Source organism: Caballeronia sp. LZ016 (assembly GCF_031450805.1).
Taxonomy (GTDB): Bacteria; Pseudomonadota; Gammaproteobacteria; order Burkholderiales; family Burkholderiaceae; genus Caballeronia.
In genome coordinates, this window is record NZ_JARTVY010000001.1 from 1,318,253 (window position 1) to 1,375,923 (window position 57,671).

50 protein-coding genes and 1 pseudogene (2 of these 51 running past the window's edge) are annotated in these 57,671 nt (G+C 64.1%); 38 read left to right on the plus strand and 13 right to left on the minus strand.

The window, feature by feature from the left end; genetic code table 11:
- From P9220_RS06330 to pyrF, 11 genes are all read left to right on the plus strand, one after another.
- Positions 1-906: the 3' portion of an IclR family transcriptional regulator gene (locus P9220_RS06330; protein ID WP_309764058.1), read on the plus strand. It extends 9 nt beyond the left edge of the window; the window shows 906 of its 915 coding nt (coding positions 10-915); the start codon falls outside the window, past its left edge; the stop codon is at positions 904-906.
- Positions 903-1,880, plus strand: coding sequence for a 2-dehydro-3-deoxygalactonokinase (locus P9220_RS06335; RefSeq protein ID WP_309764059.1), 978 nt, complete (start codon positions 903-905; stop codon positions 1,878-1,880). Before P9220_RS06330 ends, P9220_RS06335 begins: the two co-directional genes overlap by 4 nt.
- 24 nt (positions 1,881-1,904) lie before the next feature.
- Positions 1,905-2,582: a 2-dehydro-3-deoxy-6-phosphogalactonate aldolase gene (locus P9220_RS06340; RefSeq protein ID WP_309764060.1), complete on the plus strand. Its 678-nt coding sequence runs from the start codon at positions 1,905-1,907 to the stop codon at positions 2,580-2,582.
- Entirely contained in the window at positions 2,579-3,358 is a 780-nt protein-coding gene (locus tag P9220_RS06345) for an SDR family oxidoreductase (RefSeq protein ID WP_309764061.1), read from the plus strand. The genes P9220_RS06340 and P9220_RS06345 overlap by 4 nt, the downstream gene beginning before the upstream one ends.
- A 187-nt stretch (positions 3,359-3,545) precedes the next feature.
- Positions 3,546-4,553 (plus strand): arabinose ABC transporter substrate-binding protein, encoded by a 1,008-nt coding sequence (locus P9220_RS06350; protein ID WP_309764062.1) that lies wholly within the window; start codon positions 3,546-3,548, stop codon positions 4,551-4,553.
- A gap of 56 nt (positions 4,554-4,609) precedes the next feature.
- On the plus strand, positions 4,610-6,124 hold the full coding sequence (araG, locus tag P9220_RS06355) for an L-arabinose ABC transporter ATP-binding protein AraG (protein ID WP_309764063.1): 1,515 nt from the start codon (positions 4,610-4,612) through the stop codon (positions 6,122-6,124).
- A gap of 37 nt (positions 6,125-6,161) precedes the next feature.
- Complete coding sequence (gene araH / locus P9220_RS06360) at positions 6,162-7,169, plus strand: L-arabinose ABC transporter permease AraH (protein WP_309764064.1); 1,008 nt, start codon at positions 6,162-6,164, stop codon at positions 7,167-7,169.
- 12 nt (positions 7,170-7,181) lie between these two features.
- Entirely contained in the window at positions 7,182-7,967 is a 786-nt protein-coding gene (locus P9220_RS06365; RefSeq protein ID WP_309764065.1) for an SDR family oxidoreductase, read from the plus strand.
- Complete coding sequence (locus P9220_RS06370) at positions 7,967-8,851, plus strand: SMP-30/gluconolactonase/LRE family protein (RefSeq protein ID WP_309764066.1); 885 nt, start codon at positions 7,967-7,969, stop codon at positions 8,849-8,851. The genes P9220_RS06365 and P9220_RS06370 overlap by 1 nt, the downstream gene beginning before the upstream one ends.
- An 81-nt stretch (positions 8,852-8,932) precedes the next feature.
- On the plus strand, positions 8,933-10,042 hold the full coding sequence (locus P9220_RS06375; protein WP_309764067.1) for an aldose 1-epimerase: 1,110 nt from the start codon (positions 8,933-8,935) through the stop codon (positions 10,040-10,042).
- 66 nt (positions 10,043-10,108) lie between these two features.
- Positions 10,109-10,924, plus strand: coding sequence for an orotidine-5'-phosphate decarboxylase (pyrF, locus tag P9220_RS06380; RefSeq protein ID WP_309764068.1), 816 nt, complete (start codon positions 10,109-10,111; stop codon positions 10,922-10,924).
- 10 nt (positions 10,925-10,934) lie between these two features.
- Here the strand turns inward: pyrF and P9220_RS06385 are convergent, their stop codons facing one another.
- The 4 genes from P9220_RS06385 to thiL are packed head-to-tail and all read right to left on the minus strand — an operon-like array spanning position 10,935 to position 16,330.
- The gene (locus P9220_RS06385; protein ID WP_309764069.1) at positions 10,935-14,258 is read right to left on the minus strand and encodes a DEAD/DEAH box helicase; all 3,324 of its coding nucleotides are present in this window, start codon (positions 14,256-14,258) and stop codon (positions 10,935-10,937) included.
- An 18-nt stretch (positions 14,259-14,276) separates the two neighbouring features.
- Complete coding sequence (locus P9220_RS06390) at positions 14,277-14,777, minus strand: CinA family protein (RefSeq protein ID WP_309764070.1); 501 nt, start codon at positions 14,775-14,777, stop codon at positions 14,277-14,279.
- A gap of 43 nt (positions 14,778-14,820) precedes the next feature.
- Complete coding sequence (locus P9220_RS06395; RefSeq protein ID WP_309764071.1) at positions 14,821-15,354, minus strand: phosphatidylglycerophosphatase A; 534 nt, start codon at positions 15,352-15,354, stop codon at positions 14,821-14,823.
- Positions 15,344-16,330: a thiamine-phosphate kinase gene (thiL, locus tag P9220_RS06400; RefSeq protein ID WP_309765403.1), complete on the minus strand. Its 987-nt coding sequence runs from the start codon at positions 16,328-16,330 to the stop codon at positions 15,344-15,346. The genes P9220_RS06395 and thiL overlap by 11 nt, the downstream gene beginning before the upstream one ends.
- A gap of 265 nt (positions 16,331-16,595) precedes the next feature.
- On the opposite strand from thiL, the gene P9220_RS06405 reads away from it, so the two are divergent.
- The 3 genes from P9220_RS06405 to P9220_RS06415 all read left to right on the plus strand — a co-directional run bounded on the left by P9220_RS06405 (position 16,596) and on the right by P9220_RS06415 (position 20,394).
- Positions 16,596-18,890 (plus strand): NADP-dependent malic enzyme, encoded by a 2,295-nt coding sequence (locus tag P9220_RS06405; protein WP_309764072.1) that lies wholly within the window; start codon positions 16,596-16,598, stop codon positions 18,888-18,890.
- 412 nt (positions 18,891-19,302) lie between these two features.
- Positions 19,303-19,800 carry a ribonuclease gene (locus P9220_RS06410; protein ID WP_404980364.1) on the plus strand — a complete coding sequence of 166 codons (498 nt, stop codon included), beginning with the start codon at positions 19,303-19,305 and terminating at the stop codon, positions 19,798-19,800.
- 15 nt (positions 19,801-19,815) lie between these two features.
- A complete protein-coding gene (locus tag P9220_RS06415) occupies positions 19,816-20,394 on the plus strand; it encodes a barstar family protein (protein WP_309764074.1) in 579 nt (192 codons plus the stop codon).
- A gap of 76 nt (positions 20,395-20,470) precedes the next feature.
- Here the strand turns inward: P9220_RS06415 and P9220_RS06420 are convergent, their stop codons facing one another.
- Entirely contained in the window at positions 20,471-21,208 is a 738-nt protein-coding gene (locus tag P9220_RS06420) for a 16S rRNA (uracil(1498)-N(3))-methyltransferase (protein ID WP_309764075.1), read from the minus strand.
- Between the two features lie 18 nt (positions 21,209-21,226).
- Positions 21,227-21,640, minus strand: a complete 414-nt coding sequence (locus tag P9220_RS06425; RefSeq protein ID WP_309764076.1) for a VOC family protein — start codon at positions 21,638-21,640, stop codon at positions 21,227-21,229.
- Between the two features lie 377 nt (positions 21,641-22,017).
- Here P9220_RS06425 and tkt point away from each other — a divergent pair, with 377 nt between their 5' ends.
- Both tkt and gap read left to right on the plus strand, forming a co-directional pair.
- Complete coding sequence (gene tkt / locus P9220_RS06430) at positions 22,018-24,069, plus strand: transketolase (RefSeq protein ID WP_309764077.1); 2,052 nt, start codon at positions 22,018-22,020, stop codon at positions 24,067-24,069.
- Between the two features lie 45 nt (positions 24,070-24,114).
- Complete coding sequence (gene gap, locus P9220_RS06435) at positions 24,115-25,125, plus strand: type I glyceraldehyde-3-phosphate dehydrogenase (RefSeq protein ID WP_309764078.1); 1,011 nt, start codon at positions 24,115-24,117, stop codon at positions 25,123-25,125.
- Positions 25,126-25,842: 717 nt separating this feature from the next.
- Here gap and fur read toward each other — a convergent pair.
- Positions 25,843-26,271, minus strand: coding sequence for a ferric iron uptake transcriptional regulator (gene fur / locus P9220_RS06440; protein ID WP_309764079.1), 429 nt, complete (start codon positions 26,269-26,271; stop codon positions 25,843-25,845).
- 174 nt (positions 26,272-26,445) lie between these two features.
- Between fur and P9220_RS06445 the strand changes: the two genes are divergently transcribed.
- From P9220_RS06445 to P9220_RS06475, 7 genes are all read left to right on the plus strand, one after another.
- The gene (locus tag P9220_RS06445) at positions 26,446-27,237 is read left to right on the plus strand and encodes an outer membrane protein assembly factor BamE (RefSeq protein WP_309764080.1); all 792 of its coding nucleotides are present in this window, start codon (positions 26,446-26,448) and stop codon (positions 27,235-27,237) included.
- 123 nt (positions 27,238-27,360) lie between these two features.
- Positions 27,361-28,158 (plus strand): 4-hydroxy-tetrahydrodipicolinate reductase, encoded by a 798-nt coding sequence (dapB, locus tag P9220_RS06450; RefSeq protein ID WP_309764081.1) that lies wholly within the window; start codon positions 27,361-27,363, stop codon positions 28,156-28,158.
- 420 nt (positions 28,159-28,578) lie between these two features.
- On the plus strand, positions 28,579-31,173 hold the full coding sequence (gene leuS / locus P9220_RS06455; RefSeq protein ID WP_309764082.1) for a leucine--tRNA ligase: 2,595 nt from the start codon (positions 28,579-28,581) through the stop codon (positions 31,171-31,173).
- Between the two features lie 53 nt (positions 31,174-31,226).
- Positions 31,227-31,778: an LPS assembly lipoprotein LptE gene (lptE, locus tag P9220_RS06460; protein ID WP_309765405.1), complete on the plus strand. Its 552-nt coding sequence runs from the start codon at positions 31,227-31,229 to the stop codon at positions 31,776-31,778.
- Positions 31,779-31,808: 30 nt separating this feature from the next.
- Positions 31,809-32,906: a DNA polymerase III subunit delta gene (gene holA, locus P9220_RS06465; RefSeq protein WP_309764083.1), complete on the plus strand. Its 1,098-nt coding sequence runs from the start codon at positions 31,809-31,811 to the stop codon at positions 32,904-32,906.
- A 129-nt stretch (positions 32,907-33,035) separates the two neighbouring features.
- On the plus strand, positions 33,036-34,307 hold the full coding sequence (locus P9220_RS06470; protein ID WP_309764084.1) for a glutamate-5-semialdehyde dehydrogenase: 1,272 nt from the start codon (positions 33,036-33,038) through the stop codon (positions 34,305-34,307).
- A gap of 8 nt (positions 34,308-34,315) precedes the next feature.
- Entirely contained in the window at positions 34,316-34,732 is a 417-nt protein-coding gene (locus tag P9220_RS06475; protein WP_309764085.1) for a CopD family protein, read from the plus strand.
- Here P9220_RS06475 and P9220_RS06480 read toward each other — a convergent pair.
- Both P9220_RS06480 and P9220_RS06485 read right to left on the minus strand, forming a co-directional pair.
- On the minus strand, positions 34,719-36,614 hold the full coding sequence (locus P9220_RS06480) for a glycosyl transferase family 1 (RefSeq protein WP_309764086.1): 1,896 nt from the start codon (positions 36,612-36,614) through the stop codon (positions 34,719-34,721). The two genes, P9220_RS06475 and P9220_RS06480, sit on opposite strands and share 14 nt — an antisense overlap.
- Before the next feature lie 55 nt (positions 36,615-36,669).
- On the minus strand, positions 36,670-37,509 hold the full coding sequence (locus tag P9220_RS06485) for a MurR/RpiR family transcriptional regulator (RefSeq protein ID WP_309764087.1): 840 nt from the start codon (positions 37,507-37,509) through the stop codon (positions 36,670-36,672).
- Between the two features lie 295 nt (positions 37,510-37,804).
- On the opposite strand from P9220_RS06485, the gene edd reads away from it, so the two are divergent.
- The 10 genes and pseudogenes from edd to P9220_RS06535 all read left to right on the plus strand — a co-directional run bounded on the left by edd (position 37,805) and on the right by P9220_RS06535 (position 47,915).
- Positions 37,805-39,718: a phosphogluconate dehydratase gene (gene edd / locus P9220_RS06490; RefSeq protein ID WP_309764089.1), complete on the plus strand. Its 1,914-nt coding sequence runs from the start codon at positions 37,805-37,807 to the stop codon at positions 39,716-39,718.
- A gap of 84 nt (positions 39,719-39,802) precedes the next feature.
- Positions 39,803-40,435, plus strand: a complete 633-nt coding sequence (eda, locus tag P9220_RS06495; RefSeq protein WP_309764090.1) for a bifunctional 4-hydroxy-2-oxoglutarate aldolase/2-dehydro-3-deoxy-phosphogluconate aldolase — start codon at positions 39,803-39,805, stop codon at positions 40,433-40,435.
- Between the two features lie 447 nt (positions 40,436-40,882).
- Entirely contained in the window at positions 40,883-41,803 is a 921-nt protein-coding gene (locus tag P9220_RS06500; protein ID WP_309764091.1) for a DUF2827 family protein, read from the plus strand.
- Entirely contained in the window at positions 41,746-42,039 is a 294-nt protein-coding gene (locus P9220_RS06505) for a DUF2827 family protein (protein WP_309764093.1), read from the plus strand. Before P9220_RS06500 ends, P9220_RS06505 begins: the two co-directional genes overlap by 58 nt.
- Positions 42,036-43,187: a DUF2827 domain-containing protein gene (locus tag P9220_RS06510; protein ID WP_404989526.1), complete on the plus strand. Its 1,152-nt coding sequence runs from the start codon at positions 42,036-42,038 to the stop codon at positions 43,185-43,187. Before P9220_RS06505 ends, P9220_RS06510 begins: the two co-directional genes overlap by 4 nt.
- A gap of 45 nt (positions 43,188-43,232) precedes the next feature.
- Positions 43,233-44,360 (plus strand): DUF2827 domain-containing protein, encoded by a 1,128-nt coding sequence (locus P9220_RS06515; protein WP_309764095.1) that lies wholly within the window; start codon positions 43,233-43,235, stop codon positions 44,358-44,360.
- A gap of 365 nt (positions 44,361-44,725) precedes the next feature.
- Positions 44,726-44,833, plus strand: a pseudogene (locus P9220_RS06520) (ESPR domain-containing protein); the annotation flags it as partial.
- 361 nt (positions 44,834-45,194) lie between these two features.
- Complete coding sequence (locus P9220_RS06525; protein WP_309765499.1) at positions 45,195-45,743, plus strand: hypothetical protein; 549 nt, start codon at positions 45,195-45,197, stop codon at positions 45,741-45,743.
- A 302-nt stretch (positions 45,744-46,045) separates the two neighbouring features.
- Entirely contained in the window at positions 46,046-47,410 is a 1,365-nt protein-coding gene (locus P9220_RS06530) for a GntP family permease (RefSeq protein ID WP_309764097.1), read from the plus strand.
- Between the two features lie 10 nt (positions 47,411-47,420).
- A complete protein-coding gene (locus tag P9220_RS06535) occupies positions 47,421-47,915 on the plus strand; it encodes a gluconokinase (RefSeq protein ID WP_309764098.1) in 495 nt (164 codons plus the stop codon).
- Between the two features lie 59 nt (positions 47,916-47,974).
- On the opposite strand, the gene purB is transcribed toward P9220_RS06535, so the two are convergent.
- The 3 genes from purB to P9220_RS06550 form a co-directional block, all read right to left on the minus strand.
- Positions 47,975-49,363, minus strand: a complete 1,389-nt coding sequence (gene purB / locus P9220_RS06540; protein WP_309764099.1) for an adenylosuccinate lyase — start codon at positions 49,361-49,363, stop codon at positions 47,975-47,977.
- Between the two features lie 95 nt (positions 49,364-49,458).
- Entirely contained in the window at positions 49,459-50,160 is a 702-nt protein-coding gene (gene murU / locus P9220_RS06545) for an N-acetylmuramate alpha-1-phosphate uridylyltransferase MurU (protein ID WP_309764100.1), read from the minus strand.
- Positions 50,161-50,167: 7 nt separating this feature from the next.
- The gene (locus tag P9220_RS06550) at positions 50,168-51,193 is read right to left on the minus strand and encodes a phosphotransferase (protein WP_309764101.1); all 1,026 of its coding nucleotides are present in this window, start codon (positions 51,191-51,193) and stop codon (positions 50,168-50,170) included.
- A gap of 245 nt (positions 51,194-51,438) precedes the next feature.
- Here P9220_RS06550 and P9220_RS06555 point away from each other — a divergent pair, with 245 nt between their 5' ends.
- From P9220_RS06555 to rsmA, 4 genes are all read left to right on the plus strand, one after another.
- Entirely contained in the window at positions 51,439-53,829 is a 2,391-nt protein-coding gene (locus P9220_RS06555; RefSeq protein WP_309765406.1) for an LPS-assembly protein LptD, read from the plus strand.
- A gap of 95 nt (positions 53,830-53,924) precedes the next feature.
- A complete protein-coding gene (locus P9220_RS06560) occupies positions 53,925-55,289 on the plus strand; it encodes a peptidylprolyl isomerase (protein ID WP_404989527.1) in 1,365 nt (454 codons plus the stop codon).
- A 5-nt stretch (positions 55,290-55,294) separates the two neighbouring features.
- Positions 55,295-56,290, plus strand: a complete 996-nt coding sequence (gene pdxA / locus P9220_RS06565) for a 4-hydroxythreonine-4-phosphate dehydrogenase PdxA (protein ID WP_309764103.1) — start codon at positions 55,295-55,297, stop codon at positions 56,288-56,290.
- 26 nt (positions 56,291-56,316) lie between these two features.
- Entirely contained in the window at positions 56,317-57,126 is an 810-nt protein-coding gene (gene rsmA, locus P9220_RS06570; protein ID WP_309764104.1) for a 16S rRNA (adenine(1518)-N(6)/adenine(1519)-N(6))-dimethyltransferase RsmA, read from the plus strand.
- Positions 57,127-57,132: 6 nt separating this feature from the next.
- Here rsmA and P9220_RS06575 read toward each other — a convergent pair whose 3' ends face one another.
- Positions 57,133-57,354, minus strand: a complete 222-nt coding sequence (locus tag P9220_RS06575; RefSeq protein WP_309764105.1) for a hypothetical protein — start codon at positions 57,352-57,354, stop codon at positions 57,133-57,135.
- A gap of 179 nt (positions 57,355-57,533) precedes the next feature.
- Here P9220_RS06575 and P9220_RS06580 point away from each other — a divergent pair, with 179 nt between their 5' ends.
- A protein-coding gene (locus P9220_RS06580; protein WP_309765407.1) for a DNA repair exonuclease crosses the window boundary here: on the plus strand, positions 57,534-57,671 show its 5' portion. Its footprint extends 1,128 nt past the window's final position; only the first 138 of its 1,266 coding nucleotides appear in the window; it begins with the start codon at positions 57,534-57,536; its stop codon lies off the right edge, out of view.

Here is a 57,671-nt window from a genome sequence, read left to right on the forward strand (position 1 = left end):
CAGTCCACCAGCGCGACTCGCGCGCGCAGCAGCGCGAGCGGCCCACAGAACACCCCGCCGCACGGACGCGATCCCGATGCCATCGCACTGCCGAGCGCGCTCGTCGATATCACGCCGCAGCAGGCCGGCACGCAGACGCTTTTGCGCGGCCTCGCGATCCTCGAAGCCGCCGCGAACGGCGCGCGCGATCTGCGCTCGTTCAGCGCCGCGCTCGGCACGACGCGCAGCACGACGCACCGGCTCGTCAGCTCGCTCGTGCAGGCGCGCTACCTGCGGCAAGTGCAGGGCGGCTATCTGCTCGGGCCGAAGCTGATCGAACTCGGCACCATCGCGCTGGAGCAGATGCCGCTGACCACCGTTGCGCGGCCGTATCTGCAGGCGCTTGCGCAGCATACGCAGGACACGATCCATCTCGGCGTGCGCGACGGCGACGACGTGCTCTACATCGACAAGATTCCCGGCACGCGCGGACTGGAGATGCGCTCGCGCGTCGGGCACCGGATGCCGCTCGCGTCGACGGGCATCGGCAAGGCGATGATGCTCGATCTCGAGAGCAACGCTTGGAAGAAGCTGCTGGAGGCGTCGCATCGCGCGCTCGCCCGCACGAGCTTCAAGCCGGATAACCGGCCGGACGTCGGCACGTTCGTGCAGCGCATGACGCGCTATTCGCAAGGCGGCTACACGTTCGACCTGGAAGAGAACGAAGCGTCGATTCGCTGCGTCGCCGCACCCGTGCGCGATGCGTCCGGGGCGATCGTCGCGGCGCTCTCGGTGGCGAGCACCATTCCGTATATGCCCGAGGAGCGCATGGAAGAACTGATTCCGATCGTGCAGCAGGAAGCCCGCGCGATTTCTTCCGAACTCGGCTGGCGCGCGCCGCAAGCCAGCCGCAGGATCAAGCGATGACCGCGCCTCCTGTTGCACCCGCGCTCGTCGCGCTCGACTGGGGCACGACCTCGCTGCGCGCCTATCTGCTCGGCGCGGACGGCGTCGCGCTCGACACCCGCGCATCGCCGGCAGGGATCATGAATCTGCCCGCGGGCGGCTTCGAGCAGGCGTTCGAAGAAACCTGCGGCGCGTGGCTCGACGCGCATCCCGCATTGCCGGTACTGGCGGCGGGCATGGTCGGCAGCGCGCAGGGCTGGGCGGAAGCGCCTTACGTGGACACGCCCGCCGATGCCGATGCGCTCGTCGCAGGCATCGTCGCCATCGAGACGGCGCGCGGCGCGACCGTGCGTATCGTGCCGGGCGTGCTCGAACGGGGCGTGCTGCCGAACGTCATGCGCGGCGAGGAAACGCAGATCGTCGGCGCGTTGGCGAGCGATGCATCGCTGAACGCGGAAGGCGGCGTGCTGATCGGCCTGCCGGGGACGCACGCGAAATGGGCGTTCGTGCAGGCGGGGCGCATCGAGCGCTTCTACACGTTCATGACGGGCGAAGTGTTCGGCGCGCTGCGCGACCACACGATTCTCGGCCGCACGATGCAGCAGGGCGCGGCGGCGGACGCATCGGCATTCGAGCGCGGCGTCGATACCGCACGCGATGCCGGTCATCCCGGCGTGCTCGCGACCATCTTCAGCACGCGCACGCTCGGTCTCACCGCGGAATTAACCCCGGCGCAACAGCCGGATTATCTGTCGGGCCTTCTGATCGGCCACGAACTGCGCGGCCTGTCGGAAGTGCTCGCGCGCGATCAGTCGTCGCTCGCGGGCCGGACGCTGCGGCTCATCGGCAACGAGACGCTTTGCGACCGCTATCGCGCGGCGCTCGCGCGCTTCGGCTGTCACGATGCCGCAACCGTCGCGAACGCCACCGAGCAGGGCCTATACCGAATCGCCGTGCAAGCCGGGCTCGTGCCAGCGCCCGCGCGCGCGGCCTGAGCAGCACGAGAAGGAGTCACGACGATGCAGCCACCCATCAATCTCCCTGCGCCGTATCAGATGCACGACGGTCTCGCGAAGGCGTTCGCCGCGTGTCCGCTGATCGCGATCCTGCGCGGCGTCACGCCCGCCGATGCCGCCGAGCACGGCCGCGCGCTCTATGAAGCGGGCTTTCGCATCGTCGAAGTGCCGCTCAACTCGCCGCAGCCGTTCGACAGCATCGCGGCGATCCGTCAGGCGTTGCCGGCCGATGCCATCGTCGGCGCGGGAACGGTGCTGCATCCGGGCTATGTCGACGACGTGAAGGCCGCCGGCGGCGAACTGATCGTGATGCCGCACAGCGACGGCGATGTCGTCCGCGCCGCCAAGGCGCTCGGGCTCGCGTGCGCGCCGGGCGTCGCCACGCCGAACGAAGGTTTCATCGCGCTGAAGAACGGCGCGGACGTGCTGAAGATGTTCCCCGCCGAACAGCTCGGCCCGACGGTCGTGAAGGCGTGGCGCGCGGTCATCGCGAAGGACGTGCCGCTCGTGCCGGTCGGCGGAATTTCGCCGGACAACATGGGGCCGTTCCTGACGGCGGGCGCGAACGGCTTCGGCCTCGGCTCCGCGCTCTACAAGCCGGGCCAGGGCGTGAAGGTGACGGCGCTTCATGCGAAGGCATTCGTCGGCGGGCTCGCCATCGCGAAAGGTGAGAAACGATGAACCGACTCGCCGGCAAGGTCGCGATCATCACGGGCGCGGGGCGCGGCATCGGTGCGGCGATCGCGCTGGCGTTCGCGCGCGAAGGCGCGGCGGTCGCGCTGGCGGAGCTGGACATCGAAACGGCAAAGGCGACGGCTGCGCGCATCGGACAGGAGACCGGCGCGGAACAGGTGCTGGCGGTGCCGACGGACGTGACGCAAAGCGCATCGGTGAAGGAAGCCGTCGCGGAAGCGGAAGCGCGGCTCGGCCCCGTCGACGTGCTCGTGAACAACGCCGGCATCAACGTGTTCTGCGATCCGCTCACGATGACCGACGACGACTGGCGCCGCTGCTTCGCTGTCGACCTCGACGGTGTCTGGAACGGCTGTCGCGCCGTGTTGCCGGGCATGGTGGCGCGCGGGCGGGGCAGCATCGTGAATATCGCGTCGACGCATGCGTTCAAGATTATCCCCGGCTGCTTTCCGTATCCGGTGGCCAAGCATGGCGTGATCGGCCTCACGCGTGCGCTCGGCATCGAATACGCGCCGAACAACGTGCGCGTGAACGCGATCGCGCCGGGTTACATCGAGACGCAGCTGACGCTCGACTGGTGGAACGAGCAGCCGGATCCCGCCGCCGCGCGGCAGGCGACGCTCGACCTGCAGCCGATGAAGCGCATCGGCCAGCCGCACGAAGTGGCGATGACGGCGGTGTTCCTCGCATCGGATGAAGCGCCGTTCATCAACGCGAGCTGCATCACCGTGGATGGCGGCCGCTCGGCGCTCTATCACGACTAGAACATGAAGAATGACGCACTCGCCGCGGTGCGGCAAAGGCGCTGACGCGCAAGTTGGATGTCGCGATGCGACGGCGGCACGAAAGTAACCAGCAGTCACGAGCAATAACAAGCAGCCACACACACCTTCGTAACGGCCCGTCACGCGGGCTTTTTGAGACAACGGGTAAAAACTCGGGAGACACAAGATGAAACGCAGACTGTTCCTCACGCTGATCGCCACCGCTGCCGCCACGAGCGCCACGATGATCGCCGCGCCCGTCGCGCAGGCCGCCGATGAAGTCAAGATCGGCTTTCTCGTAAAGCAGCCGGAAGAGCCGTGGTTCCAGGACGAATGGAAGTTCGCCGAGGCGGCCGCGAAGAACAAGGGCTTCACGCTCGTGAAGATCGGCGCGCCGTCGGGCGAAAAGGTGATGAGCGCCATCGACAACCTCGCCGCGCAAAAGGCGCAGGGCTTCATCATCTGCACGCCGGACGTGAAGCTCGGACCGGGCATCGTCGCGAAGGCGAAGGCCGACAAACTGAAGATGATGACCGTCGACGACCGCCTGGTCGATGGCTCCGGCAAGCCGATCGAGTCCGTGCCGCACATGGGCATCTCCGCGTACAACATCGGCAAGCAGGTCGGCGACGGCATCGCCGCCGAGATCAAGAAGCGCGGCTGGGACATGAAGGAAGTCGGCGCCATCGACGTGACCTACGAGCAGTTGCCGACCGCGCACGACCGCACGGCCGGCGCCACCGATGCGCTCGTCGCCGCTGGCTTTCCGAAGGCGAACATCATCGCCGCGCCGCAAGCGAAGACCGACACCGAGAACGCGTTCAACGCCGCGAACATCGCGCTCACGAAGAACCCGCAGTTCAAGCACTGGGTTGCGTATGCGCTGAACGACGAAGGCGTGCTCGGCGCGGTGCGCGCGGCGGAAGGCCGTGGCTTCAAGGCCGACAACATGATCGGCATCGGCATCGGCGGGTCGGATTCTGCGCTCAACGAGTTCAAGAAGCCGCAGCCGACGGGCTTCTTCGGCACCGTCATCATCAGCCCGAAGCGTCACGGCGAAGAGACGTCCGAACTGATGTACGCGTGGATCAAGGACGGCAAGACGCCGCCGATGCTCACGCTCACGACCGGCATGCTCGCCACGCGTGACAACGTGGCGTCGGTGCGTCAGCAGATGGGCCTGGCGTCGAACTAAGTCTTTTTCGCGGCAAGCGGGCCGCGCGTGCGGTCCGCTGAAAAACAGGAGGCGATGTGTCAGCGACGCTGCGTTTTGACAATATCGGCAAGGTGTTTCCAGGCGTGCGTGCGCTCGACGGCGTGTCGTTCGACGTCAATGCCGGCGAAGTTCACGGTTTGATGGGCGAGAACGGCGCGGGCAAATCGACCTTGCTGAAGATTCTCGGCGGCGAGTATCAGCCCGATTCGGGGCGCGTGCTCATCGACGAAAGGGAAGTGCATTTCGGGAGCGCGGCGGCATCGATTGCGTCGGGCATCGCGGTGATTCATCAGGAATTGCAGTACGTGCCGGACCTCACCGTGTCCGAGAACCTGCTGCTCGGCGCGTTGCCGAACCGGCTCGGCTGGGTCAACAAGAGCGCCGCGAAAAAGCACGTGCGCGAGCGGCTCGCAGCGATGGGCGTCGATCTCGATCCGAACGCGAAGCTGCGCAAGCTCTCCATCGCGCAGCGGCAGATGGTCGAAATCTGCAAGGCGCTGCTGCGCAACGCGCGCGTGATCGCGCTCGACGAGCCGACGTCGTCGCTGTCGCATCGCGAGACGGAGGTGCTCTTCAAGCTCGTGCGCGACCTGAAGGCCGACAAGCGCGCGCTCATCTACATTTCGCATCGCATGGACGAGATTTACGAGCTGTGCGATGCCTGCACGATTTTCCGCGACGGCCGCAAGATCGCATCGCACACGCGGCTCGCCGAAGTGCCGCGCGATACGCTCGTGCAGGAAATGGTCGGCCGCGAAATCAGCGACATCTACAACTACCGTGCGCGTCCCATCGGCGATGTGCGCTTCGCGGTGAGCAATCTTCAGGGCGATGCGCTTTCCGCACCGGCGAACTTCGAAGTGCGGCGCGGCGAGATCGTCGGGTTCTTCGGACTCGTCGGCGCGGGCCGCAGCGAACTGATGCATCTGGTCTACGGCGCGGACAAGAAAAAGGACGGCACGATCCGCCTCGACGGCCAGCCGATCAAGGTCCGCAACACCGGCGAGGCGATCCGTCACGGCATCGTGCTGTGTCCGGAGGATCGCAAGGAGGAGGGCATCGTCGCAATGGCGACGGTCGCGGAGAACATCAACATTTCGTGCCGGCGGCATTACCTGCGAGCGGGGCTGTTCCTCGATCGCAAGAAGGAGGCGCAGACGGCGGATCGCTTCATCCAATTGCTGAAGATCAAGACGCCGAGCCGCAGGCAGCGCATTCGTTTTCTGTCGGGCGGCAACCAGCAGAAGGCGATTCTGTCGCGCTGGCTCGCGGAGCCGGACCTGAAAGTCGTGATTCTCGATGAACCGACGCGCGGCATCGACGTGGGCGCGAAGCACGAAATCTATAACGTCATCTATCAACTGGCGGAGCGCGGCTGCGCGATCGTGATGATCTCCTCCGAACTGCCGGAAGTGCTGGGCGTGTCGGACCGGATCGTCGTGATGCGGCAGGGGCGCATCGCGGGCGAATTGCCGCGCGGTGAGGCCAACGAACAGTCGGTGCTGAATCTTGCGTTGCCGCAAGCCGAGACGGTCGCCAAGGCCGCGTGAAGGAACAAAAGGGACGAAAGGGAAAGAGGAGCGATAAATGGAAGCCAGAGAAAACATTGCGGTCGAAGCGGTAGCCAACGCGCTGATCCCGCAAAAGAACGACAAGCAGAAGTGGTGGCAGCAGGTCACGGAATACAGCCTCATCGTGATCTTCATCGTGATGTTCGCCACGATGTCGCTGACGGTCGATCATTTCTTCTCGATCGAGAACATGCTCGGCCTCGCGCTGTCGATCTCGCAGATCGGCATGGTCGCCTGCACGATGATGTTCTGCCTCGCCTCGCGCGACTTCGACCTGTCGGTGGGATCGACGATCGCGTTCGCCGGCGTGCTCTGCGCGATGGTGCTGAACGCGACGAACAACACGTTCATCGCGATCATCGCGGCGGTGGCGGCAGGTTCGGTGATCGGCTTCGTGAACGGCGCCGTGATCGCTTACCTGCGCATCAACGCGCTGATCACCACGCTCGCGACGATGGAAATCGTGCGCGGCCTCGGCTTCATCGTGTCGCACGGTCAGGCGGTGGGCGTGTCGTCGGATACGTTCATCGAACTCGGCGGCCTCTCGATGCTCGGCATTTCGCTGCCCATCTGGGTCACGCTCGCGTGCTTCGTCGTGTTCGGCGTCTTGCTGAACCAGACCGTGTACGGGCGCAATACGCTCGCCATCGGCGGCAATCCGGAAGCGTCGCGGCTCGCGGGCATCAACGTGGAACGCACGCGCGTGTGGATTTTCCTGATTCAGGGCGCGGTGACGGCGCTTGCCGGCGTTATCCTTGCTTCGCGCATCACGTCGGGGCAGCCGAACGCGGCTCAAGGCTTCGAACTCAACGTGATTTCGGCGTGCGTGCTCGGCGGCGTGTCGCTGCTCGGCGGGCGCGCGACGATCTCGGGCGTCGTGATCGGCGTGCTCATCATGGGCACCGTCGAGAACGTGATGAACCTGCTCAACATCGACGCGTTCTATCAGTACCTCGTGCGCGGCGCGATCCTGCTCGCCGCGGTGTTGCTCGACCAGTTGAAGAACCGCGGATCGCGGGATTAATCGGGGAGAGATATGGCAATCGACAGCAAACTCGCACGCTATCCGAGCCTTGCCGGCAAGACGGTGCTCATCACGGGCGGCGCGACCGGTATCGGCGCGGGCTTCGTTGAGCACTTCGTCGATCAGGGCGCGAAGGTCGCGTTCTTCGATATCGACACCGCCGCGGGCGAAGCGCTCGCGGACCAGCTTGGCGCATCGGCGGGCGCGGACCGCGTGCGTCCGATGTTCCTGCGCGTCGATCTCACCGACATCGACGCGTTGCGCCAGGGCATCGCCGATGTGCGCAGCGCGCTCGGACCGATCGGCGTGCTCGTCAACAATGCGGCCAACGATCAGCGCCACGCGATCGCGGACGTGACGCCCGAGTACTACGACGCGTGCATCGCGGTGAACATCCGCCATCAGTTCTTCGCGGCGCAGGCGGTCATCGAGGACATGAAGCAACTCGGCGGCGGCTCGATCATCAATCTCGGCTCCGTGAGCTGGATGCTGAAGAACAGCGGCATGCCGGTGTATCTGTCCGCGAAATCGGCGGTGCAGGGCCTGACACGCGGCCTCGCGCGCGATGTCGGCAAGTTCGGCATCCGCGTGAATACGCTCGTGCCGGGCTGGGTGCTCACCGAAAAGCAGAAGCGCCTCTGGTACGACGAGGCCGGCAAGATCGCGCTCAAGCAAGGGCAGTGCATCGACGGCGAACTGCTGCCGCATCACCTCGCGCGCGCGGCGCTCTTTCTCGCTTCCGACGACAGCAGCATGATGACGGCGCAAGACATGATCGTGGATGCGGGGTGGTCCTGATGAGTGGAATCGCTGCGCAACTGTTGATCGACAGCCGATGCACGCTCGGCGAAGGCGCGACGTGGTGCGCCGCGAGCGGGCGCTTCTGGTGGACCGACATCGAGGGCAAGCGCCTGCTGCGCCACGACCCGCGCGACGGCCAGACCGATTCGTTCGCGATGCCCGAGCGCCTTGCGTGCTTCGCGCTGTGCGCCGATCCGGGCGTGCTGTTGCTCGGTCTCGCGTCGCGGCTCGCGTTCTTCGAGATGGCGTCGGGGAGGATCGAGACGATCGTCGAAGTCGAAGCGCATCTGCCGACGCGCCTCAACGATGGCCGCTGCGATCGGCAAGGGCGTTTCGTGTTCGGCACCAAGCACGATGTCGATGACGCCGAGCCGATCGGCGGCTTTTATCGGCTGAACCTCGACTTGTCGCTGGAACGTCTGCCGCTCGGTGATTTCGCAATCAACAACAGCACCGCGTTCAGCCCCGACGGCGCGACGATGTACTACTGCGATACGCCGACGCGTCGGATTCGCGCGTGCGATTATCCGGGCTTCGGCAATCAGCGCGTGTTCGTCGAATTGACGGACGACACGGGCTTCCCCGACGGCTCGACGGTCGATGCCGACGGCGGTCTCTGGAACGCGCAATGGGCCGGCCGGCGCGTCGTGCGTTATGCGCCCGATGGCCGCGAGACGGCGCGCATCGCGGTGCCGAGCGCGCAGCCGAGTTGCGTTGCGTTCGGCGGGGCATCGCTCGATACGCTCTTCATCACGACCGCGCGCGCCGGCCTCGGCGAAGACGCGCTCAACGCCGATCCGCACGCGGGCGGCATTTTCACCGCGCAGCCCGGCGTGCGCGGCATCGCGGAACCGGTGTTCGCCGGCAAACGGAACGGATAAAACGAGGCGGCGCGCGATGACGCGCCGCCCGCTCTGGCCCCGGCGACGCCGGGTCGGTCGCCTCTCGATGGAGCACGAGTCATGACTGTTGCGCGCACGGAGCAAGGGCTGAAATCCGCATCGACGACATCCACCGCGCAGGCGAACGCACGCCGCTCGCGTCTCGCCGCCGCCGCCGAACCGCCGATCCGGCCCGGCCCCAGCACCGCCGTCGTGGCGATCGGCGGCGCGTGCGTCGAAGGCTGCATCACGCTGGCGAACGCGCACTTGCGGCTCGATGTCGCGCCGGCGCTCGGCGGCGGCATCACGCGCTTCGACTGGCGTCACGAAGGCGCGCTCGTGCCGATTTTCCGCCCGTGCGCGAATCCCGGTCCCGGCACCGATCCGAACGACCTCGCGTGCTATCCGCTGCTGCCGTATTCCAACCGCATCGGCAACGGCCACTTTCAGTTCGCGGGACGCGCGATCGACGTGCCGCGCAATCGCCCCGGCGAACCGCTGCCGCTGCATGGCGACGGCTGGCTCGGCGCGTGGCAAGTCGAGGAGGAAGCGGCCACGCGCGTGCGCCTCACGCTCGATCGCCGCGACGGCAGGCCGTATTCGTTTCACGCGGGACAGATCTACGCGCTCGAAGACGCGACGCTCGTCGTCACGCTCGACGTGCGCAATACCGGCAATGAAGCGCTGCCCTTCGGTCTCGGGCTGCATCCGTTCCTGATGCGCGAAGCGGATACCGAGCTTTCGGCCGCGGCGGGCGGCCTCTGGCTCTGCGGCGACGACTGGCTTCCCGTGCGTCATGTTCCCGCGCCGCCCGCGTGGCAGTTCGGCGTCGCCTATCCGATGCCATCGGAGATGGTCAACAACGCGTTCACCGGCTGGAGCGGACGCACGAGCGTGCTGTGGCCGAAGCGGCGCCTCTCGCTGACCATCGCTGCCGATACCGATTACTACGTGCTCTACGCACCGCCCGGCGAGGACTTCTTCTGCTTCGAGCCGGTCGATCACCCGATCAACGCGGTGAACTTGCCTGGCGGCGGCGAGGCCAACGGGATGACCGTGCTCGCGCCCGGCGAGCGGCTCGCGCGTGAGTTCCGGTTCACGGTCGAGCGCACCGGGGAAGCCGCGCGCCGTGCGAGGCCGCGCACCCGCGCAGGGACGAAAGCGCGAGGCCGCGCGGCGCCTGCCCGTTGAGTCGGTCCGGGACGCGACGCCCGCGCAAGATAAAATGCGTGGCACCGACGTTCACCGACTCTTCCCATGTCCTTCATTCAATCGCTCAACGCCGCGTGGTCGCGGACTCAATCGCTCCTGTGCGTCGGCCTCGATCCCGAGCCGTCGAAGTTTCCGGGCGCGCTCAACGGGCGTCCCGACGCGATCTTCGAGTTCTGCAAGAACATCGTCGACGCCACCGCGCCGTATGCGTCGTCGTTCAAGCCGCAGATCGCGTACTTCGCCGCGCATCGGGCGGAAGACCAGCTCGAAGCACTGATCGCGCATATCCATGAAAAGCACGCCGGCATTCCGGTGATCCTCGATGCGAAGCGCGGCGATATCGGCAGCACGGCGGAGCAGTATGCGCGTGAAGCGTTCGAGCGCTATTGCGCCGATGCGGTCACGGTGAATCCGTACATGGGCTTCGATTCCATCGAGCCGTATCTCGCGCATGAAGGCAAGGGCGTGATCGTGCTGTGCCGCACGTCGAACGCGGGCGGCTCGGACCTGCAATTCTTGACGACGGTCGATGGCCTGCCGCTGTATCAGGTCGTCGCGAAGCTCGCGGCGACGAAGTGGAACGACAACGGCCAGCTCGGGCTCGTCGTCGGGGCGACGTTTCCGAAGGAGATCGAAGCGGTGCGGGGCATCGTCGGCGACATGCCGTTGCTGATTCCGGGCATCGGCGCGCAGGGCGGGGACGTGGAAGCCACCGTGCGCGCCGGGCGCACCGCGAACGGCACGGGCATGCTCATCAACTCGTCGCGCGCAATCATCTACGCCGGCAAGGGCGACGACTACGCGAGCGCAGCGGCCGGGGCGGCGAAGAAGACGCGCGATACGATCAACGCATATCGGTGAGCATGCGCGCTCACGCGTCGGGTATCGGCGTGAAAAGCGCCTGAATGTCCTCTTCCGAGAAGCGGGCCACCGCGCCCGCATCTTCCGACAGGATGCCCGCCGCGAGCGCGGCTTTCTTGTCCTGCATCGCCAGAATCTTCTCTTCGATGCTGCCCGACGCCACCAGCTTGTAGACGAACACCGGCTTGTCCTGCCCGATGCGATGCGCGCGGTCCGTCGCCTGATTTTCGGCGGCCGGGTTCCACCACGGATCGTAGTGAATGACGGTATCGGCGGCGGTCAGGTTCAGGCCGACGCCGCCCGCCTTCAGGCTGATCAGGAAAACCGGCGCTTCGCCCGACTGGAACGCGCGCACGGGCGCGGCGCGGTCGGCGGTATCGCCCGTCAGCGTGACATAGGCGATGCCGGCTTCGTCGAGCGCCGCAGCGATGATCCCGAGCATGCCGGTGAACTGCGAGAAGACGAGCACGCGCCGGCCTTCCTCGATCAGCGCGGGCAGCATCTCCATCAACAGCGCGAGCTTCGCCGATTGCTTCACCTGCTTCGCGCTCGCGAGCTTGACGAGCGATGGATCGCAGCACACTTGCCGCAGCTTCAGCAGCGCGTCGAGCATCAGGATATGACTGCGCGCGAAACCCTGTTTCGCGATGGCCTCGCGCACTTTCTGCTGCATCGCCGAGCGCACGGTTTCATAGAGATCGCGTTGCGCGCCTTCGAGATCGACCGTTCGCACGATGGTCGTCTTGGCGGGCAGTTCGGTCGCCACTTCGTCCTTGCGACGGCGCAGCATGAACGGCCGCACGCGCCGCGCGAGCAGATCGCGGCGCGCCTGATCGTTCTGCTTTTCGATGGGCTTGCGCCAGCGGCTCGCGAAATCCTTTTGCGTGCCGAGGAAGCCGGGCAGCAGGAAGTCGAACTGCGACCATAGCTCGCCCAGGTGATTTTCGAGCGGCGTGCCGGTGAGACACAGCCGGTGACGCGCGTCGATCGTGCGGATGATCGACGCCGCCTTGCTCGATGCGTTCTTCACGTATTGCGCTTCGTCGAGAATCAGCACGTGATACGCGTTGAGCGCGAGGGCTTCGTGATCGCGCCACAGCAGCGGGTAAGTGGTGATGACGACATCGTGCTCCGCGATGCTCGCGAAACGCTGCTGTCGCTGCGGTCCTTGCAGATTCAGCAGCCTGAGCGTCGGCGCGAACCGGCGCGCCTCGTCTTGCCAGTTGTTGACGAGCGTCGTCGGAACCACGATCAGCGCCGGACGGTCGAGCCGGCCCGCCTCTTTCTCCACGAGGATGTGCGCGAGCGTCTGCACGGTCTTGCCGAGGCCCATGTCGTCGGCGAGGATGCCGGCGAGGTCGTGCTCCCGCAGGAATTGCATCCATTCGAGCCCTTCGCGCTGATAGTCGCGCAGACTGGCTTTCAGGCTCTTCGGCGCTTTGATCTTGCGCGGGCCGCGCGCGCCTTGCAGCCGTCGCGCGAGTTCGAGCACGGATGTGTCGCCGTGAAATTGCCAGCGCAGCGTTTCGTCGTGTCCGGTGAGGCGGCCGGCTTCGAGCGGCGGCAAGCGCAAGGGCTCGCTCACGTCGGGCGTGCGGCCGTCGAAGAGGTCGATCAACGTCTTCACGAGCGGCTTGAGCCGCGCCGCGCGCAGCCTGACGCGCCGGCCTTCGTCGGTGCGGAATTGAATCGGCTCGGCGTCGTCGATGGCGTCCATGCCGCCGTTCAGCCAGCGCGAGTCGCGCTGCAGCAGTTCAGCCAGCAGCGGTTCGAGACGGACGGGCCGCTGTTCCACCGTGATGCCGAGTTCCAGGTCGAACCAGCCGGCATCGCTGGCGCGCGCGACGGCATCGATGGCTTCCACTTCGATTGCATCGAAGCGCGAGTTGCGCGTGATAACCACGAGCCAGCCGGCGTCACGAAGCGCGGGAACGTGCGTATCGAGGAACGGCTGCCATCCGTCGCGATCGGCCATGATGAAGCCGCCTTCGTAACGCGAATCTTCGTGGCGTCCCGACGCGGTGGTGATCGGCTGCAGACCTGCATCGATCAGGCGACGGATGCAGTCTTGCTCCAGACCGGCGCGGCGCGCGACCTGGACGAGTTCGTCGTCGGCTGTGCGGACGAGCACTTCCGTCGCGTCGGATGGAATCACGATGCCGCCGTAATCGAAGCCGAGCGACGCCACGTCGATTTCGATGGCCGGCGCATTGAGCTTGCGCGGCGGCTCGAGCGTGAAGGTGTCGAGCGTGAGCACCGGCGCCGGCGTGACGTCGATGACGCGCAGTCCCGATCGTGCATCCGCAGGCGGCGCGGGAAACGCGGGCGCGAACTCGCTCAACGATGCGCGCACGACAGCGCTTTCGCGCGCGGTCAGCGGCGGCATGTCGAGATAATCGGAGAGCAGCGTTTCGGGGATGGGCGCGTCGATGGCGCCGGTTTCGTTCGCGAGGGCATCGATGTACCACAGCGGCTCGGTGCGCAGCAGGACGTCGGCATCGGGATCGAGCCCGAGCAGCGCCTGGACACGGTCGCCGTCGCGCGGCATCCATTCGATCGCGGCGCGGCGGCGCGCGCCTTCGGACAGGGGCGTGTCGAGTCTCAACGACCGCGTGTCGGCTTCGAAGTAAAGCCGGCCGGTCGCGAGCATCATCTTCCAGATGAGCGCGCCCTTGGGTCCGGTCAGTGAGTAATGTCCGGCCGAATAAGTGCGTTCGGTTCTGAGCGCGCGAAGGATCGCGTCATCGTCGGGCGTCACGAACTTCGGCGGGTTCTGCCAGGCCTGATAGTTCGGAGACCAGCTTTCGGTCGCGCGGATCGCGCCATCGACGCCCAGCCGCGCCTTGAACGTGACGAGTTCGATCACGCCAGGTTCGAGCGCCGCGGGCGCGAGCACATAAAGGATTCGATGCACCGCGCCGCTCGCGGGCTTGCGCGCGGTTTCCTGCACCACTTGCACGCGCTGGGCTTCTTCGACTTTCGCGCGAAAGGCCGACAGCCACTGTTCGACTTCCGGTCGCACGCCCTTTCTGGCTGCCCGCTCCCGATGTTCGATGGTCGCAAGCAGCGTGGCCGCGATGTGCTTGCACCCGTAGATGACAGGACAACTGCACGATCCATGCGGCTTGCCGCTGTGAAACACGATCTCGACGACGTAAGGAATCGATTCGGTGCCTTGCACGCGAGCCACGATGGCGCCGCCGCTCACGCGGATATGCGAGACCGCGCCGACATAGCCAAGCGCCTTGTCGAATGTGGCGCGGCCCATCCATTTGGCTATTTGTTCTTCAGTGCAGGCGGGCCAGCCGGCCGATTCGTGTCGCGTCTGATTCATGAACTCACTCTGCTCGGTTCATCGCTCGCGGCGTTGCAGAAACTCCAGCAAGCCTCTTAGCGCATGCGCGGCCGCCTGCGTGCGGACCTGTTCGCGATCGCCCTTGAAGTGCTGCGTTTCGAACGCCGTATGCAGCCGGTTGCTCCACGCGAAGCAGACAGTGCCGACCGGCTTTGCGTCGCTGCCGCCTGCGGGGCCCGCCACGCCGGTGATCGACACCGATACCTGCGCGCGGCTGTTGCGCAGCGCGCCTTCGGCCATCGCTTTCGCGACCGGCTCACTGACTGCGCCGTGCTGGTCGATCAGCGCGGCCGGCACGCCGATCATCTCCGTTTTCGCCAGGTTCGAATACGTGACGAAACCGCGCTCGAACCACGCGCTGCTGCCCGAAATATCCGTGATCGCCGCCGCGACCATGCCGCCCGTGCACGATTCGGCGGTGGCGAGCGTCAGCCGTTCGTCGCGCAGCTTGTTGCTGGCGCGGATCGCGAGTTGGTGAACGACGGTATCGGTTGGCATGGCGTGTCTCGCAGGCGAGGAAGGAGTTGGGAAGCCGGGAGCGTCAGGCGGTCATGCGCCACAGGGCGATCACGAGCAACGTGAAGAATGTCGCGACGATGTCATCGAACATGATGCCGAAGCCGCCTTTCAGACGGCGATCGAAATAGCGGATGGGCGGCGGCTTCACCATGTCGAAGAAGCGAAATACGATGAATGCCCACAACTGGCCGGTGAACGTGACGGGTGTGACGAAGAGCAGCACCAGCCAGAACGCGATGATCTCGTCCCACACCACCGCCGACGGATCCGCGACGCCCATCTTCTTCGCCGTGAAGCTGCAGAACCAGCATCCCGCGATGAAGCCCACGAGGATCAGCGCGCCCCATTCCGCGACCGTCAGATGCCGGTTGAACGCAACGAACGACGCCCATGCGAACAGCGTCCCGACGGTGCCCGGCGCGATGGGCGACAGCCCGCTGCCGAAGCCGAGCGAAAGGATGTGCACCGGATGATCGAGCATGAAGCGCGCGGTCGCCTTGCGCGGCGCCGGGCGCGGACGGTCGGACGCGTTCGCGAGAGTCGGGTCAGTCTGCATGAAAGTGGTCGAAGCCTTGCAACGTCAAAGAAAGCGGGGCGCCGGCGCTGTCGCGCCACGCGATTTCCGGCAGGCCGGAAGATTCGATTTTACCGATGCGGGTCAGCGGCACGCCCACGCGTTCGCCGATACGCGCGATTGCTTCGCGTGCGGCTGACGGCGCGGTGAAGCAAAGCTCGTAGTCGTCGCCGCCGGCGAGCGTGCATTGGCGGCGCGCGGTGTTCGGCATGGCGCGCACGGCGTCGGAACAGGGGACGGCGTCGGCATTCACGGTGGCGCGCACGTTCGAGCGCTTCATGATATGCATCAGGTCGCCGGCGAGGCCATCGGAGATATCGAGGGCCGCGTGCGCGACGCCGCCGAGCGCCATGCCGAGCGCAACCCGTGGTTCGGGGCGTTCGAGCGCGCGCTTCCATGCCGATGCCGCGCCTTCCGGCGCCTGCCATTCGCCGAGCATCGCGCCGAGGCCCGCGCGGGCGTCGCCGAGCGCGCCGGAAACGTAGATGTCGTCGCCCGGTTGTGCTGCGTCGCGGCGCAGCGCCGCGCGATGCGACACGTCGCCGAAAACCGTGATGCAGATGTTCAGCGGTCCGCTCGTCGTGTCGCCGCCGATCAGCGCGCAGCCGAACCGGTCGGCCAGCGCGAACATGCCGTCGCTGAACGCTTCGAGCCACGCTTCATCGGCGCGCGGCAACGCGAGCGCGAGCGTGAACGCGTGCGGCTTCGCGCCCATCGCGGCAAGGTCCGACAGATTGACGGCGAGCGCCTTGTGCCCGAGCGCTTGGGGGTCCACATCGGGGAAGAAGTGGCGGCCTTCGACCAGCATGTCCGTCGAAATCGCGAACTGGTGGCCGGCAGGCGGGGCGATGAGCGCGCAGTCGTCGCCGATACCGAGCGGGGCGTCGCCCTGACGTGACGCGGGCGCCTTCGCGCGGCGCGCGAAGAAACGATCGATCAAAGAAAACTCGGAGAGCATCGTCGGCGGATGAGTCATGTTTTGTGCGCTGCAATAACGGAACGGCGGGAACGTCAGCGCGGGAATACGGACAATCGGAATGCGCCGCCTTGTCTCGAAAAAACAGGGCGATGCGCTGCGAGCCTTGTCACGCCGGGCGATCAGACGTTTCGCGGTCACGGCACTTATAGCCGAAATGCGCGGACTGTCCTCCCGAAACCGTAAGGGTTTGGCGCTACAATGCGTTCGAATCTCTATTCTAATTCCCGCACTTTCAGCTCGCCTTATGACGACTCCCGCCAATACGAAGTTGCGCGAAGCCGCGCTCGATTATCACGAGTTCCCGACCCCCGGGAAGATCGCGATCGCCCCGACGAAGCAGATGATCAACCAGCGCGATCTCGCGCTCGCGTATTCGCCGGGCGTTGCGTTCGCATGCGAGGAGATCGTCGCGGACCCGCTGAACGCCGCGCGCTTCACCGCGCGCAGCAACCTCGTCGGCGTGGTGACCAACGGCACGGCGGTGCTCGGGCTCGGCAATATCGGGCCGCTGGCGTCGAAGCCGGTCATGGAAGGCAAGGCGGTGCTGTTCAAGAAGTTCGCCGGCATCGACGTCTTCGATATCGAACTGAACGAAACCGATCCCCACAAGCTCGTCGACGTGATCGCCGCGCTGGAACCGACTTTCGGCGGCATCAATCTGGAAGACATCAAGGCGCCGGATTGCTTTATCGTCGAACGCGAAGCGCGCAAGCGCATGAAGATTCCGGTCTTTCACGACGACCAGCACGGCACGGCCATCGTCGTCGCGGCGGCGGTCACCAACGGGCTGAAGGTGGTCGGCAAGAACATCGGCGAAGTGAAGCTCGTCGCGTCCGGCGCGGGCGCGGCGGCGCTCGCGTGTCTCGATCTGCTCGTCGACCTCGGCATGAAGCTCGAGAACATCTTCGTGACGGACCTGGCCGGCGTGGTCTACAAGGGCCGCGTCGAACTGATGGACCCGGACAAGGAGCGCTTCGCCCGCGAAACGAGCGCGCGCACGCTCGCTGAAGTCATCGAAGGCGCGGACGTGTTCCTCGGCTTGTCGGCGGGCGGCGTGCTGAAGCAGGACATGGTGAAGGGCATGGCCGCGAAGCCGCTGATTCTCGCGCTCGCCAATCCGACGCCGGAAATCCTGCCGGAACTCGCGCTCGAAGTGCGCCCCGACGCGGTGCTCGCAACCGGCCGCACGGACTATCCGAATCAGGTCAACAACGTCCTGTGCTTCCCGTTCATCTTCCGCGGCGCGCTCGATGCAGGCGCGACCACCATCACCAAGGAGATGGAGATCGCGGCGGTGAACGCGATCGCCGAACTGGCGCGCCAGGAACAGAGCGATATCGTCGCAACGGCCTATGGCATTCAGGATTTGTCGTTCGGTCCGGAATATCTGATTCCGAAGCCGTTCGATCCGCGTCTCATCGTGAAGATCGCGCCGGCGGTGGCGAAGGCCGCGATGGAATCCGGCGTGGCGACGCGTCCGATCGAGGACATGGACGCCTACGAACAGCATTTGCAGCAGTTTGTGTATCACAGCGGCACGACGATGAAGCCCGTGTTCCAGCTCGCGCGCAGCGTGGAGCCGGAGAAAAAGCGCATCGTGTTCGCGGAAGGCGAAGAGGAGCGCGTGCTGCGCGCGGTGCAGATCGCCGTCGACGAAAAGATCGCCAGACCGATTCTCATCGGCCGTCCGGCGGTTATCGCGCAGCGCATCACGAAGTTCGGCCTGCGCCTTACGCCGGGCGTGGACTTTACCGTCGTCGATACGGATCACGACGAGCGCTACCGCGATTTCTGGCAGACCTATTACTCGATGATGGCGCGCAAGGGCATCAGCCAGCAGATGGCGAAGCTCGAAATGCGCCGCCGCACGACGCTGATCGGCTCCATGCTCGTCAAGAAGGGCGAAGCGGACGGCATGATCTGCGGCACGGTGAGCACCACGCATCGTCATCTGCACTTCATCGATCAGGTGATCGGCAAGAAGGACGGCTGCAACGTGTACGCGGCGATGAACGCGCTCGTGCTGCCGGGCCGCCAGATTTTTATCGTGGATACGCACGTCAACGTCGACCCGACGCCCGAACAGCTTGCTGAAATCACGATTCTCGCGGCAGAGGAAGTCAAGCGCTTCGGCATCGTGCCGAAGATCGCGCTGCTGTCGCATTCGAACTTCGGCACCAGCAACGCGCCGACCGCGCAGAAGATGCGCGACGTGCTGGCCATCCTGAAAGAGCGCGCGCCCGACCTCGACGTGGACGGTGAGATGCACGGCGACGTCGCGCTCGACGCCCGCTTGCGCCGCGAAGTGCTGCCCGAATCGACGCTCGAAGGCGACGCGAACCTGCTGATCCTGCCCAACATCGATGCAGCGAACATCTCGTACAACCTGCTCAAGACAGCGGCCGGCAACAACATCGCGATCGGGCCGATCCTCCTCGGCGCGGCGAAGCCGGTGCACGTGCTGACGGCGTCGGCGACGGTGCGACGGATCGTCAACATGACAGCCCTACTGGTGGCGGACACGACGGCGACGCGTTAAGCGCCTGGCTCGGGCATCACGCAAGCAACGCGGCAGGAGTTATCCTGCCGCGTTTTTCTTTGGGCGAAAAAAAAGCGTGCCGGTGCGGGCACGCTTGGGGCAGAAGCAAGGGGTTGCCGCCCAAATGCAGAGCAATCGCGATGAGGCTCACCGCGCGAAACTGGCGACAGGTGAGGCAACCCGTCCAGAGGTTTCAATCCCTACGGCGATTATTTTTAACTTGTTTGGTTGAAAACACACTCGGACGAAGGCTAAAAATCCCTGCCTTTTCTCCGGCTTCCAAGCGTGCCGGCGTCGAAGTTGAGAAAAAATTTCCGAAATTCGGCGGAACGTTGCTTCGCCCTGTCATTAGCGATACCCTTATATCTTTCATGGTCGTCGAATTTCGGGTCAACGCGGGGATAATCGTTTCGTGAAGCGTGCATCGGCGTTCGTTTGTATCGTCGCTCTCGGCATCGTTCTGAGCGGTTGCGGCAAGGACGAATCGCACGGCGACGCGGCTTCGAGGCCAACGCCCGCGCCAACGTTCGCGGAGCCGTCGAGCCAAGGGCAGCCGCCAGGTGCGGCAAGCGCCTCTTCGAACGGCGAGCGGCCCGCTGTCACCGAGGCGCGCGGCGATGGTCTCGGAACCATCAGCGTCGCGCAGTTGCCGAGGCAGGCGGTGCAGACGTTGCGGCTGATCGAAGCGGGCGGCCCGTTTCCTTACGAGAAGGACGGCGTCGTGTTCGGCAATCGCGAGCGTCTGCTGCCGCGGCATCCACGCGGCTACTACCACGAATACACAGTCCCCACGCCGCGCGCGCGGGATCGCGGTGCGCGCCGGATCGTATGCGGTGGACCGAAGCGGCAGACAGACGATTGCTACTACTCGGACGACCACTACGCCAGTTTTAAACGCATTGCGGGATAACTAGGGATTAACGGCATGAGCGACAACATCTACGCGCACGACAACGGCGTCGCGAGTGATCTTTTCGCCACCGGCGATGGCAACCTGTTCCAGCGAGTATTGCGGCTACGGATGACAGAACACGACAACAGACCCGATGACGAGCCGAATCCGCCGCACAACACGGAGGCGGGCGGGCATCCTCAGGAGGAACCGGAGTCTCTTTTCTCGACGGTGCGGCCGAATATCGTGCAGTCCATACGCGCGTTCCGCGTGCAGGAACTCGCCGACGAGGCCACCCGGCTCGGTCAGCATTTTCTCTATGCGTACCTCGGCCAGGCGCAAAGCAAACAGGAAGTGCTGGAGACGATCGCGCTGTCTTTTCTCTTCCCGAAGCACTTCGGCAAGAACTATGACGCGCTCTATGACTGCCTGACCGACCTCGTCCACAAGGCGGGTTCGCAGCCCGGCTTCGTGATCGTGCTGGAGCAACTGCCGATCGCGCAGAAATTCGACAAGGAAGGGCGCGAGACGCTGCTCGACGTCTTCCGCGACGCGGCCGAATTCTGGGCCGAGCGGCGCGTGGCGTTCCGCGTGTTTTATTCGTTCGTCTGACGTTCCGGCGTCAGATGCAAGACAGCCCGATGAGCACGCTCATCGGGCTGTTTTCATTGGAGCGGCGGAAAACACGTCACCAGCCGCCCCAGCGTGCCGCGAGCGCGGCCAGCACCGCGATGCCCGCCGTTTCGGTGCGCAGCACGCGCGGCCCGAGCCCGAGCGCTGAAAATCCCGCCTCCGCAATTTGGGTTTCCTCTTTCGGCGAGAAGCCCGCTTCCGGACCGATCACCAGCATCACGCGACCGCGCGGCGGTTCCGCGGGCAGCGCGGCGAACGCGACTTCGGCGCGCGGCGACAGCAGCAGGCGCAAATCGCCATCCGATGCAGCGGGCAAATCCGCGAGCCATGCGGAAAGATCGCGCGGCGGCGCGACGTCCGGCACGCGATTGCGGCCGCATTGCTCGCACGCGGCGCGCACGAGCGCCTGCCAGTGCGCCTGACGCCGCACCGCGCGTTCGCCAGTGAGCCGCACCACGCCGCGCTCCGCCGTCAGCGGTTCGATGCCCGAGACGCCCAGCTCGACCGACTTTTCGATGAGCCAGTCCATCTTGTCGCCGCCCGCCACGCCCTGCGCCAGCGTCACGCGATACGGCGGCTCGGCTTCGCGCTCGCTATGCGTATCGATACGAACGAGCGCCGTCTTTTTTGCGATATCGACGAGCACGCCGTGATGCTCGCCACCCGTGCCGTTGAAAAGCGTGATCGCGTCGCCGGGCGAGAGGCGCAGCACCTGCACGTGGCGCACGACATCGTCTGGAAGGGAAAGGGTTTGGCCCGCCGTGAGCGCGCCGTCAACATGGAAACGTGGCATGAGAGGCTGACGAACCGTTCAAGTCAGATGCCGCGCAATCGCCCAGCGATAACCGTCCGGATCTTCGATCTGCGCGAAACGGTCGCCCCAGAACTGATCCTGCGGCTCGATCAGCGGCTTCGCGCCGACCGCGAGCGCCTGCGCGAACGTAGCGTCGACGTCGTCGACATAGAGATAGAAGGACTGTGGCGCCATCTGGCCAGCGCTCTTCGGCGTGCGTGCCTGCGACCCGTAGGCGCCTTCGGGCGCGAACATGACGATCAACTGCCCGCGATACGTCATCTCGACGTGGATGATCGTGCCGTCGTCGTCGACGCTGTCGCGCACGACGAAGCCGAGCGCCTTCTCGTAGAAGCCGATGCTCACGCGCGCGTCCTGCACGGTGAGATAGGGCGTCAACCAGGGGACGTCGGCGGGGCGGGGATCGGTCATCGAAAGCACTCCTTCAAGCTTCGGTTGCTCAGGCAATTGACGGGCATTTTGCCACGAGGCGCTAAGGCGGCGGGGCGCGCAGCCTTCGCCGGCTGTGTCCGATGCACGCCGAATGCCCGCCCGAACTGCCGGGCACCGCACGTTCAGCGCGCCGCCGCACGCCTGTCGATCGGACCGGTCTGTTAGAATGACCGACTCCCGATCCTCGTCGTTTCTCGTCGTTCCGGTCTTGAAAACGTGGCGTGTTCATGGTGTGCGCATGATGTGCTGCGAGGCCGGCGTCCGGTGCGAAAGCATCGGCTGAAGGTATGCGGCAAGAAGCACCGTGGATCATTTCTGCACCTGCCCCAAAGCTCTCGTAGCCGCCGACACCCGACATGACGATCCCGACTTCCAGCCCGACCGCCCTCATGGCCAACGCAATCCGCGCGCTCGCCATGGACGCCGTTCAACAAGCCAATTCCGGCCATCCCGGCATGCCGATGGGCATGGCTGAAATCGGCGTCGCGCTGTGGTCGCGCCATCTGAAGCACAATCCGGCGAATCCGCACTGGTTCGATCGCGATCGTTTCGTGCTCTCGAACGGCCACGGCTCCATGCTGCTGTACGCGTTGCTGCACCTCACCGGCTACGACCTGCCGATGAGCGAGCTCAAGAACTTCCGCCAGTTGCATTCGAAGACGCCGGGTCATCCCGAAGTAGGTATCACGCCGGGCGTCGAGACGACCACCGGGCCGCTCGGCCAGGGCGTCGGCAACGCGGTCGGCATGGCGCTCGCGGAAGCGCTGCTCGCCGCCGAATTCAACAAGGCCGACGCGAAAATCGTCGATCACTACACCTACGTCTTCCTCGGCGACGGCTGCCTGATGGAAGGCATCTCGCACGAAGCCTGCTCGCTCGCGGGCACGCTCAAGCTGAACAAGCTGATCGCGCTCTACGACGACAACGGCATTTCCATCGACGGCCATGTCGAGCACTGGTTCCACGACGACACCCCGAAGCGCTTCGAAGCGTACGGCTGGAACGTGATTCGCGCCGTGGACGGCCATGACGTCGATGCGGTCGATGCCGCCATCGCGCAGGCAAAGAAGTCCGACAAGCCGACGCTGATCTGCTGCCGCACGGTCATCGGCAAGGGCGCGCCGACCAAGGCGGGCGGTCACGATGCGCACGGCGCGCCGCTCGGCGGCGACGAAATCGCGGCGACGCGCGCGGCGATCGGCTGGAGCTTCGAGCCGTTCGTGATCCCGCAGGAAGTCTACGCGGCGTGGGACGGCAAGGAGCAGGGCCAGCGCGCGGAAAGCGACTGGAACAAGGCGTTCGAAGCCTATCGCGCGAAGTACGCACAGCAAGCCGACGAATTCGCGCGCCGCATGAAGGGCGAACTGCCGGCGGACTGGAAAGAGAGCGCAGCGAAGATCATCGAAGACGCGAATCAGCGTGCCGAAACGGTCGCGACGCGCAAGGCATCGCAGCAGGCCATCGAAGGTCTCGCGGCCGCGTTGCCGGAACTGCTCGGCGGTTCGGCCGACCTGACGGGCTCGAACCTGACCAACTGGAAGGCGTCGAAAGCGGTGCGCGCCGCCGGCGATGCCGAAAACGCGAACGCGGGCCACGCCGGCATCCAGTGGGGCAATCACATCAATTACGGCGTGCGCGAATTCGGCATGTCGGCGGCAATCAACGGCATCGCGCTGCATGGCGGCTTCCGTCCGTTCGGCGGCACGTTCCTGACGTTCTCGGACTACAGCCGCAACGCGCTGCGCGTCGCCGCGCTGATGAAGTCGCGCTCGATCTTCGTGTTCACGCACGATTCCATCGGCCTCGGCGAAGACGGCCCGACGCACCAGTCGGTCGAGCACGTTTCCAGCCTGCGCCTGATTCCGCAATTGCAGACGTGGCGTCCGGCGGACACCGTCGAAACGGCGGTGGCGTGGACGCACGCGATCGAGCACGAAGGCCCGTCGACGCTGATTTTCAGCCGTCAGAACCTGCAGTTCTCGCCGCGCAACGACGTTCAGATCGCGAACATTGCGAAGGGCGGCTATGTGCTGCGCAACTGGAACGACGACATTCCCGCGCGCAAGATCATCCTCATCGCTACCGGCTCGGAAGTGCAGCTCGCGATGCAGGCGGTCGAGGCGCTGGCGAAGGAAGGCATCGGCGCGCGCGTCGTTTCCATGCCCTGCACCAACGTATTCGACAAGCAGGACGCCGAGTACCGCGAGCGCGTGCTGCCGAAGGGCGTGGCGCGCGTCGCGATCGAGGCCGGTGTGACGGATTTCTGGCGCAAGTACGTCGGCCTGGAGGGCGGCGTGGTGGGCATCGACACGTTCGGCGAATCCGCGCCGGCCGGTGAGCTGTTCAAGCATTTCGGCTTCACGGTGGAGAACGTCGTCGGGACGGCGAAGGCCGTTCTGGCCGCGTGAGACCGCGTCAGCGAGCAAGGTTTTTTTAAGCCAAGGAGATAGACCATGACGATTCGCGTTGCAATCAACGGCTACGGCCGGATCGGCCGCAACACGCTGCGCGCCTTGTATGAAAACGGCAAGAAGCACGACATCGAGATCGTCGCCATCAACGATCTCGGCGATGCCAAGACCAATGCGCACCTCACGCAGTACGACACCGCGCACGGCAAGTTCCCGGGCCAGGTGTCGGTGGATGGCGATTACCTCGTCGTCAACGGCGACCGCATCCGCGTGCTGGCGAACCGCAACCCGGCCGAACTGCCGTGGGGCGAGCTGAACGTCGACGTGGTGATGGAGTGCACCGGCTTCTTCACGACGAAGGAAAAGGCGAGCGCGCACATCAAGGGCGGCGCGAAGAAGGTCATCATCTCCGCGCCGGGCGGCAAGGACGTGGACGCGACCATCGTGTACGGCGTGAATCACAACGTGCTGAAGGCATCGGACACGGTCATCTCGAACGCATCGTGCACGACGAACTGCCTTGCGCCGCTCGTCAAGCCGCTGAACGACAAGATCGGCCTCGTCAACGGCCTGATGACCACCATCCACGCCTACACGAACGATCAGGTCCTGACCGACGTGTACCACGAAGACCTGCGCCGCGCGCGCTCGGCCACGCACAGCCAGATCCCGACGAAGACGGGCGCGGCATCGGCGGTCGGCCTCGTGCTGCCGGAACTGAACGGCAAGCTGGACGGTTACGCGATCCGCGTGCCGACCATCAACGTGTCGGTGGTCGATCTGTCGTTCATCGCCGCGCGCGACACGACGGTCGAAGAAGTCAACAAGATCATGAAGGAAGCGGCCGAAGGCGAGCTGAAGGGCATTCTCGGCTACAACGACGCGCCGCTCGTCTCTGTCGACTTCAACCACAACCCGGCATCGTCGACGTTCGATTCGACGCTCACGAAGGTGTCGGGCCGTCTCGTGAAGGTGTCGAGCTGGTACGACAACGAGTGGGGCTTCTCTAACCGCATGCTGGATACGGCCGTCGCGCTCGCGAACGCCAAGTAAGCGTTCGAATCCGGTAGCTGTATGCCGTAAAGACAAAGCCGCTCGTGAGAGCGGCTTTGTCGTTTCTTGCGCGCGGTGCGTTGCAGGGACTACGCCAGCTTCTCGCGCAGGAAAGAGACGATGAACGGCGTCGCCACGGCGCCACGCTCGACGCCGTTGCGGGGTCAAGACCGATACGCGCCGCAAGTATTTTCGCGACGCGGCCCGTCATGATCCCTTCGCCGCCTCCTGCGAGCGATTTCAGGAAACCGTCGCCGCGCAAAAGCCCGGTGGCGAAAGCCGCGAAGAAGCTCTTGCCCGCGTGTTCGCCGAGCATGCTTTGGCCATGTTCTTCGGCATGCGCATGTGCGGACTCTGCCGCCGCCCCCAGAATCTGCAGGCTGTTTTCTGCGCTGAATCCCTGGTTGTTCAGCGCTTGCGCCGCCTGAGCGCCTCGCGCCGACGACAGGAATTGGGACACGAGTTGTTGCACGTCCATCGACGCTACTTGAGGTTCGATTCTTGAGCGGCGCAGCGCGGGCCCGGCATCGGCGCGGGCGTCCTGCGTTCGAGCGCCGCCGCTATGACCGCAATCGGTGCGCGGAGTGCCGTCGACGGAAGGCTTTGCACCGAATGTTGCAGACTGCGTAGGGACGAAACAAAACCGCCGTCCATCGAAGCCGATGGACGGCGGCCATGTTCGAACCGTGCAGCGCGCCGACGGGCGGCGCATCGAGCTCAATGCTTGCGGTGCGGGCAGTTTTCCTTCGTGCAGGCGCCGTAAAGCGCGAGCGCATGCTCATGCAGCTTGAAGCCGCGCTCTTTCGCGATCGATTGCTGGCGTCGTTCGATTTCAGCGTCGAAGAATTCTTCGACGCGGCCGCAGTCGATGCACACGAGGTGATCGTGATGCGAGCCTTCGTTCAGTTCGAACACGGCCTTGCCCGATTCGAAATTGCTCCGCGACAGAAGGCCCGCCTGTTCGAACTGCGTCAGCACCCGGTAAACCGTGGCGAGCCCGATGTCCAGTTCTTCGCTGAGCAGGCTGCGGTACACGTCCTCAGCGGTCAGATGGCGCACCGGACTGTGCTGGAAGATCTCCAGAATCTTGAGGCGGGGCAGGGTCGCCTTGAGCCCGATATTTTTGAGATCGGCGGGATTGGTCATGGCTAGGCATCCCTAGAGTACAATTCAAGGTTCCCATAGTAATGCGTTTTTCTGAATCCTGACATCCGAGCGGCACCGGGTGAGAAGCTGAAAGAGGAGCGCGGCCTTCTGGCGCTGTGCGCGAAAGGTGAAATGTTCTCAAAATTTTTATCGAATTGCAGGGAGAGCCGTCGCATGCGGGGAACCATCATCGCAGCAACCCTCGCCGCGTTGCTCGCGGGTTGCTCGACGTACGACAGCGTCACGCAGAAGATCGCGCAAAGCATCACGCCGTATCGCATCACGGTCGTGCAGGGCAACTTCGTATCGCAGGAAGCAGCAAGCCAGATGCAGGTCGGCATGTCGCGCGATCAGGTCCGCGCGCTGCTCGGCACGCCGCTCTTGACCGACATGTTCCACGCGGACCGCTGGGACTACGTCTTCTACTTTAAGCGCGGCTCGGCGTCGGTCGTCCAGCAGCGCGACTTCGTCGTGAACTTCGCGAGCGATCGCGTCGTGAGCTGGTCGGGCGGAGAGAATCTGCCGTCGAACCTGGAACTGCTCGCTGAAATAGACGGCGACAAGGGCCGGAAGGTCGCGAAGCCGGTGGCGGTCGCGGCGGCATCGGGGGCGGCGGCTGCATCGGCGGCAACGGTCACTGCGCCGGCCGGCGAGCCGTCCACGCAGCCGAACCCCTCGGCCGCGTTCGCCGGCGATGCCAACCAGCAAGCCGCGCAGGCCGCCAATCGAGCAACCGCGCAGGTCGAAATGCCGACGGGCCGCACGCAATCGTCGGTGCGCGCCAACGTGCCGCAAACCGCCGGCGCAGCGCCGGGTGCGGGCAGTCAGGGCGGTAATTCGCAGATTCAACTGCAACGCAAGCCGCAGACGATCAACATTCCGGACAGCAGCGCAGTCGGTCCGGCGAGCACGTCGCCCACGCCTGCCAATGCGGGCGGACAAGCGCAGTTCACGATGCCCCAGTAATGCGGGCAAGCTGATCGGGAGGCGCGGCTTCGCGTTTCCCCGCCCGATTCCGCGCCGCGCGGTCCGTTGCGGCGCACGTCACCCGGCCGCGCGCATTGCCGCGCGGTCCAACACGAGACAGCCATGAAGATCGCCATTGCCGGGGCGTCGGGCCGCATGGGCCGGATGCTGATCGAAACCGTTCTCAACGATTCCAATGCGCAACTCGTCGGCGCGCTCGACCGTCCGGGCGTCGAACAGCTCGGTCAGGACGCCGGCGCGTTTCTCGGCAAGAACACGGGCGTCAAGCTGACCGACGACATCGAGCGCGTGTTCGCCGATGCCGACTACCTGATCGACTTCACGCGTCCCGAAGGCACGCTCGCGCATCTCGAGGCGGCGCTGCGCCACAACGTGAAGATGGTCATCGGCACGACGGGCTTTTCGGACGAGCAGAAGGCGCAACTGAAGCAGGCGGGCGAGAGAATCGGCGTGGTGTTCGCGCCGAACATGAGCGTCGGCGTGAACGTCACGCTGAAGCTGCTCGAATATGCGGCGAAGCATTTCGCGCAAGGCTACGACATCGAGGTCATCGAGGCGCATCACCGGCACAAGGTCGACGCGCCGTCCGGCACCGCGCTCGCAATGGGCGAAGTCGTCGCGAAGGCGCTCGGCCGCGATCTGAAAGACTGCGCCGTCTACGCGCGCGAAGGCGTGACCGGCGAGCGCGATCCGTCGACCATCGGTTTCTCGGCGATTCGCGGCGGGGATATCGTCGGGGATCACACGGTGCTGTTCGCGGGCATCGGCGAGCGCGTCGAGATCACGCATAAGTCCGCGAGCCGGTTGTCGTATGCGCAGGGCGCGTTGCGCGCGGTGCAGTTCCTCGAATTGCACGAGACCGGCTTCTTCGATATGCAGGACGTGCTCGGCCTGCGCTGATCGACCTGGCTCGGCGTCGGTCGGCGCAAGCGACTTTCGCGGCACAGCGGGGCATGCGCTGCGCACGCGATCCGGCTCGATCATCTGCTCATGCCGTCCCGGCCGTCACCGCGACGGCATCCCAGCGCATTCATCGTTGCACGGCCACGCCCGTCAACCGCCCGGCGCCCGTCCCGAACGAAGCGCCGCTCCGACCGCAAACGCTCGCGCGCAAGGCTTGACCGCCGATCCGCGCGCGCCAGTACGAACGAACCCGACGGTATAATCGCCCTTTGCCCGTCCGGTGCGCCCGCAAGGTCGGGCAGCCCGCATTCCCGACGAAGACCGAAGTCGAAAGCGAACGCCACGCGGCAACGCGTGCGCAGCCGTGGCAGTTGCCGAGGTCCGTTCCCAGCATTCGCTCCAAGCCAGACACACACCATGCACGATAAATACGTACCCGCCGACGTCGAATCCGCCGCGCAGAGCAACTGGCGCGCGAACGACGTCTACCGGACGACCGAGACGTCGACTAAACCCAAGTTCTATTGCGTCTCGATGCTGCCGTATCCGTCGGGCAAGCTGCACATGGGCCACGTGCGCAACTACACGATCAACGACGTGATGTACCGCTATCTGCGCATGAACGGTCACAACACGCTGATGCCGATGGGCTGGGACGCGTTCGGCATGCCCGCCGAGAATGCAGCGATGGCGAACGGCGTGCCGCCCGCGAAGTGGACCTACGACAACATCGCGTACATGAAGAAGCAGATGCAGTCGATGGGCCTCGCCATCGACTGGTCGCGCGAAGTCGCCACCTGCTCGCCCGAGTACTACAAGTGGAACCAGTGGCTGTTCCTGAAGATGCTGGAGAAGGGCATCGCGTACAAGAAGACGGGCACGGTGAACTGGGACCCGATCGATCAGACGGTGCTCGCGAACGAGCAAGTTATCGACGGGCGCGGCTGGCGCTCGGGCGCGCTCGTGGAAAAGCGCGAAATCCCGATGTACTACCTGCGCATCACCGATTACGCGGATCAATTGCTCGACGATCTCGAAGGCCTCGGCTGGCCCGAGCGCGTCAAGATCATGCAGCAGAACTGGATCGGCAAGAGCTTCGGCGTGAACTTTGGGTTCCCGTACGAAATCGACGGCGAATCCAAGCTCTTGCGCGTGTTCACCACGCGCGCCGACACGATCATGGGCGTCACCTTCGCGGCGATCGCGGCGGAGCATCCGCTCGCCACGCGTCTTGCGCGCGACAATGCCGAGTTGCAGGCGTTCATCGAGGAATGCAAGCGCGGCGGCGTTGCCGAAGCAGATGTCGCCACGATGGAAAAGAAGGGCCTGCCCACGGGCTTCTTCATCACGCATCCGCTGACGGACGAGAAAGTGGAAGTGTGGATCGGCAACTACGTGCTGATGTCCTACGGCGAAGGCGCGGTGATGGGCGTGCCGTCGCACGATGAGCGCGACTTCGCGTTCGCGAAGAAATACGGCCTGGCCATCAAACAGGTCGTTGCCGTCGAAGGCAAGACGTACTCGACCGACGCGTGGGAAGAGTGGTACGGCGACAAGACCGCCGGCCGCCTCGTGAACAGCGGCAAGTACGACGGCATGACGACGGAACAAGCCATCGACGCGATCGCCGCCGATCTGAAGGCAAAGGGCTTCGGCGACAAGCAGATCACATGGCGTCTGCGCGACTGGGGCATTTCGCGCCAGCGCTACTGGGGCACGCCGATCCCGATCATTCACTGTCCGAGCTGCGGCGACGTGCCGGTGCCCGAGCAGGATTTGCCCGTCGTGCTGCCGGAAGACCTCGTGCCGGACGGCACGGGCAATCCGCTCGCGAAGTCGGAAGCATTCCTGAACTGCACGTGCCCGAAGTGCGGCGCGGCGGCGAAGCGCGAAACCGACACGATGGACACCTTCGTCGATTCATCCTGGTACTTCTCGCGCTACAGCGCGCCGGACGCCGCGACGATGGTCGACGAGCGCACCGACTACTGGATGCCGATGGACCAGTACATCGGCGGTATCGAGCACGCGATCCTTCACCTCTTGTACTCGCGTTTCTGGACGAAAGTCATGCGCGACATGGGCCTCGTCAAGTTCGGCGAGCCGGCGAAGAACCTGCTCACGCAGGGCATGGTGCTCAACGAGACGTTCTATCGCGAAGACGCGAGCGGCAAGAAGACCTGGTACAACCCGCTCGACGTCACGGTGTCGCACGACGACAAGGGCCGCCCGGTCGGCGCGACGCTCATCGCCGACGGTCAGCCGGTCGTGCTCGGCGGCGTCGAGAAGATGTCGAAGTCGAAGAACAATGGCGTCGATCCGCAGACGCTCATCGATCAGTACGGCGCGGATACGGCGCGTCTCTTCGTGATGTTCGCCGCGCCGCCGGAGCAATCGCTCGAATGGTCGGGCGCGGGCGTGGAAGGCGCGAGCCGCTTCCTGCGCCGCGTGTGGCACTTTGGTCACGACAACGCCGATGCGCTGCGCCAGCACGGCAAGCTCGATGCATCGACGCTCAGCGACGCCGACAAGACGCTGCGCCGCGAAATCTACAGCGTGCTCAAGCAAGCGGATTTCGACTACGGCCGTCTGCAGTACAACACGGTCGTGTCCGCCGCGATGAAGATGCTCAACGCGCTGGAAGGCGCGAAGAACAGCAGCGCCGGCGTGCTGAACGAAACCTTCGGCGTGCTGCTGCGCGTGCTGTATCCGGTCGTGCCGCATATCACGTTCCAGTTGTGGACGGAGCTCGGCTATGCGGATGTCTTCGGTCCGCTGCTCGACGCGCCCTGGCCGAAGGTCGACGAAGCCGCGCTCGAACAATCGGAAATCGAGCTCGTGCTGCAGGTGAACGGCAAGGTGCGCGGCGCGCTGACGGTGCCGAAGGCGGCATCGCGCGAGGACATCGAAAAAGCCGCCGTGGCGCACGAGATGTTCGAGAAGTTCGCGGAGGGCCGCGCGCCGAAGAAGGTCGTCGTGGTGCCGGGGCGTCTCGTGAACGTCGTCGTCTGATGGCTGAAGCCAGGGGAGTGAGTGTGACGGAGACTTCTACGCCGCGAGCCCGCATGCGCCGGCGCTCGTTTCTCGCGCTTCTGGGCGGGGCTGTCGCGCTGTCCGCGTGCGGCTTCCAGTTGCGCGGCCAGCAGGACTACGCGTTCAAGCGCCTCGCGGTTTCTGGCGGCGCGCCGCAGATGGTCGCGCGCCTCGAACGCCTGGTGCAGGGCGGCAGCGACACGGTGATCGTCAAGGGCTGGGAAAAGCCCGACGCCACGCTCTTTCTTTCCGAAGGGCAGGGCTTGGGCACGCTGAGCCTGAACTCGCAGGGCGTCGTGCAGGAATACGAGCTGACTTACAGCCTGGCTTACTCGCTGATCGGCGCGGACGGGACGGTGCTGATTCCGCAAAGCGTAATCGCGCTGAACCGCGCGATGACCTATAGCGACCAGTACACGCTCGCCAAGTCGCAGGAAGCAACGCTGCTCTACAACGACATGCGGATCGACGCGGTCGATCAGCTGACACGCCGCCTCGCGGTCGTCCGTTCACTGCATCCGTCGCCGAGCGAGCAGACGCCGGGCATCGCGCCGCGTGCGCCGCTGCCGACGCCGCCGCTCTGATCGCGGGCGGTCATCGGTCTATCGTTCATCATGCAACTGAAGCTCGATGCGCTCGAAGCGCACCTCGCCAAAGGCCTGAAGGGGCTCTACGTCGTATATGGCGACGAGCACCTGCTCGCGCAGGAAGCGTGCGACCGCATCCGGGCGACGGCGCGTGCGGCCGGCTTCACCGATCGCACGGTGTTTACCGTCGAGCGCGGGTTCGACTGGAGCGCGCTCATCGGGGCGACGCAGTCGATGTCGCTGTTCGGCGACCGTCAGTTGATCGAGCTGCGCATTCCCACGGGCAAGCCGGGCAAGGAAGGCGCGGAAGCGCTGAAGATGCTCGCCGCCGCCGACAACCCCGACGTCGTCACGCTCGTCACCCTGCCGCGTCTCGATTCGGCGACGCAGAAATCCGCGTGGTTCACGGCGCTGAGCGGCCCCGGCGTCGCGCTGAAGATCGATCCGGTCGAGCGCGCGCAATTGCCGATGTGGGTCGGCCAGCGCTTGTCGCAGCAAGGCCAGCGTGTTGCGCCGGGCGAGGAGGGGCGGCGCGCGCTGGTTTTCATCGCGGAGAGAGTCGAGGGCAATTTGCTCGCCGCCCATCAGGAGATTCAGAAGCTCGGCTTGCTCTATCCGCAAGGCGTGCTGAGCTTCGAGCAGATCCATGACGCCGTGCTGAACGTGGCGCGCTACGACGTCTTCAAGCTCAACGAGGCGATGCTCACCGGCGATGTCGGCCGCCTGTCGCGTATGCTCGACGGCCTCAAGGGCGAGGGCGAAGCGGCGGTGCTCGTGCTGTGGGCGCTCGTCGAAGAAGTGCGGACGCTGCTGCGCATCAAGCGTGGCGTGGCGTCCGGCAAGCCGCTCGCGACGCTGCTGCGCGAGAACCGCGTGTGGGGTCCGCGCGAACGGCTGATCGGACCGGCGCTTTCGCGCGTGACGGAAGACGCGCTCGAAAAGGCGCTGTCGCTGGCGGCGCGGCTGGATCGGCAAGTCAAGGGACTCTCGGGCAGCGCGGGCAAACGCGGCAGCGAACCGCCGCCCGATCCGTGGGCCGGCATGTTCGAGCTCGCGATGGCTGTCGCGCAGGGCGGCCCGCCATCGAAATCTGCGGCGGCCGCCCCGGCACGACCGCGTCGCTGAACGCTTCACGGCTTAGAATGAGTGTTTCAGCGTTCGGCTTTCATGCGCCGGGTGCGCTTTTCCATCGCGCTGATGCCACGCCTCAGCGACGCCGCGCGAGGCGCGGAACCGGCAGACGGAATGACCCAGATGAACATCGACCAATACATGACCGACCTCGGCCGCCGCGCCCGTGCGGCGTCGCGCGCGATGGCGCGGGCGTCGACGGCGGCGAAGAACGAGGCGCTCGTCGCGGTGGCGAATGCGATCGAGCGCGAACGCGATGCGCTGAAAACAGCCAATGCGCGCGACCTCGCGCGGGCGCGCGAGAAGGGCCACGACGCGGCGTTCATCGACCGCCTCACGCTCTTCGACAAGGCGCTGAACACGATGATCGAAGGCTTGCGGCAAGTCGCGTCGCTGGCGGATCCGATCGGTGAAATCAGCGGGCTGAAGTATCGGCCGACCGGCATCCAGGTCGGCCAGATGCGCGTTCCGCTCGGCGTGATCGGCATCATCTACGAATCGCGGCCCAACGTGACCATCGACGCCGCGGCGCTCTGCCTCAAGTCCGGTAACGCGACAATTCTGCGCGGCGGTTCGGAGGCGCTCGAATGCAACACGGCGCTCGCAAAGCTGATCGGCGAGGGGCTGCAGGCGGCCGGGCTGCCGCAGGACGCGGTGCAGGTCGTCGAGACGGCGGATCGCGCGGCGGTCGGCAAGCTCATTACCATGACCGAGTTCGTGGACGTCATCGTGCCGCGCGGCGGCAAGAGCCTGATCGCGCGGCTGATGGAGGAATCGCGCGTGCCGATGATCAAGCATCTCGACGGCATCTGCCACGTGTACGTCGATGACCGCGCCGATCTGACGAAAGCGGCGCCAATCTGCGACAACGCGAAGACGCATCGTTACGGCACGTGCAACACGATGGAAACGCTGCTGGTGGCGCGGGGCATCGCAGGCGAAGCGCTGCCGTTGCTGGCGCGCGCGTTCCAGGCGAAGGACGTGGAATTGCGCGTGGACGCCGAAGCGCGCGCGGTGCTGGAAGCCTCGCAAATCGGCTCGCTGGTGGACGCGACGGAAGCCGACTGGAGCACGGAATATCTCGCGCCGGTGCTGGCCGTGAAGATCGTCGGCGACATGGACGAAGCCATCGCGCACATCAACGCCTACGGGTCGCATCACACGGACGCGATCGTCACCGAAGATCACGACCGCGCAATGCGCTTCCTCCGCGAAGTGGATTCCGCGAGCGTGATGGTCAACGCATCGACGCGTTTCGCCGACGGCTTCGAATTCGGTCTCGGCGCGGAAATCGGCATCTCGAACGACAAGCTGCACGCGCGCGGGCCGGTCGGGCTCGAAGGGCTGACATCGCTGAAATATGTCGTGCTCGGGCACGGCGAAGTGCGGCAGTAAGGCAAGCGATGCTCTGGATCAAATCGCTGCATATCGTGCTGATCGCGTCTTGGTTTGCCGGACTGTTCTATCTGCCGCGCATCTTCGTCAACCTCGCGATGGAGAAAGACGCCGCTGCAACCGCCCGTCTGCTGCTGATGGCGAGAAAGCTGTTTCGCTTCATGACCTTCATCGCGGTGCCCGCGCTGGCCTGCGGGCTGTGGCTGTGGCTCGGCGTCGGCATCGGACGCGGACAGGGCTGGCTGCATGCCAAGCTCGCAATCGTCGTGCTGCTTATCGTTTATCACGGTTATTGCGGGCGACTGCTGCGCACGTTTGCGCGCGGCGAGAACACGCGCTCGGACAAGTGGTATCGCCTGTACAACGAGCTGCCCGTGCTCGGGCTGCTCGGCGCGACCCTGCTCGTGGTGATCAAGCCCTTCTAGGAGACGCGTGTTCGGCCTTCTGCTTCTCGACGAGGCCGAGCACCATCTCGCCGAAGACTTCGGGGCGTCCTTCGAAGAAGCGTTGCACGACGTTCTTCTCGAGCATGTACCTGCGCAGGGATTCGCGTTCCTCCCGATTGTTCGCGAGCCTCACTGCGGCTTCGACGTATTCCTCTTTCGTATCCGCCACCAGCCAGCCGGGCATGTAGGCGCGCATGAACATCGCGCCGTCGATGCGCTCGAATACTTCCCGCCCGGTCTTGCAGACGCCCGGCAGTCCGACCGTGAAGGCATCCACGATGCCGTTCGTGTTGCCGAACGGGAACGGGCTCAGGAACATGTCCATGTCGTTCAGCATTCGCATGTAATCGGGATACGGGTGGAATCCGTGAATGGTGAATGCCCCGTCTGGAATCATCTCGGCCAGCACGCGCTGAAGATGATTGAGTGCCAGGACGTCGCCGGCGCTGTCGAAAAAGTGCAATTGGACGTGCGGAGCGCATCGGGCGATCTGTCCGCAGGCTTCGATGAAGCGCGGGTTCAGTTTCATCAGGCTCGACGCGATCGCGACATGCACGCACGCCGGATCGCGCGGGCGACGCGCGCCGATCGGCTCCAGCCTCGCCGACGGCGCGTAGGGCTGTCCGTCCTTCGGCAACAGCATGAGCTTCTCGCTGAAGCATGATGCATCGCCGACATAATCCTCCTCGACGCTCACGTAATCGATGCAGTCCGAGTGCGTCGTGGCTGGGTGCCCGAGGCCGGCGATTTGCAGCGGCGCGATTCGCAGATTCGACATGAAGATGCTCATTGCGCTCATGCCGACGCTCGGCATATAAAACACGTCCGGCCGCTCGGACAGCGCGAAATCGCGAATTACGCCGACACTCGCCGGCACGTTTCCGCTCTCGGGCAACTCGTAGACGCGATCGAACACGCGCCGTTCTTCATCGCCGATAGCGCTGGCGGAACAGAGGGCGACGGTCTCGAAACGTTCACGAGCGGCAATCAACGTGCGAGAGTGCGTGCGGACGATCGAGTGTCCGCTCGTGAACGCTTCAGGAAAAACGAGCATCAGCGGCCGCTTGCGGGCCGGGCCGTCCGGCGGGCTGGCGGGGAGGTTCGTGAGTCCATACTCTGCCAGCTTGTTACGGACGAGCACGTTGATGCTTCGTTTGACATCGTGCCGCCGCTGAACATCGCCGTAGCTGCAATGCATATAGAGCGCCCACGTCGCGGCGACATCCACTTCGAGCAGGTCGACGATTCCCGACATTGCATCCGGCAACCATTGGAGCATGGCGTTGCGACGCGCGTACGCCCGTTCGCTGCCGGGATACGATTCCGCGGCGATCGCCATGCCCAGTGTGGCTGCTGCGCGGTGGTCGAAATTCCACATCTGCGCGAGATCGAGCGGCAAGTCCCACTCGGAACTGAAGACGAGCGTGAGCTTTCGCGCGGCATCTTCGGGGGCGCGCGAGCGTTCGTTTCGAATCGATGCGATCAGCGAACGCGCGACGCCTTCGCCGTTCCGTTGCACATCGGCCGTGAAGATCCGCCAGATCAGCGCGCGCAATGGCAGCAACCTCTGCCAGCGTGCATCCGTCAGCGCGAATTCGGGATGCGCGAACATCGCCGCGAGTGCGGCCGCCGCGCGGCTGACAAACAGATAGAAACGCTCGCCGTCCTGAGGCGCCGCCGCCATCAGTTCGGCCGGATCAATGAATGGCTTCTTTCGAAGCACTGCCTGCAATTCGAAAACGAGGCTGATCGCTTCATCGAACTGTTTGTCATGAACGCGCGATTCAAGCCGTTCCAGCGAAAAAGCGTGACTCATTTCGATACCCGGCCGCCTGTTGCGTGTGGCATGTGACTGTTGCATGCGATTCGCCGCCTGTTCGCACCGCGGCGGCTTCGAATCGTTGTCTGTGGGATTATCAACCGCCGACTCGCCGGCTTTCCAGCACGTCCTTCGCTTCAGCCAGTTTTTCGGCCAGTTGCGGCCCGCGCGCGAGCGCGAGCCCCACCGCGAGAATGTCGCCAATGGCCAGATGCGAAACGCGCGATGTCATCGGCGAAAAAATGTCCGTGTCCTCATCGACGTTCGCAAAAAGCCCCACCGTCGCGATGCGCGCGAGCGGCGAGTTGCCGTGCGTGATCGCGATGACCTTCGCGCCGCCGTTGAGCGCGGACTTGCACGCGTCGAGAATGTCCTTCGTGCGTCCCGTGTTGGAAATCGCGACGACGACATCTCCTTCGCGCAACAATGCAGCCGACGTCGTGTACGTGTGCGGATCGGCGTAGGCGACCGACGGCACGCCGAGGCGGAAGAATTTGTGCTGCATGTCGAGCGCGGCGATGCCCGAGCCGCCCGCGCCATAGAACTCGATTCGGCGAGCGTCCGACAGGATTGCGATCGCCGCCGCGACGCTGTCCGACGACAGGCTGTTGCGCACGGCAATCAGCGCGCCGATGGTCCGGTCCAGCACCTTAGCGGCGACACCCGCAGCGGGTTCGTCGCTACGTACGTCGCGGTAGACCGTGGGAACGTCTCCTGCGACGCTCTGCGCGAGCCGAATCTTGAATTCGCGGAAGCCCGAGAAGCCGAGCGCCTGACAGAACCGGGCGATGGTCGGCTGGCTGACGCCGACGCGCGCGGCGAAGTCCGTCATCGACAGGTCGAGCACTTCGCGCGGCGCTTCGAGCACGTAATCGGCCAGCTTGCGCTCGGAGGGGCGCAACTGCTCGCGCATCGCTTCGACTTGGGACAGCAACATCGTAAAACTCGCCTATGCTGGAAATTGGAGCGACTATAGCGGATGGCTGTGCGTGTACAAATACTACATGACGCGTGGAGGCGATCTAAGGGATTTCCCGGAAGGCGCATCGTATGGAACGGGTTGCCATGCGACCGCTTAACAAGGCTGGCTCGGTCCGCGTTGTCATCGTGTAGTTTTTCTACTAACATTCGCCAGACGGCACTGACAATAAAACGACGCAGCCGCCGTTCCTCGCGATGTCCAACCCCCCAGCTCGACGGCAGGCGCGCCGGAGTGAGACGAAGGAGTGTCAATGATTTCCCCGCATCCGCAACTCAGGAAAGTCACCGACCGCGTGATCGAGCGCAGTAAAGCGACGCGCGCGGCCTATCTCGCGCGCATCGACGCCGCGCACGGCAAGTTTCCGGCGCGCGGCGCGCTGTCCTGCGCGAACCTCGCACACGGTTTCGCGGGCCTCGAAGGTCAGGAGAAGTTCGCGATCAAGGCGGTGCGCGAGCCGAACATCGGCATCGTGTCGTCGTATAACGAGATGCTTTCGGCGCACGCGCCGTACAGGAGCTTTCCGGACATCATCAAGCAGGCTGCGCGCGAACACGGCGGTATCGCCCAGTTCGCGGGCGGCGTCCCAGCCATGTGCGACGGCATCACGCAAGGCAACGCGGGCATGGAGCTGTCGCTGTTCTCGCGCGAAGTCATCGCGATGAGTACGGCCGTCGCGCTGACGCACAACATGTTCGACGCGGCGCTGTGTCTCGGCGTTTGCGACAAGATCGTGCCGGGACTCGCCATCGGCGCTTTGCAGTTCGGCCATCTGCCGACCATCTTCGTTCCCGCCGGTCCGATGACGAGCGGCCTCACCAACGACGAAAAAGCAAAGGTGCGGCAGGAATTCGCGACGGGCAAGTGCGACCGCAACGCGCTGCTCGAAGCCGAGGCCGCTGCGTATCACGGCCACGGCACCTGCACGTTCTACGGCACGGCCAACAGCAATCAGATGCTGATGGAAGTCATGGGCCTGCATCTTCCCAGCGCGGCCTTCGTGCATCCGCACACGCCGCTGCGCGATGCACTCACCGCCGAAGCCGCGCGCCGCGTGCTCGATATCACGCTCGAGCGCGGCAATTACACGCCGATTGGCCACGTGGTGGACGAGAAGGCGATCGTGAACGGCATCGTCGCGCTGCTGGCGACGGGCGGATCGACGAATCACACGCTGCATCTGGTGGCGATTGCGCGGGCTGCGGGCATCGTCATCGACTGGAACGATTTCGACGAACTGTCTCAGGCCGTGCCGCTGCTAGCGAAAATCTACCCGAACGGCAAAGCCGATGTGAACCACTTCCACGCGGCGGGCGGCGTGGCGTTTCTGGTGCGCAATCTGCTCGAAGGCGGCCTGCTGCATGAGGACGTGCAGACGGTGGTCGGGCGGGGGCTGTCGCTCTACACGAAGGAGCCGAAGCTCATCGAGGGCAAGCTGCAATGGGTCGACGGCGCCGCTGAAAGTCACGACACGAAGGTGCTGCGCGGTATCGGCGAGCCGTTCCAGCCGGACGGTGGCCTGCGGCTGATGCAAGGCAAGCTCGGGCGCGGCGTCATCAAGATTTCGGCGGTCGCGCCGGAACATCGCGTGGTGAAGGCGCCGGCTATCGTATTCAATTCGCAGGAAGAAGTGCAGGCTGCGTTCGACAAGGGCGAACTGAAGCGTGATTTCGTCGCGGTCGTGCGCTTTCAGGGCGCGCGCGCGAACGGAATGCCGGAGCTGCATCGGTTGACGCCGCTTCTCGGGGTGTTGCAGGATCAGGGTTTCCATGTCGCGCTCGTGACGGACGGCCGCATGTCCGGCGCGTCGGGCAAGGTGCCGGCGGTCATCCACGTTTCGCCCGAGGCGCTGCTGCAAGGTCCGCTCGGCAAGGTTCGCACAGGCGACATGCTCGTGATCGACGCCCCGGCGGGCGTCCTCGACATCGACATCGACGCGAACGAGTGGGCGTCGCGCGAAGTCGCCGCGCCGGTGAATCAGGCGGAGAACGAGGCCGGCTTCGGGCGTGAGCTGTTCGGCGTGTTCCGTCGCGCCGCGTCGCCGGCCGAAGAGGGCGCATCCGTCTTCGGCGCGATGATCGGCGAGACGGCGGCATCGACGCACGACGAGGCTTCGCATCATTCCCATGCCGCGCAACATGCCTCCCGCGCGCCGGCTTCCGTGTGACGCCCGGGCGCAAGGAGAGCGGCCAACCCCACACGAACCCGCGGACCGACGCGTAGTCGCCCGCATACAACAGGAGTCGCATCAATGAAAACGGTGAGCGAAATCGTGCGCCTGGGACCGGTGATTCCGGTGCTGGCTTTCGATTCGGTGGAGCAGGGCGAACAGGTATCGCGCGCGTTGCACGCGGGCGGCGTGAAGGTGCTGGAAATCACGCTGCGCACGGCGGCGGGCATCGGGGCCATCGAGCGCGCGAGCCAGCTCGCGGAGGATATCGTCGTGGGCGTGGGCACCATCACGAAGCCGGAGCACTGCGAGCAGGCCAGGAAGGCGGGCGCGAAGTTCGGCGTGTCGCCCGGTCTGACGAAGGACATGCACCAGGCCGCGCAAGACGCCGGGCTGCCGCTGTTGCCGGGCGTGATGACGCCGAGCGACATCATCAGCGCGATGGAACTCGGATATGAAATCGTCAAGTTCTTCCCGGCGCAGCAGGCGGGCGGCATTCCGATGCTGCAGGCGTTCCACGGGCCGTTTCCGAATCTGAAGTTCTGTCCGACGGGCGGCATCACGGCGGAGACCGCGTCGAGCTTTCTCGCGCAGCCGAACGTCGTTTGCGTCGGCGGTTCCTGGCTCACGCCGAAGGTAGCGGTCAACGCTCAGAACTGGGAAGAAGTCACGCGGCTCGCGCGTGCCGCCAGCGAACTGGCGCAGTTGAAGTAACTCCTCTCAGGCACGCGGCCTTCTGCGCCGCGCGCCTTTTTCTCCTGCAGTGCCGTCTGGCGCTTCCGGCGATACCATCACGAAGCCGCACCCATCGCATTCTCTCTTTCGCGACCGAAGGCTCCAGTCCTTCAGGACGCACGTCTCGAAATGGCCTGCTTTTCGCGTCGAGAAATAAGATAAGAAAACGACGAATCATAAATTCAGTAAGAAATATCCGATTCGACTGAGCGATAAGAACAATCTCATTAAATCTCCGTTTGCTGTTAATTCTGGACGTTCTTGTATATATTCAAGCTCATACCGTTTAGTGAAGCACGTCGCGCTCGTTGGCAGAGACGTTACTACCCGTCCCCGTGTCGAAGGCGCCGCTGGCTCGGGCTCCGGCCAATACACCGTGCTTTCATTTCACCTCGCGCAATTCTGTTTATTCGGGAAATCAATTCGGTGGCTATTCGAATCGGAATTACAGTCGTAACGCATCAAGGGCAAAACATCTGGCAGAACGGTCTGGGCCAGAATGTGGTCTTCCTTGCGGAGGCGCTTCAGAAGCTGCCTTTCGTTGAAACAATTTCACTGATCGATGTCGGCGATCAAAACGCGTTGCCTCCGCAAGTCGATATGGCGGCGAACGGCTTGCGCATCATGCGTACGCAGGATGCCACGGACGCTGTCGATGTCGTCTTCGAAATGGGCGGCACGCTGGACACGCAGTGGCTCGATCTCATGCGAGCCCGAGGCAAGAAAGTCGTCTTCTATTGTTGCGGCCAACCGTACGTGGGCCTCGTCGAGCCGCCGGTTTTCGAGAAGCCGGTCCATACCATCCGGCCGGACCGCTACGACGAAATCTGGCTGATGCACAAAGACCGCCTCTCGATTCCGATGATGCGTACGCTGCATCGCTGCGACGTCCATCTGATTCCGTTCATCTGGCACCCGCAGTTTCTCGAAAACCGCATCGCGGAAGTCAACGAGCACGGTCTGCAATTCGGCTACCAGCCGCGTACCGACGCGTCGATGAAACGGGATCAGGAACCGCAGGGCTTTCGCGTGGGGATATTCGAACCGAACATTTCGGTTGTCAAAGCGTCGAGCATTCCCATGTTGATCTGCGAAGAGGCATACCGCGCCGATCAGTCGAGCGTTTCGGCCATGCACGCGCTTAATACGCTGCACATGAAGGATCACCCGACGCTCGTTCACCTGGCCAATTCACTCGATGTCGTGAAGGCAGGCAAGGCCACGTTTCATGGCCGCCATGACATCGCTGGCTTCATGGCGCAGTTTGCCGACGCGGTCGTGTCGCACCAATGGGGCAACGACCAGAACTATCTGTATCTCGACGCGCTGTACGGCGGTATCCGCTGATACACAACTCGCCGTGGCTCGACGCCGGTTACTACTACCCCAATTTCGATGCTCAGGAGGGCGGGCGCCAGTTGCTGCGCGCCGCTCGTGAGCACGATGCGTCGCTTGCCGATTATCGGGCGCGGGCGCAGCGAGTCATCGACTCAGTGAATCCATTCAATCAAGCGAATCTCGATATTTTCGCGGATCGGTTGCTGCATCTTTGTAATAACGGCGAGGCGAAAGTCGGCGTATGACGAACCAATCGAAATCCCGTATGCCGGAACGGATCAATGTCGGCGTGTCCATCTTCATCCGCAAGGGCGCGCAGTCGCTGTGGGAGAACGGCATCTTCCAGAATTGCCTGTACCTCGTAATGCTGCTCAAGCGTTCGCCGCGCGTTAAAGCCACGTATCTCGTGATGGGCGGCGGCGATAGCGGCCCGCAGGACGCCGAGCGCTTTCTCCAGGATTCGCCAGCGCCGCTGATCGACATGGAAACCGCGTTGCCGAAGCTCGACGTGATGATCGAAATGAGCGCGCAGCTCAATCGTGAATGGTCGATCAAGTTCAAGGAGCGTGGCGGAAAGATCATCACGATGCGCGTCGGCAATGACTATGTCATCGATATCGAGCGCATGATCTTCAATCTGCAGCACGCGCTCCTGATCTCGGGCGCGCCTTACGACGAAGTGTGGACGCTTCCCGAGTACGAGAACAGCTGCGCGCCATACTTCGAAACGCTGTTCCGCGCGCCGGTCAAGCTGATGCCTCACCTGTGGAGTCTGGTGGTTCTGGACCGCGAAGCCGCGAAGCTGCCGGACGGCAGAAAGTTCGGCTATGAGCCTGGCCGTCGCCGCTGGCGCATCGGCATCTTCGAGCCGAACGTCTGCATGGTCAAGACCAGCTTTATCCCGATGCTTTGCTGCGAGGCGGCGCATCGCGAGAACCCGGACATGATCGAGCGCATGTACGCCTTCAACACCTTCAAGCTGAAGGAGCATGTGGCTTTCGCGGGGTTCGCACAGAGCCTCGACCTCGTGAAACACGGGCTCGGCTCCTTCGAGGGACGTTTCCCATTCGCGCAGATCGTGCCGGCGTCGGTGGACGCAGTGGTCTGCCATCACTGGGAGAACCCCCAGAACTACGTGTATTACGAGGCGCTGTACGGCGGCTATCCGCTCGTTCACAACTCGCATCTGATTGGCGACTGCGGCTATCGATATCACGATTTCGACTGTGAAGAGGGTGGCAGGGCATTGCGACGCGCATTCGCCACGCACGACGAGAACCTCGACAGTTATCGCGCGACCGCAAAAGCGTTCCTGCATACGCTCGATCCGGAAAACGAGCAGAACGTGCGGATCTACACGCAAGCACTCGAAGCGGTCTACACGAGAACATGACGACGGACTCAAGGTCTTTGAGTCGAAGTATTGGAGTATTGAGCGATGAAAAAGCTACGCATCGGCATCACAATCGGGCTGCATCACGAAGCCGAAACGTTATGGAAAAACGGCATCAAGCAGAATGCAGTGTTTCTGACCGAGGCACTTAAGAACTGTCCGAATGTGGCGAGCGTCTCGCTCGTGAATACCACGCATGTCCCTATCACGGACAAACTGCTCTGGGATTTGAAAAGATGGCCCACGGTCACGTTCGATGACATCAAGGACAACGTCGATGTGCTGATCGAACTCGGCGGACAGATCGATCCCGCAGCGACGGACTACCTCAAGCAGCGCGGAGCACGGCTCGTGTCTTACTGCTGCGGGTTCGAATACGTGCATGCGATGGAGTCGGTCATTTTCAGCAAGCCGAGTTTCGGCGAGCACTTGTTCGTCAACCAGCGGTACGACGCCATCTGGATGATTCCGCAGGTTGCGAACATCAGTCAGGGTTATTTCGAAGTGCTGCGCCGTCAGACCGCGCAAGTGGTGCCGTTTATCTGGAGCCCCATTTTCCTGAACGCGCGCACCGCAGCCCTGCCGCACTCGGGCGAATATCAGCGCCGCGCCGGCCCTCGCCGGCTGAGCGTGATGGAGCCGAATATCAACGTCGTCAAGTTCTGTCTCTATCCGACGATGATCGCGGAACTGGCGTACCGGGCGCGGCCGGACGCCATCGAGTTGCTGCAGGTGACGAACGCGCAGCATCTCGCCATCGACTGCAAGGAATTCATCTCGCTGATGAATCAGCTCGACATCGTGCGGCAGCATAAAGCTGTTTTCTTGGGCCGCTTCGATACGCCGACCTTTCTGGCTGAGCGCACGGACATTGTCGTTTCGCACCAGTGGGAAAATCCGCTGAACTACTTCTATCTGGAAGTGTGCTGGCAGGGCTATCCGCTCGTTCACAACGCGACCTTGTGTCCCGATCTCGGCTATTACTATCAGGCCAACGACCTGAACGAGGGCGCGCGCAGGCTGCTCCAGGCGGTCGAAGAACACGACGTGCAACTGGAGCAATATCGCGAAAAGCAGCGTTCGAGAATCGCTCGCTTTCTCCCGGAAAGTGATGCCTTGATCCGCGACTATTCAACATTGCTGGACTCTTTGCTGCAAAGACCCATTCGTTAATCTTTTTCCGCATTTTCAGCTAATCAGATCTGACGGGCGGTCCTTTGGACCGCCCGTTCTCATTTGCGTGGGCCCATATTTTTTTTCGGCGCGGTCTCCGGACGCGTCGCGCGCTTCCACTTGTATGGCCGACAGATTCAGTCGTTGCTCGACTTGCTTCTCCTTCCATTAAAACCATCAAATGAAATGCGAATTTTCCTAAAAAAAGACGAAAACCCGATTTCGTATTTCGCCACCGAGTTTCCTTCTTTTTAGGACGTGTCCGCTTCATCGCTGGCAGATGGCGAATATTCTATGCCGTGGTCAGAAGGTCTTTCCTTTTTGTTTTTTGTAGCAGACGCTCGTTTTTTGGGTCAATTCGGTTTATGAACAAGTCATACCGCAGTATTTGGAATGAGAAAGTAGGGACGTTCGTCGCCGTCGCGGAAACCGCGATGGCGCGAGGAAAGAGGAGCACCGAGGGAACGACGCCTGGTTCGGACGCGGACGGACAAACTTCGGCGCAACTCGGTCGGCAGCGTTCCGTTTCCGCCATGGGCCCGCTTGCAGCGGGCGTAGGCGCGTCTGTCGCAATGCTGTTGGGTGGTATGCCGAGCGCCTGGGCGGCGCCAAGTATTGCAACTTGCACCCCCACCAACGCCTACTACTTCACGAACGCTGGCGGAAGTATTCAGGGGATTGCTAGTGGCAACGCAACCTATAACCAGATCTGCGGAACGTCTGGTCCCTTGTCGACCTCGGTCTCCAGGGGCAACGAGCATCAACTCGCTGTCGACGAGCGTCAACTCGCTGTCGGCGTCGACCTCGACGGGCATCAGCTCGCTGTCGACCGGTATGAACTCGCTGTCGGCTTCGATCTCGACGGGCATCAACTCGCTGTCGACCGGTATGAACTCGCTGTCGGCTTCGACTTCGACGGGCATCAACTCGCTGTCGACCGGTATGAACTCGCTGTCGGCTTCGACCTCGACGAGCATCAACTCGCTGTCGACGGGCATGGACGCGCTGCCCGCCGCGGTCCAGAACGTGGAAGCTGTCGATAGTCCGCTGTTCAAGGCCGATGGCATTCGCACAGACTTAGCTGGAATCAACGAGATGTCGAAACTTCTTATTGCGGTAATCGTCGCCGCCGGGCTGGCGTCGGCCTGCACAACCGATACGAGCATGACCTATACGGCTCGAAAGCTGGATATCGCCGGGCAGCAGCAATCCGCCTATCGCGTGACGTGCTCGGGCGTATTCGAGTCGCAGAAATCGTGTATGTCGAAGGCTTCGCAGATCTGCAAAGATCGGCAGGTCATCGCTGTCCAGGCCTTGGACAATCCTCAGCTCAGGCCGGGCGGAAGCAGCGCACGCCAATTCGATTTCGCATGCGGCGGCTGACACCATCTGAGCTGGCGGCCTGAGGCCTCACAATGAATCGAGCCATCGCGGCTCGCGCTGTACGCAAGAAACCGATGTTCAATCGAACATCGGTTTTTTTCATTGGTGTCCCGCTTGCACGCACGCCCCGCACTGCGCGAATGGCCGCGGGAAACCGTGTTTCTCCGCGATTGTTCTCGCTTGCAAGTAGAATTCCGTTGCCCGGTGTCATGCGTGCGCTGACGCCACGTTTGCGGCGTCGCAGTGTCAACGGTCAATGCACACATAGCCCACAGAATTCTCAACAAAATCAAGGAGGCGTCATGCCAGCCGTCCACGGGAGCATGTTGCTGCTCTACGCGGTGATCGCGATCGCGGTTCTGATCCTGATGATTACCCGCTTCAAGGTTTATCCGTTTCTCGTTCTTCTGATCGTTTCCCTGTTGCTCGGCCTCGCCGTCGGCATGCCGATGGACAAGATCGTCAAGGCGTTCGAAACAGGTAATGGCAATACGCTCGGACACATTGCCGTCGTTGTCGGTCTGGGAACGATGCTCGGCAAGATGATGGCCGAATCCGGCGGCGCCGAGCGGATCGCCAATACGCTCATCAATCTGTTCGGTGAGAAGAACATCCATTGGGCGATGATGGTCGTTGCGATCATCGTCGGCTTGCCGGTGTTCTTCGAAGTCGGCTTCGTGCTGCTGATTCCGATCGCGTTCAACGTCGCGCGCCGCACCGGGAAGTCGCTGCTGGTGATCGGATTGCCGATGGTCGCCGGTCTTTCCGTCGTGCACGGCCTGATTCCGCCGCACCCCGCCGCGCTGCTCGCAGTCCAGGCGTATCACGCGGATATCGGCAAGACGATCGCCTACGGCCTGATCATCGGTGTGCCGACGGCCATCGTCGCAGGGCCGCTCTTCGCTTTGTTGATCCACCGATACATCAAGCTGCCGGACGCGAACGCGCTGGCCGACCAGTTCGTGCAGAAGCACGGCGACAGCGCGGCGAAGCGCGAACTGCCGAGTTTCGGCACCACGCTGTTCACGATTCTGTTGCCGGTTATCCTGATGCTGATCGGGAGCTGGGCCGACCTCGTCTTCACGCCGAAAACGCTGCCGAACGATCTGCTGCGCTTCATCGGGCAGTCGGATATCGCGCTGTTGATCGCGGTCCTGGTCAGCTTCTGGACCTTCGGCGCGAAGCAAGGCTTCAATCGCGAGCAGATTCAGAAGTTCTGCGGCGACTGTCTGGCGCCGATCGCCGGCATTACGCTGATCGTCGGCGCCGGCGGCGGCTTCGGGCAAGTGCTTCGTGACAGCGGAATCTCACAGCAGATCGTCGCGACGGCAACGCAGGCGAGCCTGTCGCCGCTGTTGCTCGGCTGGTTCGTCGCCGCGCTGATCCGCCTCGCAACCGGCTCGGCCACGGTCGCGATGACGACCGCGTGCGGCATCGTCGCGCCGATCGCATCGGCGGCGGGCGGCCATGTCAGCCCGGAACTGCTCGTGCTCGCGACAGGCTCGGGTTCGCTGATCTTCTCGCACGTGAACGACGGCGGCTTCTGGCTGATCAAAGAGTATTTCGGGATGACGGTGGGGCAGACGTTCAAGACGTGGTCGCTGCTCGAAACCATCATCTCGCTCATGGGACTGGGGTTGACCCTCGCAATGTCGACGGTCGTGTAAGGAGAATTCGATGATTCTGATCGCGATGGGCGTCTCGGGCGCCGGCAAGTCTCTGATCGGTGAATTGCTGGCGGAACGCCTGCACTGTCCGTTCACCGACGGCGACGCTTTTCACAGCGCCGCGAACAAGGAGAAGATGCATCACGGCATCCCTCTGACCGATGAAGACCGCTGGCCGTGGCTCAAGACGATCCGCGCGGCGATCGAGGAAAAGCAGCGGGCAGGGGAGACGGCCGTCTTCACGTGCTCGTCGCTGAAGCGCTCGTATCGTGACGTGCTGCGCGCCGGCGACCAGGACGTGTGCTTCATCTATCTCAAAGGCACGATGGACGTGTTGCGCGAACGTCTCGGCCACCGCACCGGCCATTTCTTCGATCCGTCGCTGCTGCAAAGCCAGCTTGATACGCTCGAGGAACCGGGCGAGGACGAAGCGATCACGGAGAGCATCGAGCTCACGCCCGAGCAGATCGTCGATAACGTGATGGAAAAGCTGAAGACGCGGTAGAAAGCAAAAAGCCCCGAGAAATTCGGGGCTTTTTGCTTCACGCGACGTTCGAAGCGATTTCAGGCGATGCGCTTCGCCAGTTCGACCGCTTTGCCGATATACGTTGCCGGCGTCATATCGAGCAGCAACTGCTTTGCATCGGCCGGAATCGCGAGGCCGTTGATGAACGCCTGCAACGCATCGCGCGTGATGCCCTTGCCGCGTGTCAGTTCCTTCAATTGCTCATACGGATTCTCGATGCCATAGCGGCGCATCACCGTCTGAACCGGCTCCGCGAGCACTTCCCAGCAATTGTCGAGATCTTCGTTCAGGCGCGCTGCATTCACTTCGAGCTTGTCCAGACCGCGGATCAGCGCGTCGTAAGCCAGCAGCGAATAGCCGAACGCCACGCCGATGTTGCGCAGCACGGTCGAGTCCGTCAGATCGCGTTGCCAGCGCGAAATCGGCAGCTTGTCGGCGAGATGGCGCAGCGTCGCATTGGCGAGGCCCAGGTTCCCCTCCGAGTTTTCGAAGTCGATCGGGTTGACCTTGTGCGGCATCGTCGACGAGCCGATTTCGCCTGCCTTCGTGCGTTGCTTGAAGTAGCCGAGCGAAATATAGCCCCACACGTCGCGGTCGAGGTCGAGCAGGATGGTGTTCGCGCGCGCGACGGCATCGAACAGTTCGGCCATGTAATCGTGCGGCTCGATCTGGATCGTGTACGGATTGAACGTAAGCTTCAGCCGGTTCTCGACGACATCCTTCGAGAACGCTTCCCAGTCGAACTCCGGATATGCCGACAGATGCGCGTTGTAGTTGCCGACTGCGCCGTTCATCTTGCCGAGCAGCGGCACGTGCGCGACGCGCTCGATCGCCCGCGACAGACGCGCCGCGACGTTGGCGATTTCCTTGCCGAGCGTCGTCGGGCTGGCAGGCTGACCGTGCGTGCGGGAAAGCATCGGCTGTTCGGCGTGCGTGTGCGCGAGCTTCACGAGACGCTCGTGCACGGAACGCAGCGCCGGCAGCATTACGCGCTCACGCGCGCCCGCGAGCATCAGTCCGTGCGACGTGTTGTTGATGTCTTCCGACGTGCACGCGAAGTGGATGAACTCGCTCGCGCGCTCCAGTTCCGGCTGGCCCTTGACCGATTCCTTGAGCCAGTATTCGACCGCCTTCACGTCGTGGTTCGTGACGCGCTCGATATCCTTGATGCGCGCCGCGTCGTGTGCGGTGAAGCGCTCGGCCAGTGCCAGCAGGAACTGCTCCGAGGCATCAGAGAAGCGCGGCACTTCCGCGAAGCCGGCGCGCGACAACGCGATCAGCCAGTGAATCTCGACCGTCACGCGATGGCGCATGAAAGCGGCTTCGGAAAGCCAGTCACGCAGAGCTTCGGTCTTGGCGGCGTAACGGCCGTCGAGCGGCGAAAGCGCGGTGAGCGCAAAGAGGGTATCGGGACGGGTATCGGACATGATGGCGTGTCGGCTGCCGCTTGCGGCTGGAAGGAAAAGACGGGAGAACCGCGCATTTTACCATCGGATGCGTCCCAATCCGGGCCGCGTCCGCGTCAGCGCTGGCACAGTTCCTGGTCGAGCGCCTGAAGTTGCGCCGGCGTGCCGACGTTTTCCCAGCGGCCCGTGTAAAGCTCGCCGGTTGCCCGTCCGCCACCGATGGTCTCGCGGTAGTAAGGCGTCAACGCGCGCCGAGTGCCGGGCGCGAGATCGCCGAACATGCGCGTGTCGTACAGGCCGATGTTGCCGAACGTGAAGCGTGGCTCGCCGTCGAGCGCGAGCCTTCCGTCGATCAACGCGAAATCGCCTTTCGGATGAAACGGCGGATTCGGCACCATGACGAGGTGCATGCCGGGCGTCGCATCTGAAGCGAGCGAATTCGCGCGCTCGCGCAAGGTGGCGTAGTCGAAGTCGCAGAACACGTCGCCGCTGACCGCGATGAACACGCCGGAGCCGAGCAGCGGCAGTGCCTGCGCGATGCCGCCCGCCGTCTCCAGCGCTTCGTTTTCCGGCGAATAACGAAGTTCGACGCCCCAGCGTGAGCCGTCGCCGAGCGCGGCTTCGATCTGCTCACCGAGCCAGGCGTGATTGACGACGATGCTTTCGATGCCCGCCGCCGAAAGCCGCTCGATCTGCCAGACGATGAGCGGTTTGCCGCCCGCTTCGAGCAGCGGTTTGGGGCAGGTATCGGTGAGCGGGCGCATGCGTTCGCCGCGGCCGGCGGCGAAGATCATCGCCGTCTTCAAAGCGTGTGTCATCGTGAATTCAAAAGGTGTAACCGACTTCGACCGCGCGGCCTTCCAGCGAATCGAGCAGGCGTGCGAACGGCCACAGCGGCGCGTAGCGTTCGGCGACCTTGCGCGCATAGCCGATGAAACGCGGCAGGTCCGCGAGATAGCGCGGCTTGCCATCGCGATAATGAATGCGCGCAAACAGCCCGATGATCTTGATGTGCCGCTGCAGGCCCATCCATTCGAGTTGCCGGTAGAACTCGCCGAAATCGGGATCGACGGGAAGCCCCGTTTTTTTCGCGCGCTCCCAGTAATACGCGATGCAATCGAGCTGGAACTCCTCGTCCCAGCTAATGAATGCGTCGCGCACGAGCGAGGCCATGTCGTAGGTGATCGGCCCGTACACCGCATCCTGGAAATCCAGCACGCCGGGATTCGGTTCGCACACCATCAGATTGCGAGGCATGAAGTCGCGCAGCATGAAGGTCTGCGGCTGCGCGAGCGCGCTTTGCACGAGCAGCGCGAATGTGTCGTCGAGCGTCTTGCGCTCGTCGGCGGTAACTTCGCGGCCCAGATGGCGGCCAATGAACCACTCGGGCATCAACTCCATCTCGCGGCGCAGGAACGCTTCGTCGAACGGCGGCAGGACGCCTTCGCGCGCGGTCTGCTGGAAGCGGATCAGCGTGTCGATGGCTGCGCGCATCAGCGGGCGCGCGTTCTTTTCGTCGAGTGCGGAAATATAAGTGGTCGTGCCGAGATCGGTGACGAGCATGAAGCCGGCGTCGAAATCGGCTTCGAGAATCTTCGGCACATGCACGTTGGCCGCTTCGAGCAGCCCTGCGACCTGCACGAACTCGCGGCACTTTTCGGGCGGCGGCGCATCGACGGCGATCACCGTGCCGCCATGCTCCGATTCACTCGTGAGCCGGAAATACCGGCGAAAGCTCGCATCGGCGGAGGCGGGCGCGAGCGTGGCAAGGTCGAGCCGATAGCGGTCGGCGTAAGTCTCTAGCCAGGAACGGAGTTGATCGAGGCGGGCGTCGGCGGGAATGTGCGTCATAAATTCGAGAGGCAAAACATCTTGCCATATAATACCCCACGACTTTTTTAAGCGATCCTTGAGCTAGCTGTTCGCGCCTGGCGCCAGGCGCCGACGACCGTGCCGCGTCAACGTCCGATCGAGTGTCGTCCCTGCATGGCCACGGACCGTCGAGTTCGATCACGGCATTGACGCGGGCGAAGCGCGGCCGCTCACGCGGCGGCATCGGGCGCGTGACGCGAAAGGAATCGAACCGCCACCCATACATGCCGCCACGACAGTTTCCCGTATCGAAGATCCAGGGCGATGCTCAGCCACGCAGGCGGCGGCTCGTCGCCGCGCTGCTATCCGTTCCGGGCCTGATGCCCGCTCTCGCGCACGCACAACTCGTCGACCCCGCTGCCGACGCGCAGCCGCTCGACGGCCCCGGCAGCCTGCGTCTCGCGCCGCAGTTGCTCGAACGCCCGCTGAAAAGCGGCCAGCAGCCCACGACCTTTCTGCTCGGCGACAAGACCACCGGCACGTCCGACGAAGACATGGCCGCGAAGGGCGCGGCCGAAGTGCGCCGCTCGGTCACGGTCATCAAGGGCGATGCGCTTCATTACGATCAGGATACGGACATGGCCGATGCTTTCGGCAATGTCAGGCTGATCAACAACGGCGTGTCGTTCGTGGGACCGGAAGCGCACCTCAAGGTGGGTTCGAACGAAGGGTTCATGACGAACCCGAAGTACCACTTCAATCTGACGGGCGGCTCGGGCAGCGCGGAACGCATCGACCTGATCGATAACGAGCGGGCCCGCGTGGATCACGGCACGTATACCGCCTGCCAATGCGAAGCGGACCCGTCGTGGTACATCAAGGGTTCGTCGTTCGATTTCGATACCGGCTCCGAAGAGGGCGTCGCGCATAACGGCGTGCTGTTCTTCCAGGGCGTGCCGGTGTTCGCGAGCCCGTGGCTCTCGTTTCCGCTGACGGGCGATCGCCGCAGCGGTCTCTTGCCGCCGACGTTCTCGCTCAGCTCGACGACCGGCTTCGAAGCGACGATCCCGTATTACTTCAACATCGCGCCGAACCGCGATCTGACGATCACGCCGCGCATCATGTCCCGGCGGGGCGTGCTGGGCGAGGCGAATTATCGTTATCTGTCGCCCACGTATTCGGGCACGCTTACGGTCGACTATCTGCCGAACGACCGCGAGACGCATACGAACCGCTATGCGATCTTCTGGCAGCATCGCCAGAACCTGGGCGGCGGGTTCGGCGCGTACGTGAATTACAACAAGGTCTCCGACGATCAATATCCGGAAGACCTCGGCAACGCGTCGAATCAGTTCCTGAACGGCACGCAACTGCTGTATCAGCAGGAAGCGGGGCTCACGTACAACAACGGCCCGTGGTCCGTGCTCGCACGCGAACAACGCTGGCAGACATTGCAGCCGTCCATTCCGCCGTACGCGCGCGAACCGCAGTTGAACGTGCAGTACAACAAGTACAACGTCGGTGGTTTCGACTACGGCGCGGAAGCGGACTTCACGCGTTTCACGATCACGCAGGAAGGCGCGACCGACGGTCAGCGCATGTACTTCAACCCGTACCTGAGCTACGGGATCAACGCGCCGGGCTACTTTTTCACGCCGAAGGTGCAATGGCACTTCGCGTCGTACGACCTGAGCCACATTGCGACCGGACCGGTTCCGGGGCAGCCGCTCACGCCGGCGAATCAGCCGAAGAACTTCACCGAATCGATCCCGACGTTGAGCCTCGACACCGGCCTCGTGTTCGACCGTTCGGTGCGGCTTTTCGGGCAGGACTACATTCAGACGCTGGAGCCGCGGCTCTACTATGTCTATACGCCGTATCGCAATCAGGACTTCGCGCCGATCTTCGATACCGCCGAAGCCGACTTCGGGCTCGCCGAAATCTATACGCCGAACACGTTCGTCGGCAACGACCGCATCGCGGATGCGAACCGTCTGACGGCGGGCCTGACGACGCGCTTCATCAATCCGGCGACGGGCGACGAGCGCGCGCGTTTCGTGATCGCGCAGCAGTACTATTTCACGAGCCAGCGCGTCACGATCTCGCAGGACCAGCCGATCAACGAGGCCAAGCACTCGGACCTCATCGCCGGCGCGGCAATCAAGCTGGGCGCGGGTTTCGCCTCGGAAACGGCGTTCCAATATAATGTCGACAATAACCAGCTCGTGCGTTCGAGCATCGGTTTCGCGTACAGCCCGGCCGCGCGCAAGGTGATCAACGTCGGCTACCGGTACACGCGCTCGAACCAGACCACGCTGGTGAACGAGCCGATCAACCAGCTTCTCGTGTCCGGCGAATGGCCGCTGACGAATCGCCTGTATGCCGTGGCGCGTGTCAATTATGATCTCGCAAGCCACCGTCTCGTCGACGGCCTCGTGGGCTTCCAGTACGATGCCGACTGCTGGGCGTTCGGCTTCGGCGCGCAGCGTTACGCGAACGGCGTGAACACGAGCGGTCAGCCTTCGTCCGGCACGCGCGTGCTTGCGCAGATCACGTTCAAGGGCTTGTCCAAGGTCGACAACGGTCTCGTCAGCGCGTTCCGCGCCAGCGTGCAGGGTTACCAGCCGCCGCCGCCGTCGGCTCCGCCGCTCGCTCGCTTCAGCGACTACGAGTGAGGCGGGAAGCAGGCGTTCTCTGACAGCATCCCCGTTCGCCGCCCGAGCACACGCGAGCGCACGAATGGGTCAAGTGTGGATTTGATGGAGTATCTGTGGCAAACATGAAACTGTTTCGATCGACGGCAATGGCCGCCGCCGCGCTCACCGCGGCGCTGATGGTGAGTTCGCCGGCCGGTGCGCAGGCGTTGTCGAATCGCAATGTGCAGATCGCGGATTCCGTCGTCGCGGTCGTCAATGACGGCGTCATCACGCAGCGCGAACTGGAAGAGCGCACGAGCCTGATCGCGCAGCGGCTCAAGCAGCAAAACGCGCCGGTCCCGCCCGTCGAACAGATGCGTCAGCAGGTGCTCGACCAGATGGTGCTCGAGCGCATCCAGTTGCAGCGGGCGAAGGAAGACGGCATCGTGATCGACGACGCCACCGTCAACCGCACGCTGCAGCGCCTCGCGCAGCAGAACCAGATGACGCTCGACGTCTACCGCTCGCGCATCGAGGCGCAAGGCGTGACCTGGGCCACGTTCATGCGCGACGCGCGCACGGAACTGACGCTCTCGAAGCTGCGCGAGAAGGAAGTCGACAGCAAGGTCACCGTGTCCGATGGCGAAGTGGCGAACTACATCGCAAGCCAGCGCGGGCCGGGCTCGCGCAACGCGAGCGATCTTCACCTCCAGCACATCATGTTCAAGCTGGCTCCGGACGCGCCGCAGTCGGAAGTCGCCGCCGTCCAGAGCAAGGCCGACGCCGTGCTCAAGCAGGCGCAGGCGGGCGAAGACTTCGCGAAGCTGGCGAAGCAGAACTCGCAGGACACCGACGCCGCCAAGGGCGGCGATCTCGGCTTCCGCGCGCCGGGCACGTTGCCGGCGGGCATCGTCTCGTCGGTGTCGACGCTGCGTCCGGGCCAGGTCGTGCCGACGCTCCTGCGCACCGATGGCGGTTTCGAGATCATCAAGCTCGTCGATCGCCGCGCGAGCCAGGGCACCGCAGCCGATGCGCCGAAGCTGGTTCAGACGCACGTGCGTCACATCCTGCTGCGCGTGTCGGACGGCATGTCGGAAGCGTCGGCGCGCCAGAAGCTGCTCGATATCAAGCAGCAAGTCGCGTCGGGCGGCGACTTCGCGAACTTCGCCCGCACGTATTCGCAAGACGGGTCAGCATCGCAGGGCGGCGACCTCGGCTGGATCAGCCCGGGCGAAACCGTTCCTGAGTTCGAGCGCGCGATGAACAACCTGCAGGACGGCGCGGTCAGCGATCCCGTGCGCAGCGAGTACGGCTATCACCTGATCCAGGTGCTGAGCCGCCGCGAAGCCGAAGGATCGGCGACGCAACAGCTCGACATCGCGCGTCAGGCGATCGGTCAGCGCAAGGCCGAGCAGGCGTACTCCGACTGGTTGCGTGAACTGCGCGACACCGCCTACGTGCAATACAAAGGCATCGCTGCGCAGGAAGCGCAGCAATAAGCCCGATGAACGCCGCCGCGCATCCGGATGAAACCGCCGCCGTCACCGTCGCCATCACGACGGGCGAGCCGGCGGGCGTCGGTCCGGAACTCACGGCGGTGGCGCTTCGCGAAGCGCGATCGCGCTGGCCGTCGGTGCGATTCGTCGTGCTCGGCGACCGCGCATTGCTCGAAGCGCGGGCGGGCGGCGCCTGGCCCGCGAGCGGCGAGCCGGTCCAGATCGAGCATCATGCGCTCGCGGCGCCGGCACAGGCGGGCAAGCTCGATGCCGCCAACGGACGCTACGTGCTCGGCTTGCTCGATGCCGCCATCGACGGCGCTGTTGCGGGCCGCTTCGACGCCATCGTCACCGCGCCGCTGCAAAAGAGCACGATCAACGATGCCGGCGTGCCTTTCACCGGCCACACCGAATATCTCGCTGAGCGCACGAACACGCCGCGCGTCGTGATGATGCTCGCCGGCACGGGCCAGCGCCCGCTGCGCGTCGCGCTCGCCACGACGCATCTGCCGCTCAAGGACGTTTCCGCCGCAATCACCGTCGACGGACTGGTCGATACGCTGCGCATCATCCATCACGACCTGCGCGCGCATTTCGGCCTCGCCGCGCCGCGCATTCTCGTGACCGGCCTGAATCCGCACGCGGGGGAGAACGGCTATCTGGGCCGCGAGGAAATCGACGTCATCGCGCCTGCGCTGGAACGCGCCCGCGCGCTCGGCATCGATGCGCCGGGCCCTTATCCCGCTGACACGCTATTTCAGCCGCGTTATCTGAAAGACGCCGATTGCGTGCTCGCGATGTTCCACGATCAAGGCCTGCCGGTGCTCAAGTACGCGACGTTCGGCGAGGGCATCAACGTGACGCTCGGCTTGCCGATCATCCGCACGTCGGTGGATCACGGCACCGCGCTCGATCTCGCCGGCACCGGGCGCGCGGACGCGGGCAGCTTGATCGCCGCGATCGACGCCGCCGTCACGATGGCGCGTCACAAGCGCGGCGTCTGACCGCACGCGCATTCATTCCAACGAGTATGTCCACCAAACACCAAGGCCACCTCGCGCGCAAGCGCTTCGGCCAGAACTTTCTCGTCGACCAGGGCGTGATCGATTCCATCGTCGATGCCATCGCGCCGAAGCGCGGCGAGCGCATGGTCGAGATCGGCCCGGGGCTTGCCGCGCTGACCGAGCCGCTGATCGAGCGCCTGTCCACGCCGGAATCGCCGCTGCATGCGGTGGAACTGGACCGCGATCTGATCGGCCGCCTAGAAAAGCGCTTCGGCGACAAGCTCGTCGTGCATTCCGCCGATGCGCTCGACTTCGACTTCGGCTCGCTCGCGCTCGACGGCGAAAAGCCGACGCTGCGCATCGTCGGCAATCTGCCGTACAACATTTCGAGCCCGCTGCTGTTCCACCTGACGGCGTTCGCGCCGAAGGTCATCGATCAGCACTTCATGCTTCAGGACGAAGTCGTCGAGCGCATGATCGCGGAGCCGGCGAGCAAGGACTACGGCCGCCTGTCGGTGATGCTGCAGTACCGCTACGTGATGGACAAGCTGATCGACGTGCCGCCTGAATCGTTCAATCCGCCGCCGAAAGTGAACTCGGCGATTGTCCGCATGATTCCGTTCGCGCCGCATGAATTGCCGGCCGTGAACGACGCAGTGCTGAGCGACGTGGTCAAGGCTGCGTTCGCCCAGCGCCGCAAGGTCCTGCGCAACAACCTGTCCGCGTATCGCGACCGCATCGACTTCGACGCGCTCGGATTCGATCTCGCGCGCCGCGCCGAAGAAGTGCCGGTCGCGGAATTCGTTGCGCTTGCGCAGGCCGTGGAGCGTGCGTAGCCGCGCTCATCGTGGCCGCCCGGCGCGGGAAGCATCGGCGAGCCGGGTCATCAGCCGGTCGAGCCGCATTCGCTGATTGCGCTGCAGGCCGTGCGTCGCGCTGACCTGCTGCACGCGCGTGCGCCAGTAGGTCTGGCCGAACAGCGAATTCGCGCCTTCAGCCGACAGGACACGTTCCAGATGAACGATGGCGGCATCGACGGTATGCGTGGTGTAGGGACTTGTCATCGGTAGACCTCGCTTCGTGTTGATCTTCGACGATTGTCCGTTTGCGCAGGGACACATCGCGTCTCTTACCGATGCCGCTATGCGCGTTCGATCGAGACGCGAGCTGTCCTGACTGCGTGCAAGCATCGTCGTCCGGATGCATCGAGCGCGACACCAACACTCAAGGGGAAGACAACGCGATGCGCTTCATCCACGCGGCCGACATTCATCTCGACAGCCCGCTGCACGGCCTGTCCGCCTACGCCGACGCACCCGCCGACATGCTGCGCAACGCGACGCGCGAGGCGTTCTCGAAGCTCGTGTCGATTGCCATCGAC

Coding starts and splice junctions, on each gene's coding strand:
- P9220_RS06475 (WP_309764085.1), top strand. CDS start 34,316: ATGCTCTGGATCAAATCGCTGCATATCGTGCTGATCGCGTCTTGGTTT.
- P9220_RS06425 (WP_309764076.1), bottom strand. CDS start 21,640: ATGACCGATCCCCGCCCCGCCGACGTCCCCTGGTTGACGCCCTATCTC.
- P9220_RS06515 (WP_309764095.1), top strand. CDS start 43,233: ATGAAAAAGCTACGCATCGGCATCACAATCGGGCTGCATCACGAAGCC.
- araH (WP_309764064.1), top strand. CDS start 6,162: ATGGAAGCCAGAGAAAACATTGCGGTCGAAGCGGTAGCCAACGCGCTG.
- P9220_RS06365 (WP_309764065.1), top strand. CDS start 7,182: ATGGCAATCGACAGCAAACTCGCACGCTATCCGAGCCTTGCCGGCAAG.
- dapB (WP_309764081.1), top strand. CDS start 27,361: ATGAAGATCGCCATTGCCGGGGCGTCGGGCCGCATGGGCCGGATGCTG.
- lptE (WP_309765405.1), top strand. CDS start 31,227: ATGCGCCGGCGCTCGTTTCTCGCGCTTCTGGGCGGGGCTGTCGCGCTG.
- P9220_RS06550 (WP_309764101.1), bottom strand. CDS start 51,193: ATGACGCACATTCCCGCCGACGCCCGCCTCGATCAACTCCGTTCCTGG.
- P9220_RS06345 (WP_309764061.1), top strand. CDS start 2,579: ATGAACCGACTCGCCGGCAAGGTCGCGATCATCACGGGCGCGGGGCGC.
- gap (WP_309764078.1), top strand. CDS start 24,115: ATGACGATTCGCGTTGCAATCAACGGCTACGGCCGGATCGGCCGCAAC.
- eda (WP_309764090.1), top strand. CDS start 39,803: ATGAAAACGGTGAGCGAAATCGTGCGCCTGGGACCGGTGATTCCGGTG.
- P9220_RS06445 (WP_309764080.1), top strand. CDS start 26,446: ATGCGGGGAACCATCATCGCAGCAACCCTCGCCGCGTTGCTCGCGGGT.
- leuS (WP_309764082.1), top strand. CDS start 28,579: ATGCACGATAAATACGTACCCGCCGACGTCGAATCCGCCGCGCAGAGC.
- P9220_RS06470 (WP_309764084.1), top strand. CDS start 33,036: ATGAACATCGACCAATACATGACCGACCTCGGCCGCCGCGCCCGTGCG.
- fur (WP_309764079.1), bottom strand. CDS start 26,271: ATGACCAATCCCGCCGATCTCAAAAATATCGGGCTCAAGGCGACCCTG.
- pdxA (WP_309764103.1), top strand. CDS start 55,295: ATGAACGCCGCCGCGCATCCGGATGAAACCGCCGCCGTCACCGTCGCC.
- P9220_RS06510 (WP_404989526.1), top strand. CDS start 42,036: ATGACGAACCAATCGAAATCCCGTATGCCGGAACGGATCAATGTCGGC.
- P9220_RS06405 (WP_309764072.1), top strand. CDS start 16,596: ATGACGACTCCCGCCAATACGAAGTTGCGCGAAGCCGCGCTCGATTAT.
- P9220_RS06480 (WP_309764086.1), bottom strand. CDS start 36,614: ATGCAACAGTCACATGCCACACGCAACAGGCGGCCGGGTATCGAAATG.
- P9220_RS06340 (WP_309764060.1), top strand. CDS start 1,905: ATGCAGCCACCCATCAATCTCCCTGCGCCGTATCAGATGCACGACGGT.
- P9220_RS06485 (WP_309764087.1), bottom strand. CDS start 37,509: ATGTTGCTGTCCCAAGTCGAAGCGATGCGCGAGCAGTTGCGCCCCTCC.
- P9220_RS06525 (WP_309765499.1), top strand. CDS start 45,195: ATGAACTCGCTGTCGGCTTCGATCTCGACGGGCATCAACTCGCTGTCG.
- P9220_RS06530 (WP_309764097.1), top strand. CDS start 46,046: ATGCCAGCCGTCCACGGGAGCATGTTGCTGCTCTACGCGGTGATCGCG.
- P9220_RS06370 (WP_309764066.1), top strand. CDS start 7,967: ATGAGTGGAATCGCTGCGCAACTGTTGATCGACAGCCGATGCACGCTC.
- P9220_RS06505 (WP_309764093.1), top strand. CDS start 41,746: ATGGGGCAACGACCAGAACTATCTGTATCTCGACGCGCTGTACGGCGG.
- P9220_RS06395 (WP_309764071.1), bottom strand. CDS start 15,354: ATGCAGACTGACCCGACTCTCGCGAACGCGTCCGACCGTCCGCGCCCG.
- pyrF (WP_309764068.1), top strand. CDS start 10,109: ATGTCCTTCATTCAATCGCTCAACGCCGCGTGGTCGCGGACTCAATCG.
- murU (WP_309764100.1), bottom strand. CDS start 50,160: ATGACACACGCTTTGAAGACGGCGATGATCTTCGCCGCCGGCCGCGGC.
- P9220_RS06415 (WP_309764074.1), top strand. CDS start 19,816: ATGAGCGACAACATCTACGCGCACGACAACGGCGTCGCGAGTGATCTT.
- P9220_RS06575 (WP_309764105.1), bottom strand. CDS start 57,354: ATGACAAGTCCCTACACCACGCATACCGTCGATGCCGCCATCGTTCAT.
- edd (WP_309764089.1), top strand. CDS start 37,805: ATGATTTCCCCGCATCCGCAACTCAGGAAAGTCACCGACCGCGTGATC.
- P9220_RS06555 (WP_309765406.1), top strand. CDS start 51,439: ATGCCGCCACGACAGTTTCCCGTATCGAAGATCCAGGGCGATGCTCAG.
- P9220_RS06375 (WP_309764067.1), top strand. CDS start 8,933: ATGACTGTTGCGCGCACGGAGCAAGGGCTGAAATCCGCATCGACGACA.
- P9220_RS06385 (WP_309764069.1), bottom strand. CDS start 14,258: ATGAATCAGACGCGACACGAATCGGCCGGCTGGCCCGCCTGCACTGAA.
- P9220_RS06535 (WP_309764098.1), top strand. CDS start 47,421: ATGATTCTGATCGCGATGGGCGTCTCGGGCGCCGGCAAGTCTCTGATC.
- thiL (WP_309765403.1), bottom strand. CDS start 16,330: ATGCTCTCCGAGTTTTCTTTGATCGATCGTTTCTTCGCGCGCCGCGCG.
- purB (WP_309764099.1), bottom strand. CDS start 49,363: ATGTCCGATACCCGTCCCGATACCCTCTTTGCGCTCACCGCGCTTTCG.
- holA (WP_309764083.1), top strand. CDS start 31,809: ATGCAACTGAAGCTCGATGCGCTCGAAGCGCACCTCGCCAAAGGCCTG.
- P9220_RS06350 (WP_309764062.1), top strand. CDS start 3,546: ATGAAACGCAGACTGTTCCTCACGCTGATCGCCACCGCTGCCGCCACG.
- rsmA (WP_309764104.1), top strand. CDS start 56,317: ATGTCCACCAAACACCAAGGCCACCTCGCGCGCAAGCGCTTCGGCCAG.
- tkt (WP_309764077.1), top strand. CDS start 22,018: ATGACGATCCCGACTTCCAGCCCGACCGCCCTCATGGCCAACGCAATC.
- P9220_RS06390 (WP_309764070.1), bottom strand. CDS start 14,777: ATGCCAACCGATACCGTCGTTCACCAACTCGCGATCCGCGCCAGCAAC.
- P9220_RS06420 (WP_309764075.1), bottom strand. CDS start 21,208: ATGCCACGTTTCCATGTTGACGGCGCGCTCACGGCGGGCCAAACCCTT.
- P9220_RS06335 (WP_309764059.1), top strand. CDS start 903: ATGACCGCGCCTCCTGTTGCACCCGCGCTCGTCGCGCTCGACTGGGGC.